The sequence below is a fragment of the Methylobacterium oryzisoli genome (assembly GCF_046557895.1).
Classification (GTDB): domain Bacteria; phylum Pseudomonadota; class Alphaproteobacteria; order Rhizobiales; family Beijerinckiaceae; genus Methylobacterium; species Methylobacterium oryzisoli.
The window spans coordinates 286,490-341,979 of sequence record NZ_JBKIBX010000001.1 but is presented as its reverse complement, the minus strand read 5'-3'; the positions used below and the strand labels follow the sequence as shown (position 1 = coordinate 341,979).

General features: G+C 71.8%; 52 protein-coding genes, 1 pseudogene and 1 riboswitch (1 of these 54 cut by a window edge). Of the genes and pseudogenes, 28 read left to right on the top strand and 25 right to left on the bottom strand.

The features are described from left to right. From purH to ACKUB9_RS01645, 9 genes are all read left to right on the top strand, one after another. Positions 1 to 237 carry the final stretch of a bifunctional phosphoribosylaminoimidazolecarboxamide formyltransferase/IMP cyclohydrolase gene (purH, locus tag ACKUB9_RS01685; RefSeq protein ID WP_407518868.1) on the top strand. The gene continues 1,365 nt to the left of window position 1, outside the view, so the window shows 237 of its 1,602 coding nt (coding positions 1,366–1,602); its start codon lies beyond the left edge, outside the window; its stop codon occupies positions 235 to 237. A 60-nt stretch (positions 238 to 297) separates the two neighbouring features. Further along, positions 298 to 681, top strand: coding sequence for a nuclear transport factor 2 family protein (locus tag ACKUB9_RS01680; RefSeq protein WP_407518866.1), 384 nt, complete (start codon positions 298 to 300; stop codon positions 679 to 681). 488 nt (positions 682 to 1,169) lie between these two features. Then, a complete protein-coding gene (locus tag ACKUB9_RS01675; RefSeq protein ID WP_407518865.1) occupies positions 1,170 to 2,429 on the top strand; it encodes an aromatic ring-hydroxylating oxygenase subunit alpha in 1,260 nt (419 codons plus the stop codon). Positions 2,430 to 2,432: 3 nt separating this feature from the next. Further along, positions 2,433 to 3,566 (top strand): FAD-binding oxidoreductase, encoded by a 1,134-nt coding sequence (locus ACKUB9_RS01670; protein WP_407518864.1) that lies wholly within the window; start codon positions 2,433 to 2,435, stop codon positions 3,564 to 3,566. Positions 3,567 to 3,637: 71 nt separating this feature from the next. Next, positions 3,638 to 5,680: an oxidoreductase gene (locus ACKUB9_RS01665; RefSeq protein ID WP_407518862.1), complete on the top strand. Its 2,043-nt coding sequence runs from the start codon at positions 3,638 to 3,640 to the stop codon at positions 5,678 to 5,680. Between the two features lie 244 nt (positions 5,681 to 5,924). Continuing rightward, complete coding sequence (locus ACKUB9_RS01660) at positions 5,925 to 7,823, top strand: DUF3483 domain-containing protein (RefSeq protein ID WP_407518860.1); 1,899 nt, start codon at positions 5,925 to 5,927, stop codon at positions 7,821 to 7,823. Further along, positions 7,820 to 9,076 (top strand): electron transfer flavoprotein subunit alpha/FixB family protein, encoded by a 1,257-nt coding sequence (locus tag ACKUB9_RS01655; protein ID WP_407518858.1) that lies wholly within the window; start codon positions 7,820 to 7,822, stop codon positions 9,074 to 9,076. Before ACKUB9_RS01660 ends, ACKUB9_RS01655 begins: the two co-directional genes overlap by 4 nt. After that, complete coding sequence (locus tag ACKUB9_RS01650) at positions 9,073 to 9,867, top strand: electron transfer flavoprotein subunit beta (protein ID WP_407518857.1); 795 nt, start codon at positions 9,073 to 9,075, stop codon at positions 9,865 to 9,867. The genes ACKUB9_RS01655 and ACKUB9_RS01650 overlap by 4 nt, the downstream gene beginning before the upstream one ends. A 43-nt stretch (positions 9,868 to 9,910) precedes the next feature. Next, positions 9,911 to 10,432 carry a prolyl-tRNA synthetase associated domain-containing protein gene (locus tag ACKUB9_RS01645; RefSeq protein ID WP_407518856.1) on the top strand — a complete coding sequence of 174 codons (522 nt, stop codon included), beginning with the start codon at positions 9,911 to 9,913 and terminating at the stop codon, positions 10,430 to 10,432. A 100-nt stretch (positions 10,433 to 10,532) separates the two neighbouring features. On the opposite strand, the gene ACKUB9_RS01640 is transcribed toward ACKUB9_RS01645, so the two are convergent. The 6 genes from ACKUB9_RS01640 to ACKUB9_RS01615 form a co-directional block, all read right to left on the bottom strand. Further along, complete coding sequence (locus ACKUB9_RS01640) at positions 10,533 to 10,757, bottom strand: DUF1127 domain-containing protein (RefSeq protein WP_407518854.1); 225 nt, start codon at positions 10,755 to 10,757, stop codon at positions 10,533 to 10,535. 591 nt (positions 10,758 to 11,348) lie between these two features. Beyond that, positions 11,349 to 12,713, bottom strand: a complete 1,365-nt coding sequence (locus ACKUB9_RS01635) for an L-serine ammonia-lyase (RefSeq protein WP_407518852.1) — start codon at positions 12,711 to 12,713, stop codon at positions 11,349 to 11,351. Next, positions 12,713 to 13,300, bottom strand: coding sequence for a sarcosine oxidase subunit gamma (locus ACKUB9_RS01630; protein ID WP_407518851.1), 588 nt, complete (start codon positions 13,298 to 13,300; stop codon positions 12,713 to 12,715). The genes ACKUB9_RS01635 and ACKUB9_RS01630 overlap by 1 nt, the downstream gene beginning before the upstream one ends. Next, a complete protein-coding gene (locus tag ACKUB9_RS01625; protein ID WP_407518850.1) occupies positions 13,293 to 16,280 on the bottom strand; it encodes a sarcosine oxidase subunit alpha family protein in 2,988 nt (995 codons plus the stop codon). The genes ACKUB9_RS01630 and ACKUB9_RS01625 overlap by 8 nt, the downstream gene beginning before the upstream one ends. Next, positions 16,280 to 16,576: a sarcosine oxidase subunit delta gene (locus ACKUB9_RS01620; protein ID WP_407518848.1), complete on the bottom strand. Its 297-nt coding sequence runs from the start codon at positions 16,574 to 16,576 to the stop codon at positions 16,280 to 16,282. Before ACKUB9_RS01620 ends, ACKUB9_RS01625 begins: the two co-directional genes overlap by 1 nt. 48 nt (positions 16,577 to 16,624) lie before the next feature. After that, positions 16,625 to 17,878 (bottom strand): sarcosine oxidase subunit beta family protein, encoded by a 1,254-nt coding sequence (locus ACKUB9_RS01615; protein ID WP_407518847.1) that lies wholly within the window; start codon positions 17,876 to 17,878, stop codon positions 16,625 to 16,627. Positions 17,879 to 18,112: 234 nt separating this feature from the next. Here ACKUB9_RS01615 and ACKUB9_RS01610 point away from each other — a divergent pair, with 234 nt between their 5' ends. Then, positions 18,113 to 19,183, top strand: a complete 1,071-nt coding sequence (locus ACKUB9_RS01610; RefSeq protein WP_407518845.1) for a GlxA family transcriptional regulator — start codon at positions 18,113 to 18,115, stop codon at positions 19,181 to 19,183. 147 nt (positions 19,184 to 19,330) lie between these two features. Here the strand turns inward: ACKUB9_RS01610 and ACKUB9_RS01605 are convergent, their stop codons facing one another. From ACKUB9_RS01605 to ACKUB9_RS01575, 7 genes and pseudogenes are all read right to left on the bottom strand, one after another. Then, positions 19,331 to 19,879: a formaldehyde-activating enzyme gene (locus ACKUB9_RS01605; RefSeq protein WP_407518843.1), complete on the bottom strand. Its 549-nt coding sequence runs from the start codon at positions 19,877 to 19,879 to the stop codon at positions 19,331 to 19,333. A 251-nt stretch (positions 19,880 to 20,130) separates the two neighbouring features. After that, positions 20,131 to 21,399 (bottom strand): hypothetical protein, encoded by a 1,269-nt coding sequence (locus ACKUB9_RS01600; RefSeq protein ID WP_407518841.1) that lies wholly within the window; start codon positions 21,397 to 21,399, stop codon positions 20,131 to 20,133. Between the two features lie 188 nt (positions 21,400 to 21,587). After that, positions 21,588 to 22,424, bottom strand: a complete 837-nt coding sequence (locus ACKUB9_RS01595) for a glycine betaine ABC transporter substrate-binding protein (protein ID WP_407518840.1) — start codon at positions 22,422 to 22,424, stop codon at positions 21,588 to 21,590. A 128-nt stretch (positions 22,425 to 22,552) separates the two neighbouring features. Then, positions 22,553 to 23,404: an ABC transporter permease gene (locus ACKUB9_RS01590; RefSeq protein WP_407518838.1), complete on the bottom strand. Its 852-nt coding sequence runs from the start codon at positions 23,402 to 23,404 to the stop codon at positions 22,553 to 22,555. A gap of 3 nt (positions 23,405 to 23,407) precedes the next feature. Continuing rightward, on the bottom strand, positions 23,408 to 24,571 hold the full coding sequence (locus tag ACKUB9_RS01585; RefSeq protein WP_407518836.1) for a quaternary amine ABC transporter ATP-binding protein: 1,164 nt from the start codon (positions 24,569 to 24,571) through the stop codon (positions 23,408 to 23,410). Positions 24,572 to 25,485: 914 nt separating this feature from the next. Further along, positions 25,486 to 25,711 (bottom strand): annotated as a pseudogene (locus tag ACKUB9_RS01580) (IS701 family transposase); the annotation flags it as partial. Positions 25,712 to 25,799: 88 nt separating this feature from the next. Continuing rightward, the gene (locus ACKUB9_RS01575; protein WP_407519097.1) at positions 25,800 to 26,150 is read right to left on the bottom strand and encodes a hypothetical protein; all 351 of its coding nucleotides are present in this window, start codon (positions 26,148 to 26,150) and stop codon (positions 25,800 to 25,802) included. 266 nt (positions 26,151 to 26,416) lie between these two features. On the opposite strand from ACKUB9_RS01575, the gene ACKUB9_RS01570 reads away from it, so the two are divergent. The 3 genes from ACKUB9_RS01570 (at position 26,417) to ACKUB9_RS01560 (ending at position 28,486) form a co-directional block, all read left to right on the top strand. Further along, on the top strand, positions 26,417 to 27,280 hold the full coding sequence (locus ACKUB9_RS01570; RefSeq protein WP_407518834.1) for a C40 family peptidase: 864 nt from the start codon (positions 26,417 to 26,419) through the stop codon (positions 27,278 to 27,280). A gap of 163 nt (positions 27,281 to 27,443) precedes the next feature. Further along, positions 27,444 to 28,157, top strand: a complete 714-nt coding sequence (locus ACKUB9_RS01565; RefSeq protein WP_407518832.1) for an AzlC family ABC transporter permease — start codon at positions 27,444 to 27,446, stop codon at positions 28,155 to 28,157. Positions 28,158 to 28,165: 8 nt separating this feature from the next. After that, positions 28,166 to 28,486 (top strand): AzlD family protein, encoded by a 321-nt coding sequence (locus ACKUB9_RS01560; RefSeq protein WP_407518831.1) that lies wholly within the window; start codon positions 28,166 to 28,168, stop codon positions 28,484 to 28,486. 27 nt (positions 28,487 to 28,513) lie between these two features. Here the strand turns inward: ACKUB9_RS01560 and ACKUB9_RS01555 are convergent, their stop codons facing one another. After that, complete coding sequence (locus ACKUB9_RS01555) at positions 28,514 to 29,197, bottom strand: SDR family NAD(P)-dependent oxidoreductase (RefSeq protein WP_407518829.1); 684 nt, start codon at positions 29,195 to 29,197, stop codon at positions 28,514 to 28,516. Between the two features lie 57 nt (positions 29,198 to 29,254). Continuing rightward, positions 29,255 to 29,833: a MarR family winged helix-turn-helix transcriptional regulator gene (locus ACKUB9_RS01550; RefSeq protein WP_407518828.1), complete on the bottom strand. Its 579-nt coding sequence runs from the start codon at positions 29,831 to 29,833 to the stop codon at positions 29,255 to 29,257. Positions 29,834 to 30,047: 214 nt separating this feature from the next. Between ACKUB9_RS01550 and ACKUB9_RS01545 the strand changes: the two genes are divergently transcribed. The 3 genes from ACKUB9_RS01545 (at position 30,048) to ACKUB9_RS01535 (ending at position 33,624) form a co-directional block, all read left to right on the top strand. Continuing rightward, positions 30,048 to 30,824 (top strand): creatininase family protein, encoded by a 777-nt coding sequence (locus ACKUB9_RS01545; protein ID WP_407518826.1) that lies wholly within the window; start codon positions 30,048 to 30,050, stop codon positions 30,822 to 30,824. A 183-nt stretch (positions 30,825 to 31,007) separates the two neighbouring features. Continuing rightward, positions 31,008 to 31,970, top strand: a complete 963-nt coding sequence (locus ACKUB9_RS01540) for a CobW family GTP-binding protein (RefSeq protein WP_407518825.1) — start codon at positions 31,008 to 31,010, stop codon at positions 31,968 to 31,970. A 136-nt stretch (positions 31,971 to 32,106) separates the two neighbouring features. Then, positions 32,107 to 32,211: riboswitch (glycine riboswitch) on the top strand. Positions 32,212 to 32,340: 129 nt separating this feature from the next. Next, a complete protein-coding gene (locus ACKUB9_RS01535; RefSeq protein WP_407518824.1) occupies positions 32,341 to 33,624 on the top strand; it encodes a D-amino acid dehydrogenase in 1,284 nt (427 codons plus the stop codon). A gap of 83 nt (positions 33,625 to 33,707) precedes the next feature. On the opposite strand, the gene ACKUB9_RS01530 is transcribed toward ACKUB9_RS01535, so the two are convergent. Beyond that, on the bottom strand, positions 33,708 to 34,238 hold the full coding sequence (locus ACKUB9_RS01530; protein WP_407518822.1) for a ComEA family DNA-binding protein: 531 nt from the start codon (positions 34,236 to 34,238) through the stop codon (positions 33,708 to 33,710). Between the two features lie 123 nt (positions 34,239 to 34,361). Next, complete coding sequence (locus ACKUB9_RS01525) at positions 34,362 to 35,114, bottom strand: Crp/Fnr family transcriptional regulator (protein WP_407518820.1); 753 nt, start codon at positions 35,112 to 35,114, stop codon at positions 34,362 to 34,364. A gap of 268 nt (positions 35,115 to 35,382) precedes the next feature. Here ACKUB9_RS01525 and ACKUB9_RS01520 point away from each other — a divergent pair, with 268 nt between their 5' ends. Next, entirely contained in the window at positions 35,383 to 35,634 is a 252-nt protein-coding gene (locus ACKUB9_RS01520) for a hypothetical protein (protein ID WP_407518818.1), read from the top strand. A 6-nt stretch (positions 35,635 to 35,640) separates the two neighbouring features. Then, on the top strand, positions 35,641 to 35,916 hold the full coding sequence (locus ACKUB9_RS01515) for a hypothetical protein (RefSeq protein WP_407518817.1): 276 nt from the start codon (positions 35,641 to 35,643) through the stop codon (positions 35,914 to 35,916). Positions 35,917 to 35,959: 43 nt separating this feature from the next. Here the strand turns inward: ACKUB9_RS01515 and ACKUB9_RS01510 are convergent, their stop codons facing one another. The 3 genes from ACKUB9_RS01510 to ACKUB9_RS01500 all read right to left on the bottom strand — a co-directional run bounded on the left by ACKUB9_RS01510 (position 35,960) and on the right by ACKUB9_RS01500 (position 37,302). Next, positions 35,960 to 36,220, bottom strand: coding sequence for a hypothetical protein (locus ACKUB9_RS01510; RefSeq protein ID WP_407518815.1), 261 nt, complete (start codon positions 36,218 to 36,220; stop codon positions 35,960 to 35,962). An 87-nt stretch (positions 36,221 to 36,307) separates the two neighbouring features. Further along, positions 36,308 to 36,931, bottom strand: a complete 624-nt coding sequence (locus ACKUB9_RS01505) for an NADH-quinone oxidoreductase subunit E (protein ID WP_407518814.1) — start codon at positions 36,929 to 36,931, stop codon at positions 36,308 to 36,310. A 32-nt stretch (positions 36,932 to 36,963) separates the two neighbouring features. Next, positions 36,964 to 37,302 carry a hypothetical protein gene (locus ACKUB9_RS01500; protein ID WP_407518812.1) on the bottom strand — a complete coding sequence of 113 codons (339 nt, stop codon included), beginning with the start codon at positions 37,300 to 37,302 and terminating at the stop codon, positions 36,964 to 36,966. 296 nt (positions 37,303 to 37,598) lie between these two features. Between ACKUB9_RS01500 and ACKUB9_RS01495 the strand changes: the two genes are divergently transcribed. The 6 genes from ACKUB9_RS01495 (at position 37,599) to ACKUB9_RS01470 (ending at position 45,932) form a co-directional block, all read left to right on the top strand. Continuing rightward, complete coding sequence (locus ACKUB9_RS01495; RefSeq protein ID WP_407518811.1) at positions 37,599 to 40,469, top strand: phosphoenolpyruvate carboxylase; 2,871 nt, start codon at positions 37,599 to 37,601, stop codon at positions 40,467 to 40,469. Between the two features lie 152 nt (positions 40,470 to 40,621). Further along, positions 40,622 to 40,828, top strand: coding sequence for a hemin uptake protein HemP (gene hemP / locus ACKUB9_RS01490; protein WP_410825741.1), 207 nt, complete (start codon positions 40,622 to 40,624; stop codon positions 40,826 to 40,828). Further along, a complete protein-coding gene (locus ACKUB9_RS01485) occupies positions 40,825 to 41,709 on the top strand; it encodes a heme/hemin ABC transporter substrate-binding protein (RefSeq protein WP_407518807.1) in 885 nt (294 codons plus the stop codon). Before hemP ends, ACKUB9_RS01485 begins: the two co-directional genes overlap by 4 nt. Beyond that, positions 41,702 to 42,781 carry a FecCD family ABC transporter permease gene (locus tag ACKUB9_RS01480; protein ID WP_407518805.1) on the top strand — a complete coding sequence of 360 codons (1,080 nt, stop codon included), beginning with the start codon at positions 41,702 to 41,704 and terminating at the stop codon, positions 42,779 to 42,781. Before ACKUB9_RS01485 ends, ACKUB9_RS01480 begins: the two co-directional genes overlap by 8 nt. Then, the gene (locus tag ACKUB9_RS01475) at positions 42,774 to 43,661 is read left to right on the top strand and encodes a heme ABC transporter ATP-binding protein (RefSeq protein ID WP_407518804.1); all 888 of its coding nucleotides are present in this window, start codon (positions 42,774 to 42,776) and stop codon (positions 43,659 to 43,661) included. The genes ACKUB9_RS01480 and ACKUB9_RS01475 overlap by 8 nt, the downstream gene beginning before the upstream one ends. Before the next feature lie 135 nt (positions 43,662 to 43,796). Continuing rightward, positions 43,797 to 45,932, top strand: coding sequence for a TonB-dependent hemoglobin/transferrin/lactoferrin family receptor (locus ACKUB9_RS01470; RefSeq protein ID WP_407518803.1), 2,136 nt, complete (start codon positions 43,797 to 43,799; stop codon positions 45,930 to 45,932). Between the two features lie 329 nt (positions 45,933 to 46,261). Here the strand turns inward: ACKUB9_RS01470 and ACKUB9_RS01465 are convergent, their stop codons facing one another. From ACKUB9_RS01465 to ACKUB9_RS01450, 4 genes are read right to left on the bottom strand one after another with little or no spacing between them, the layout of a single operon-like run. Beyond that, positions 46,262 to 47,053 carry an ATP-binding cassette domain-containing protein gene (locus ACKUB9_RS01465; RefSeq protein WP_407518802.1) on the bottom strand — a complete coding sequence of 264 codons (792 nt, stop codon included), beginning with the start codon at positions 47,051 to 47,053 and terminating at the stop codon, positions 46,262 to 46,264. Continuing rightward, positions 47,050 to 48,762 (bottom strand): dipeptide/oligopeptide/nickel ABC transporter permease/ATP-binding protein, encoded by a 1,713-nt coding sequence (locus ACKUB9_RS01460; RefSeq protein ID WP_407518801.1) that lies wholly within the window; start codon positions 48,760 to 48,762, stop codon positions 47,050 to 47,052. Before ACKUB9_RS01460 ends, ACKUB9_RS01465 begins: the two co-directional genes overlap by 4 nt. Further along, the gene (locus tag ACKUB9_RS01455; protein ID WP_407518799.1) at positions 48,759 to 49,706 is read right to left on the bottom strand and encodes an ABC transporter permease; all 948 of its coding nucleotides are present in this window, start codon (positions 49,704 to 49,706) and stop codon (positions 48,759 to 48,761) included. Before ACKUB9_RS01455 ends, ACKUB9_RS01460 begins: the two co-directional genes overlap by 4 nt. A 4-nt stretch (positions 49,707 to 49,710) precedes the next feature. Continuing rightward, positions 49,711 to 51,288, bottom strand: a complete 1,578-nt coding sequence (locus tag ACKUB9_RS01450; protein ID WP_407518797.1) for an ABC transporter substrate-binding protein — start codon at positions 51,286 to 51,288, stop codon at positions 49,711 to 49,713. Positions 51,289 to 51,563: 275 nt separating this feature from the next. Here ACKUB9_RS01450 and ACKUB9_RS01445 point away from each other — a divergent pair, with 275 nt between their 5' ends. The 3 genes from ACKUB9_RS01445 (at position 51,564) to ACKUB9_RS01435 (ending at position 54,270) form a co-directional block, all read left to right on the top strand. Further along, the gene (locus ACKUB9_RS01445; RefSeq protein ID WP_407518795.1) at positions 51,564 to 53,228 is read left to right on the top strand and encodes an ABC transporter substrate-binding protein; all 1,665 of its coding nucleotides are present in this window, start codon (positions 51,564 to 51,566) and stop codon (positions 53,226 to 53,228) included. A gap of 126 nt (positions 53,229 to 53,354) precedes the next feature. Next, the gene (locus ACKUB9_RS01440) at positions 53,355 to 54,014 is read left to right on the top strand and encodes a sigma-70 family RNA polymerase sigma factor (protein WP_407518793.1); all 660 of its coding nucleotides are present in this window, start codon (positions 53,355 to 53,357) and stop codon (positions 54,012 to 54,014) included. Between the two features lie 10 nt (positions 54,015 to 54,024). After that, complete coding sequence (locus ACKUB9_RS01435) at positions 54,025 to 54,270, top strand: anti-sigma factor family protein (RefSeq protein ID WP_407518792.1); 246 nt, start codon at positions 54,025 to 54,027, stop codon at positions 54,268 to 54,270. Between the two features lie 174 nt (positions 54,271 to 54,444). Here the strand turns inward: ACKUB9_RS01435 and ACKUB9_RS01430 are convergent, their stop codons facing one another. Then, entirely contained in the window at positions 54,445 to 54,672 is a 228-nt protein-coding gene (locus tag ACKUB9_RS01430; protein WP_407518791.1) for a hypothetical protein, read from the bottom strand. Positions 54,673 to 54,904: 232 nt separating this feature from the next. On the opposite strand from ACKUB9_RS01430, the gene ACKUB9_RS01425 reads away from it, so the two are divergent. Further along, on the top strand, positions 54,905 to 55,490 hold a 586-nt coding region (locus tag ACKUB9_RS01425; protein ID WP_410824664.1), incomplete at its 3' end, for a DUF3095 family protein.

Genomic DNA, 55,490 nt, shown 5'->3' with positions numbered 1-55,490 from the left:
TGGAAGGCCGCCGAGGCCGCCAAGGCCGCGGGCCTGCCCGAGAGTCTCGCCCGCGGCGCCGTGGTGGCGTCGGACGCCTTCTTCCCCTTCGCGGACGGCCTGCTCGCCGCCGCCGAGGCCGGGGCGACCGCGGTGATCCAGCCCGGCGGCTCGATGCGCGACGACGAGGTGATCCGCGCCGCCGACGAGGCCGGCCTCGCCATGGTGTTCACCGGGCACCGCCACTTCCGGCACTGAGGCCCGGCTCCGGCGGGCGGTCGGGTGGGACACACCGGCGCGCCGCCCAGGGAGAGCGTCATGACCGACCCCGCGCGGAACAAGGCGACCGTGATCGCCTTCTACGAGCTGATGTTCAACGCGTGCCGGCCGCGCGAGGCGATCGAGCGCTACGCGGGCGACACGTACATCCAGCACAACCCGCACGTGGCGACCGGCAAGGACGGCTTCATCGCCTATTTCGAGCGCATGGCGCGGGACTGGCCGGGCAAGCGGGTCGAGGTGAAGCGGGCGATCGCCGAGGGCGATCTCGTCGTGCTGCACTGCCTCCAGCACTGGCCCGGCGACCACGACTACGCGGCGATCGACATTTTTCGGCTCGATGCCCAGGGCCGGATCGTGGAGCACTGGGACGTGCTGCAGGTCATGCCGGAATCGTCCGCCAATCCGAACGGGATGTTCTAAGTAAAACCCCAAAAATCATGTGGCATGCGCTCCGATGATGGAGCGTACACCGCCTGCCTTGCGGTCGTTGCGGCTGAAGAAGACCCAGGCGGCCGGCGCCGCCGCGCAGCACGGCTTCGACCGAGTGCCGCATCAGGTCCCGATGCTGGCTTCGGGCAGACGATCCGGTGGTGACGATCGCGCACGACACCCAGGTCGCTCGGCACGTGCCGGACGACGCGCCGATCCTGCCGGCGGACCAGACAGATCGAAGACGCCGCGGAATCAGGACATCAGAGCATTGTCCGACGAAGGGGCCACCGGTTCGTCGCAGAACATGCGGCCATTCGAGAACTTGGAACAGGATCCGATCGCAGGGCGATCGGACGCAGCTCTGGGTAGAGTGATCGGGCGTCGCGGCTGACCAAGCGAGTGTCGCTGGTAAGGCAGCGCACCCCCGCTCCCGCGGCGATAGTCGCCGAAGCCTGTGATCCGGCTTCGGAGGCCCCATGCTCGACGTTACGCCGACCCCGCTGCAGCGCCTCCTGCGCGAGCGTCGCCCCGGCTACACCCTCGCGGCCCCGTTCTACCTCAGCCCCGAGGTGTTCGAGGCCGACATGGAGGTCATCTTCGGGCGGCACTGGATCTATGTCGGCGTCGAGCCCGACGTGCCGGAGGCCGGCGACGTGATGGTCGTCGATATCGGCAAGGCGTCGGTCGCCGTCGTGCGCGACGACGACGACGAGATCCGCGCCTTCCACAACGTTTGCCGCCACCGCGGCGCGCGCCTCGTCCACGAGGAGAAGTCCACGGTCGGCAACCTCGTCTGCCGCTATCATTCCTGGACCTACGACCTCACCGGCAACCTCATCCACGCCGAGCATATGGGGCCGGACTTCAACAAGGGCTGCCACGGCCTCAAGCCGGTCCACATCCGCTCGCTCGCCGGCCTGCTCTTCATCTGCCTCGCCGACGAGCCCCCGGCCGATTTCGACGACATGGCGGCGCGGCTCGGCCCCTATCTCGAGCCGCACAACGTGCGCGAGACCAAGGTCGCCTTCCAGAAGGACATCATCGAGCCCGGCAACTGGAAGCTCACGATGGAGAACAACCGCGAGTGCTATCATTGCGGTGCGAACCATCCCGAGTTGACCGTGCCGCTCTTCGCCTACGGCTTCGGCTTCGCCCCCGAGGAGATGGACGAGCACGACCGGGCGAACGCCGAGCGCTACGGCTGCCTGCTCAAGACCCGCCACGGCGAGTGGGAGGCGGACGGCTTGCCGTCGAGGGAGATCGACGAGCTCGACACGATGGTCAGCGCCTTCCGCGTCGAGCGGCTGCCGCTCGACGGCGACGGCGAGTCCCACACCATCGACACCAAGGCCGCCTGCAGGAAGCTGCTCGGCAATTTCACCAACGCCAAGCTCGGCGGCCTCTCGGTCTGGACGCAGCCGAATTCCTGGCACCACTTCCTCGGCGACCACATCGTCACCTTCTCGGTGCTGCCGCTCGATGCCGAGCGCTCGCTCCTGCGCACCAAGTGGCTCGTGCACAAGGACGCGGTCGAGGGCGTCGATTATGATCTCGCCAATCTCATCAGCGTCTGGGAAGCGACGAACGATCAGGACAGCGAGCTCGTCGGCATCTGCCAACAGGGCGTGTCGAGCCCGGCCTACGAGCCCGGCCCCTACTCGCCGCACACCGAGATGCTCGTGGAGAAGTTCTGCAACTGGTATGTCGGCCGCATGGCCGCGCATCTGGGGCGCTGAGCCATGACGTCGGTCCCCGCCTCGGCCGAGCCGGCCGCCGCGCGGCTCGCGGCCTCCGCGCCCTGGGATGCGGAGGCCGACGACGCCCTGGTCTGCCTCGCCGTGCGCGACGAGACGCACGACGTGAAGACCTTCGTGCTCGCCCCGAAGGAGCCTCGGCGCTTCGCCTACGCGCCGGGCCAGTTCCTGACGTTCTCGTTCGAGATCGGCACGGACACGATCCACCGCTGCTACACGATCTCCTCGGCGCCGACCCGGCCAAACGCGGTCTCGTTCACCGTCAAGCGCGTGCCCGGCGGCCCGGTCTCGAACTGGCTGCACGACAATCTGAAGCCCGGCGCGGTCGTGCGGGCATTGGGGCCGATGGGCGAGTTCTCCTGCTTCACCCATCCGGCGAAAAAATACCTGCTCCTGTCGGGCGGCAGCGGCGTCACGCCGATGATGTCGATGGCGCGCACCTTCCACGATCTCGGCGAGGCCCGCGACGTGGCCTTCGTCCACTCCGCCCGCTCGCCCGCCGACATCGTGTTCCGGTGCGAACTGGAGACGATGGCCCGGCTCGATCCCGGCTTCCGCTTCCGTGCGGTCTGCGAGACGGATTCGGCCGGTGAGGTCTGGGCGGGTCCGAAGGGCCGGCTGTCGCTGGAGATCCTGCGGGAGGCGGTGCCCGACTGGCCGGAGCGCGAAGTCTTCGTCTGCGGCCCCAAGCCCTACATGGACGCGGTGCGGGCCATGCTGAAGGATGCCGGCTTCGACATGGCCCGGCACCATCAGGAGAGCTTCGACTTCGGCGAATTGTCGGAGTCCGAGCAGGCGGCGGCGACGGAGGCCGAGAAGGAACTCGACGCCGAGGCCGCGCCATCGGGCGGCATGCGCACCTTCCGGGTGGAGTTCGCCAAGACCCGCCGGGTGCTCGAATGCCCGGAGAACGAGACGGTGCTCGACGCCGCCCGCAAGGCCGGCATCCGCCTGCCCTCCTCCTGCGCCAAGGGCCTGTGCGGCACCTGCAAGTCGAAGCTCACCTCCGGCACCGTCGCCATGACGCATGCCGGCGGCATCCGTCAGCGCGAGATCGACGCCGGCATGGCGCTGCTGTGCTGCTCCAAGCCGACGAGCGACCTCGTCATCGAGCGCTGAGATCCCGCCGCCCGCGGCGGCCGGTCCTCCCAGCGTCCCAAGCTCCCCCCATCGCCTTCGGGAGTCGTCCCGTGATCGCCAATGCCGACGCGCTTCTGAAGCCGCTGACCATCAAGGGCCTCACCATCCGCAACCGGGTGATGTCCACGAGCCACGCCCCCGGCTACGGCCGGGACGGCAAGCCGCAGGAGCGCTACCAGCTCTATCACGCCGAGAAGGCCAAGGGCGGCATCGGGCTCACCATGTTCGGCGGCTCGTCCTCGGTCGCCGTCGACAGCCCCGCCGCGCCCTGGAACCAGATCTCGGTCGCCGACGACTCGGTGATCCCGTACTTCCGGCAATTCGCCGACCGGGTGCACGCGCACGGCGGCAAGCTGATGATCCAGCTCACCCATATGGGCCGGCGCACCAAGTGGGACACCGAGCACTGGCTCCCCACGATCTCGCCCTCCCCCCGGCGCGAGCCCGCCTCCCGCACCATCCCGAAGGAGATGGAGGAGGAGGACATCGCCCGCGTCGTGAAGAGCTTCGCGCAAGCCGCGCGCCGCTGCCGCGAGGGCGGACTCGACGGCTGCGAGGTCTCCGCCGCCCACGGCCACCTGATCGACCAGTTCTGGTCGCCGTCGGTCAACCAGCGCACCGACAAGTACGGCGGCGGCCTGGAGAACCGGATGCGCTTCGGCATCGAGGTGCTGGAGGCGATGCGCGCCGAGGTCGGCGACGACTACGTCATCGGCATCCGCATGTCCGGCGACGAGATGATCGCCGACGGCCTCAGCCAGGACGACTGCGTCGCGATCGCGTCCGAATATGCCAAGCGCGGCCTCGTCGACTTCCTCAACGTGCTCGGCGGCCAGGCGCGCGACCACATCGCCCACGCGATCTCGCTGCCGAACATGTCCTTCCCGGTGGCGCCGTTCCTGTTCCTGCCGAGCGCGATCAAGCGCGAGGTCGACGTGCCGGTCTTCCATGCGCAACGCGTGACCGACCTCGCCACCGCCGCCCGCGCGGTGGCGGAAGGGCACGTCGATATGGTGGCGATGACCCGCGCCCACATCGCCGACCCGCATCTCGTCAAGAAGCTGTCAGAGGGCCGGGCCGACGACATCCGCCAATGCGTCGGCGCTGGGTACTGCATCGACCGGATCTATGTCGGCGGCGACGCGCTCTGCATCCAGAACGCCGCCACGGGCCGCGAGGCCACCATGCCGCACGAGATCCGCAAGGCGGATCTGCGCCGCCGCGTGGTGGTGATCGGTGCCGGGCCGGCCGGTCTCGAGGCGGCCCGCGTGTGCGCCGAGCGCGGCCACACCGTGGTCCTGTTCGAGAAAGGCGCGCAGGCCGGCGGCCAGATCTCCATCGCGGCACGAGCCGGCTGGCGCGAGGCGATGTCCGGTATCACCCGCTGGCTGGTCGGGCAGGTGACGAAGCTCGGCGTCGATCTCAGGCTGAACACCGAGGCCACGGAGGCGGCGGTGCTGGCGGAAAAGCCCGACATCGTCATCGTGGCGACCGGCGGCACGCCCTTCCGCGGCCACGCCAAGGGCGCCGAGCAGCACGCGGTCACCACCACCGAGGTGCTGACCGGCGCGGTCGAGCCCACCGGCTCGGTCCTGCTCTACGACGAGATGGGCCAGCACAACGCGTCGTCCGTCGCCGAGCAGCTGGCCAAGCGCGGCTGCCTCGTCGAGATCGCCACCCACGACCGCATGATCGCGGAAGAAGTCGGCACCACCAATCAGCCGATCCATCTGCGCGAGCTGTACAAGCTCGGCGTGGTGATGACGCCGAACATGGAGCTGATCGAGATCTATCCCGAGGGCAACCGCTTCGTGGCGGCCCTGCGCAACACCATGACGGATGCGGAGGAGGAGCGCGTCGTCGACCGTATCGTCGTCGATCACGGCACGCTGCCCGTCGATGCCCTCTACCGCAACCTCAAGGGGGCGTCGGTCAACCGCGGTCAGACCGACCAAGAGGCTCTGATCCGGGGCACGCCGCAGCCCTACGACCTCTGCGAGGGCTACGCCCTCTACCGCATCGGCGACGCGGTGGCCGGCCGCAACATCCACGCGGCGATCTACGACGCCCTGCGGCTGTGCAAGGACCTGTGAGGCGCTGAGCGGCGCCGCGCTTCCCCTCCCCCCTCTGCGGGGGAGGGTGGCCTGCGGAGCAGGCCGGGAGAGGGGAAACCCCGTCGCCGGATCGGTCGCAGTAGCGGACGAGGTGCGCCCCCTCCGGCACCGGCGCTCCCCTCTCCCGCCTGCTCCGCAGGCACCCTCCCCCGCAGAGGGGGGAGGGAGGTGCGGTCGCAGAGAATGAGTTTCCTAACGTCGCCGAGACCTCAGGCCCACCGCCATGACCAGCCTCGCCCCCCTGACCACGGTGTTTCCCGGCCTCGTCTGGCTGATGGCGGCGCTGGCCCTCGTCCAGGCCTCGCGCCGTGCGGCGCTCTGGCGGGTCGGGGCGCCGGCGCCGGTGGCGTGGCTCGACGGTCTCGCCAAGCTGCCGCGCCGCTATCTCGTGGATGTCCACCACGTCGTGGCGCGGGACGCATACGCCTCCCGGATGCACGCGGTCGTGGCCGGCGGCCTGCTCGCGGCCTCTCTGCTCACCGCGCTGGCCATCCTGCCGCCGCTCGGCGGCTTCCGGCCCTACTGGTTCCTCGTGGCCTTGGCCTTCGGCGTGACGGCGGCCGGCTCGCTGCTCGTCGGCGCCCGCCGCTACCCCGAGAAGCGGACGCGCCTCTCCGCCGGCCGCTTCCAGATCCTGCCGTTCTGGCTTCTCGCCTACGCCGTCGGCGGCACGCTCACCGCCCTGCTGCTGGCCCTCGGCATCGGCGGCCCGCTCGGCTCGGTCGCCCTGGCGCTCGCGGCGGCGGGCGGCCTCGGCCTCGCCTTCGAGGTCCGGCACGGCCCGATGCGCCACGCCGCGGCCGGCGCGCTCCACCTCGTCGCCCATCCCCGGCCCGGCCGGTTCGAGGGCCGGCCCGACACCGCGCTGCAGCCCCTCGACCTCGCGGCGCCCCGCCTCGGCTCGGAGATGCCGGCGGACTTCACCTGGAACCGGCTTCTCTCCTTCGATGCCTGCGTGAGTTGCGGACGCTGCGAGGTGGCCTGCCCGGCCTATGCCGCCGGCCAGCCCCTCAACCCGAAGAAGCTCGTGCAGGATCTCGTCGCGGGGCTCTCGCCCGCGGAACCGGCCTATGCCGGCAATCCCTATCCCGGCGGCCGGATGGCCGAAGGCGAACGCGGGCCGCTCGCCCGGCTGATCGGGCCGGACGCGCGCATCCACCCCGACACCCTCTGGTCCTGCACCACCTGTCGCGCCTGCGTCGAGGAATGCCCGATGATGATCGAGCATGTCGACGCAGTGGTGTCCCTGCGCCGTCACGAGACGCTGGAACGGGGGGCGCTGCCCGAAAAAGCGGTCGGCCCCGTGACCGAACTGCGCCAGGCCGGCGATCCGGGCGGGCGCCCGCTCGGGGCGCGCACCGACTTCGCGGCCGGGCTCGACCTGCCGGTGATGGCCGAGCGCCGGCAGGCCGACGTGCTGCTCTGGCTCGGCGAGGGCGCCTACGACCTGCGCTACGGCCGGACGCTGCGCGCCCTGGTGCGGCTGCTGCGCGAGGCGCAGGTCGATTTCGCGGTGCTGGGCGCGGAGGAGCGCGACACCGGCGACCTCGCCCGCCGACTCGGCGACGAAGCGACCTTCCAGGCGCTGGCGCGGGACAACATCGCGACGCTCGCAAAATATCGCTTCGCGCGGATCGTCACCGCCGACCCGCACGCGCTGCACGCCCTGCGCAACGAGTACCCGGCCTTCGGCGGGCACTACACGGTCGTGCACCACACCGCCGTCCTGCTGGAGCTGATCCGGGCCGGCAAGCTGAAGCCCGGCCGGTTGGCCGACCTCTCGGTGACCTACCACGACCCCTGCTACCTCGCCCGCTACAACGGAGAGACCGAGGCGCCGCGCGCCGTGCTCGACGCGATCGGCCTCTCACGGGTCGAGATGGCCCGGTCGGGCAAGCGGGCGATGTGCTGCGGCGGCGGCGGCGGCGCGCCGGTGAGCGACGTGCCGGGCGAGCGGCGCATCCCGGACATCCGCATGGGCCAGGCCGCCGAGACGGGTGCGGGCATCGTCGCCGTCGCCTGTCCGTCCTGCACGGCGATGCTGGAGGGCGTGACCGATCGCAAGGCCGAGATCCGCGACATCGCCGAATTGCTGCTTCAGGCCGTGGAGGCAGGCCGATGACGACGAGGCTCCGCCGCGATCCCCGCGCCGAGCGGGCGGCGATGCAGGTCGCCTCCGGCGACGGCAAGGCCGCCTCCGGCGACCGCACGACCGCCCGCCCGCGCTACGACCGGAGCGTGCGCCGCGCCCCCGGCGGACGGCCGCGCCGCGATCCCCGGGCCGAGCGCGCGAGCCGGCGCGTTCCGGGCGGCATCCGGCCCCGCTTCGATCTCAGCCAAGCCGTCCGCATGGAGGGACCGGTCCTGCCGGCGGCCGGGCACCGGCCGGCGCCGGAGGTGGCGGCCCCGACGATCGTGGTCGTCGAGGAGCCCGCCTTCCTCGTCGCCGTGGTGCCGGATGCGCCCGGCGGCCGCCTCTCCGGCCACGATCGTCAGGTGCTGGGTGCCGCCCGCGCCCTCTCGGGCCGCGAGGGCGGCGTGGCGCTCGTCGCGCTCGGCCCCTGCGAGGCCCCCGGCCCGGCGGGGGCCGACCGTCTGGTCCGCCTCGACGAGGCCGAGGGCTACGACCCGGCCGCGCGGGCCGCCCAGGTCGCGGCGGCGCTCGTGGACCTCGGCGCCCGCCATGTCCTGTTTCCGGAATCCCTCGACGGCGGCGATCTGGCCCGCCGGGTCGCGGTGCGGATGGGGCAGTCGCTCTTCACCAACGCCGAGGTGGTGGCCGCCAGCGGCCTGATCCGGCCGGCGCGCGGGCGCAGCGTCGAGCAGCGGGCGGCCCCGGGGCTTCTCGCCACCGTGGCGGCGGACGCGGTCGCCGAGTATGGCGGGCCGCCGCGGGAGGCGCGTGCGCTCGCGGTCGCGGCGGCGCGTGGGCCGCAGCGTGCTGCGATCCTGTCGGCGACGCGCGTCCCGGCCGATCCGGCCACGGTGCCCCTGGCGCTGGCCGAGTTCGTCGTCTCGGCCGGCAACGGCGTCAGCGATCTCGCCACCTTCAGGGAGGTGGTCGCGGCCCTGCATGCCACGCCGGGGGCGAGCCGCGTGCTGTGCGATGCCGGCCTGATGCCGCGCCAGTCGCAGGTCGGCGCCTCCGGCACCGTGCTCGCCGCGACCTGCTACTTCGCGCTCGGCATCTCCGGCGCACCGCAGCATCTGCAAGGCGTGGCGGGCTGCGAGCACGTCGTCGCGGTCAACACCGACCTGCACGCCGCGATGATCGAGCGGGCGGGTCTGGCCATCGTGCAGGATGCGCAGGTCGTGATGCCGGCCCTGCTGCGCCTGCTCGCGCAGGACACACGCGGACGGGAGACGGGCTCGTGAGGATCGCGGTTCTTCTCTCGGCCGGCCGCCACCCCGTCTCCGGCGCGGCGGTGCTGCCCCGGCTCGAAGCGCAGGCGATCCGGCTCGCCGCCGGGCTCGGGCCTGCCGTCGGCCTGCATGCCGGCCCGGCCGCCGCGGCGCTGGCCGAGGCCCTGGGGCAGGGACTCGCGCAGATCGAGCACATCGACCTGCCGGAAGCGTTCGATCCGGTGCCGGCGCTCGCGGCCCGGCTCGCCGCGCGCGCCCCCGACCTCGTGCTCGCCGGTCGGCGCGGCCAGGGCGGGCCGGAGAGCGGATTGGTGCCCTATTCGCTGGCGGAAGCCCTCGGCCTCCCCCTGATCCCCGACGTCGTGGCGGTCGCGCCCGGCGAGGAGCCGGGAACGCTGCAGCTCGACCAGAGCCTCGGCCGCGGCGCGCTGCGGCGCGTCGTGGCGCTCACCCCGATCGTCGCGACGGTCCATCCGGACGCGCCCCCGCCCTTCCCCTACGCCTATGGGCAGGCCCGGCGCGGTCGCATCGACGGGCTCGCCCCCGCTATCGTGGCCCCGCCTGCCGAGTCCGAGATGGAGGAGCGCCCCTATCGCCGGCGTCCCAGGATCGTGAAGGGTGCCCCCACGGGCGGATCGGCGGCGGAGCGCCTCAAGGCGGCGACCGGCGAGTCCGGCCGTGCCGCGAAGGGACGGCTCCTCGTGGAGCCCGATCCCGAGCACGCGGCGCGCGAGATCCTGGCCCATCTGCGCCAGATCGGCGTGCTCGCGCCCCCTCGGGCTCCGGATCCGGACCGCCGCTGAGCCGCGTCCGAGCCTTCTATCGATCCATCCTGCGAGGCGATCCATGCCCCTGAGCCCCGACGACCTCCTGACGCGCCTGCGCGAGCGCGGCATCGCCTACAAGCTCTACGAGCATCCGCCGGTCCTGACGGTCGAGGCGATGATGGCCGTCTGCGGCGACATCGCGGGCGCCCACACCAAGAACCTGTTCCTGCGCGACGGCAAGAAGACCTCCTTCCTCGTCATGCTCCACCACGATGCGCAGGTCGATCTCAAGGCGTTCCGGTCCGTGCTCGGCGCGCGCGGCGGCCTCTCCTTCGCGAGCGCCGAGGCCCTGCGCGAGCAACTCGCCGTCGAGAGCGGCGCCGTCTCGCCCCTCGCGGCGCTCAACGCCGAGCCGGGCAGCGTGAGGATCTTCGTGCAGGACAGCCTGCTGGACGAGGCGCGGATCAACGTCCATCCGCTCGTGAGCACGCGGACGCTCACCCTCGTTCCGGCGGATCTCATGAACGCGCTGCGCCTCGAAGGGCACCAGCCGGAGGCCTTCGCGCTCCCGGACCCGTCGATGGCGGCACCGGCCGCCTGACGCACGACCAAGCGCATGCAGAGGCCCGCGGGCCTCTGTGCATCTGGCGATTGAGCATCCCGATCCGACCGCACCGCGCGCCGGCAGGGCGCGCGGCGATTCAGGCAACTCGGGCGGAGTCCGGAAGGGCGAGGTTCAGGGAGAGCCAATCGAAGGTCAGATCCTGCTTCGGACGGACCGGAGCGGGCCGCGAATACAGGCTCGCGATGCCCGGACGCGTGAGACCGATGTCGTCCAGCGTCGCATCGCTCAGCGCCTTGAGCGCGCTCTCGAATTCGCGCGCCTGAATAGAGACTTTCACACCTTCGATCAGCTTGGTTAACATTGTCTTAGCCCTTGGCACATCGTCGCTGGACTTGCGAACGACCGCGCGACAAGGCCGAATATGGCCATTGTTACGCTACGAGAGGAGTGCTGCTTTGCGAGATCAGCTCTGCTTGAAGTGCATGGATGAGACACCGCTCGGCGCGTTTCCGTCCAGCTCGCATTCAGATTGGGCAATCCGGTGGTGTCGCGGCGCCGCCCGCCGCCGTCGCGCCTCCGGTCCCGGTCGGGCCGCAACAAAAGAACCTCTCTCCCGACGATCGCAGGCCTATCTGGGAAAAAATCCCCCGACAAGGATGGCGCGGGGACCCCCTCTCCCGTGCGGGAGAGGGGCAGGGGTGAGGGTCCCGGGAGGGTGCCGCAGCGAAGCTGAAACGATGGTGAGGGGAGCGGAACAGTTCAGGGCTAATCGCTGACAGTCGTGCTGGTAGCGGCAGCGTTCCGCCTTCTTGCTGCTCCCTCCCGGGACCCTCACCCCTACCCCTCTCCCGCACGGGAGAGGGGATCCCGCGCCATCCTTGTCGAAGATTGTCCCCGGACAGCCATGCGACGAGCGAAAGAGGGGTCGCGCCGAAGAGAGGGAGCGGGCCGGTCAGCAGGCTGCGACGTTGACCGCGAGGCCGCCGAGCGAGGTCTCCTTGTACTTCTCCTGCATGTCGTGGCCGGTCTGGCGCATCGTCTCGATGACCTGATCCAGACTTACGAAATGCACGCCGTCCCCGTGGAGGGCCAGCGAGGCGGCCGCGACCGCCTTGTTCGCCCCGAAGGCGTTGCGCTCGATGCAGGGAATCTGCACGAGCCCGCCGACCGGGTCGCAGGTCATGCCGAGATGGTGCTCCATCGCGATCTCGGCGGCGTTGGCGACCTGGCGCGGGCAGCCGCCGAGCACGCTGGCGAGCCCCGCCGCCGCCATGGCGGCCGCCGAGCCGACCTCGCCCTGGCAACCGACCTCGGCGCCCGAGATCGAGGCGCGACGCTTGATCAGGCCGCCGATCGCCGCGGCCGCGAGCAGGTAGTCGCGCCCGCGCGCCGCCGACCAGCCGGGGCAGAAATCGACGATGTAGCGCAGGACGGCCGGGACGATGCCGGCCGCTCCGTTGGTGGGGGCGGTGACGATGCGGCCGCCCGCGGCGTTCTCCTCGTTGACGGCGAGCGCGAACAGGCTGATCCAGTCCATGATCTCGTGGGCCGGCCGGCTGTTCCGGAGGCGGGCCGCCTCCAGCGTCTCGTTCAGGCGCTTGGCGCGGCGGCGCACCTTGAGGCCGCCGGGCAATTCACCCTCCATGCGCAGGCCGCGGGCGATGCAGGCGAGCATCGCGTCGCGGATGGCGTCGAGCCCCGCCTCGATCTCCGCCTCGGAGCGCAGGGCGCGCTCGTTGGCCAGCTGAATCTGCGCGATGGACAACCCGGTCTCGGCGCAGGCCGCCAGGAGGTCGGCCGCGCTCTCGAACGGATGGGGCAGCGCGGCCCCCTCGATGCCGACGCCCGCGGATTCCCCTTCGATCTCCACGAAGCCGCCGCCGACCGAGTAGCAGATCACCTCGTCGAGGATCGCATCGTCGGCGCCATGGGCACAGAAGCGCATCCCGTTGGTGTGGCGGGGCAGCACGTCGGTGAAGTTGAAGGCGAGATCGCGCGCGGGATCGAAGGCGATCCCGGGCAGGCCGATCGCGCGGCTCGCCGAGAGGTCCTCCACGTAGCCGGCCACGCGGTCCGGATCGATCGTCGCCGGATCGTGTCCGAGCAGCCCGAGGACGATCGCGACGTCGGTGCCGTGGCCCTTCCCGGTCCAGGCGAGCGAGCCGAAGATCTCGGCGCCGAGCCGCGTCACCGCCGCCCCGGGCGCGGTGCGCGCGGCGACGCGCTCGCGAAAGCGCTTGGCCGCCACCATCGGGCCGATCGTGTGCGAACTCGACGGTCCGATGCCGATCTTGAACAGATCGAACGCGCTGATCATCAGAGAACGGCCTTGTCCGTCGAGCCCACCCCGAGAGCGGCCTCCTGCAGGAAGCCGTAGACATAGGTGGAGAAGGAGCGCCAGCACTCAACCCGGTAGCGCGGAAGCGGCCCGGGGCGGCGGATCAGAACGATCTCCGCCTTGCCGAGCAGGGTCCGCGTCGCCGCGCCGGCGGGGAAAGCGGCGTCCCCGAGATCGAGCGGGCAGCCGGCATTGAGGGCGACCGCGGCGAGCGGGCCGCCGACGTCGATGCCGACATTGCGGTGGGAGACATCGACCAGGGCGTGCACCTTCGGGCCGAGCGCGGTCGCGACGGCGCCGGCCAAGACGTCGGCCTCGGCCTCCGTCGTGCCGATCAGCCATTCGTCGGGTCCGAGCCGCGCGATCCAGCGCCGGTCGTCGCCGCTCACCGTGTTGATGGGCCGGTCGAGAGGGAGCCCGGCGGCCGTCGCGCCGGGATCGCGGACGCGCAGGGAGAAGCGGGCTTCCGCCTCGGCGGGCTGGATCAGGACGCCGGACGGGGCGCCGGTGGCCGCGGTGCGGCCGAGCGGGAGGGCTCGGGCGGTGCGGTAACGGGCCTCAAGCATTGATGCGCTCCCCTTTGGGATCGAGGAAGACCGGCTCGACGACCGTCGCGCGCGCGAAGCCGCCCGGCGTCGTGACGTGCAGGATCCGGCCCTGCAGCGCCCGCCCGTCGGCCACGAGGGCCATGGCGATGGAGCGCTCGCACGCCGGGCTCCAGTAGCTCGACGTGACGTGGCCGAGCATCCTCATCGGGATCGGCTGGTTCGGATCCGCGACGATCTGGGCGCCCTCGTCGAGGACGGTCTTCGGATCCTCGGTGACGAGGCCGACGAGCTGCTTGCGGCCCGTGGCGACGACGTCGGGCCGGCTGAGCGAGCGCTTGCCGACGAAGTCCTTCTTCGTCTTGGCGATCATCCCGGCGAGGCCGACATCGTCCGGGGTGACGGTCCCGTCCGTCTCCTGGCCGACGATGATGTAGCCCTTCTCGGCGCGCAGCACGTGCATCGTCTCGGTGCCGTAGGGCGTGATGCCGTGGGGCTGACCCGCCGCGTAGATCGCCTCCCAGACGGCGAGCGCCTGATCGGACGGCACGTTGATCTCGAAGCCGAGCTCTCCCGTGAACGAGACCCGGAACAGCCGGGTCGGCACGCCGCAGATCCGTCCGGTGCGCATCGCCATGTGCGGGAAGGCGTCGGGGCTGAGGTCGATGTCCTCGACGAGGGGCTCGATCACCGCGCGCGCCTTCGGGCCCTGGAGCGCGATGACGGCCCATTGCTCGGTGGTCGACGTCAGGAAGACCTGGAGATCCGGCCACTCGGTCTGGAGGTAGTCCTCCATGTGAGCCAGCACGCGCGCGGCGCCGCCCGTCGTCGTGGTGACGTGGAAGCAGTCCGGCGAGACGCGGGCCACGACGCCGTCGTCGAGGATGTAGCCATCCTCCTTGAGCATCAGCCCGTAGCGGCATCGGCCCGGTTCGAGCTTCGTCCAGGGGTTGATGTACATCCGGTTCATGAACTCGGCCGCGTCCGGGCCGACGATCTCGATCTTGCCCAGCGTCGAGGCGTCGAAGAGGCCGACCGTGTCGCGCACCGCCGCGCATTCGCGGGCGACCGCGGCGTGCATGTCTTCGCCCGGCTTCGGGAAGTACCAGGCGCGGCGCCACAGGGCGACGTTCTCGAACAGGGCGCCGTGCGCCTCGGCCCAGCCGTGGATCGGCGTGGTGCGGATCGGGTCGAACAGGGCGTGACGCGCCGGGCCGACCAGCGCTCCGAAGGTCACGGGCGTGTAGGGCGGCCGGAAGGTCGTGGTGCCCACGCCCGGCAACGCCTTGTCGAGCTGCCCGGCGACGATGCCGAGGGCGTTCATGTTCGAGGTCTTGCCCTGGTCGGTCGCCATGCCGGTCGTGGTGTACCGCTTGACGTGCTCGATCGAGTGGAAGCCCTCGCGGACCGCGAGCTTGATGTCCTTGGCGGTGACATCGTTCTGGAAGTCGACGAAGGCGCGGACCTTCGCCGGGTCGGCGTCGGTGGGCATCACGCGCACCGGCCGGAAGCCGGTGAGGGTCGGGGTGGCCGTGAAGACGCGCCGCTCCCCGCTGCCTGCCGCGGCCGCCCCCGCCGCGTCGCCCTCGGCGAGGCAGGCGGCGAGGTCGTAGGTGCCCTTCGCCGCGCCCGCCGACCGCTCGGCCTGAGCCGACGTGCCGGGCACGAAGGCATCGAGGGCGGCGTCGTAGACGAGCTTGCCGCGGGACTGCGAGAACAGGTGCACGGCCGGGGTCCAGCCGCCCGACATGCCGACGCAGTCGCAGGGAAGAAGGCGACGGGTGCCGCACCGGCCGTCGCTCCCGACGGGCGCCACGACAAGCCCCGCGACGCGCTTGCGGCCCTTCGATCCGATCACCGTGTGGCCGGTCAGAACCTCGACGCCCGCCGCCCGCAGCCGCTGCAGCTCCGGACCGCACTCCGCCTCCGGGCGCAGGTCGACGAGCGCGACGGCGAGGCCCGCGGCGCTGGCGTCGAGGGCGGCGGTGTAGGCCGAGGCGCCGCTCGTCGCGAAGACGATCCGGCGGCCCGGCGCCACGCCGTAGCGGTTGATGAAGACGCGCACGCTCTCGGCGAGGAGGATGCCGGGCCGGTCGTTGTCGGCGAAGACGAGCGGGCGCTCGTGCGCGCCGCCGGCCAGCACGACCTCGGCCGCGCGCACCTGCCAGAGCCGCTCGCGCGGCGCCGTGCCGGCCGCGCCCGGCAGATGGTCGGTGACGCGCTCGGCGAGCGCCACGTGGTTGTGGTTGTAGTAGCCGAACACGGTCGTGCGCGGCAGCAGGATCACGTTCTCGCGGGCGTCGAGATCGGCGAGCGCCGCGCTCAGCCACTCGGCCGCCGGGCGTCCGTCGATCTCGGCCCTCGTCTCGTGCAGGAGCGAGCCGCCGGGCTCGGCCCCCTCGTCGGCGAGGATCACGCGCTTGCCGGTGCGGGCGGCGGCGAGGGCCGCGGCAAGGCCGGCGGGGCCCGCGCCGACGATGAGCACGTCGCAATGGGCGTGGCGGTTGGCGTAGCGGTCGGGATCCGGCTCCGTCGGCGCCTTGCCGAGGCCGGCGGCCGCGCGGATGAAGGGCTCGTAGACCTTGTCCCAGAAACTCCGGGGCCACATGAAGGTCTTGTAGTAGAAGCCCGCGACGAAGACCGGCGAGAGCAGGTCGTTGACCGCGCCGATATCGACCTCGAGCGAGGGCCAGTGGTTCTGCGAGCGGGTCTTCAGCCCGTCGCGGGCCTCGACCACCGAGGCGCGGTTGTTCGGGTCGACCCGGCCCGGCCCGCGGTCGACGGAAAGGAGCGCGCTCGGTTCGTCGGAGCCGTGGCTCAGGATGCCGCGCGTGCGATGGTACTTGAAGGAGCGCCCGACGAGGTGCCGGCCCTCGGCGAGCAGTGCGGAGGCGACGGTGTCGCCCTGAAAGCCCCGGATCGTGCGGCCGTTGAAGGTGAAGCTGATCGGGCGCGTGCGGTCGATGCGTCCGCCCCGGGACAATCTGAACGGCTGTGCCATCACGCCCTCGTCTGAAGCTCAGGGGAACGGGAGGGCTGTGCGCCCGCCGGATAGGTCTCGATGAACCGGTCGGTGACGGTGTCGCGCAGGGCGTTGAACCAGCGGCCGCAGCCGTGGACGTGGCACCAGCGCTCGGCATGGACGCCGCGCGGGTTGGAGCGCACGAAGAGGTGCTCGCTCCAGGCCTCGTCGCCGAGCGCGGCCGGATCGGCCGGGCGCGCGATGTGGGCTTGGCCGCCGCACCGGAACTCGGTCTCGGGTCGGTTGCCGCAATGGGGGCAGGCGATCAGCAGCATCGGGCGCCTCGTCGCGTCGGGTCGGGGAGGGGTCGGGGAGGAGTCGGATCAGTGCGCGACGGCCGCCGCCGCGGCCTCGTCGATCAGGCGCCCGGTGCGGAAGCGGTCGAGCGTGAAGGGCGCGTTGATCGGGTGCGGCTCGGCCGTGGCGAGCGTGTGGGCGAAGACGTGGCCGGAGCCCGGCGTCGCCTTGAAGCCGCCGGTGCCCCAGCCGCAATTGACGAAAAGATTCGGGACCGGGGTCTTGCCGATGATCGGCGAGCGGTCCGGCGTCACGTCGACGATGCCGCCCCAGGAGCGCAGCATGCGCATCCGGGTGAATTGCGGAAAGACCTCGCAGATCGCGTCGAGGGTGTGGGTGGTGATGTGCAGGCCGCCCTGCTGGCTGTAGGACGTGTACTGGTCGGTGCCCGCGCCGATCACCAACTCGCCCTTGTCGGACTGCGAGATGTAGGCGTGGACCGCGTTCGACATCACCACGCAGGGGAAGACCGGCTTGACCGGCTCGGAGACGAGAGCCTGGAGCGGGTAGCTCTCCAGCGGCATGCGCACGTCGGCCATCGCCATCACGGTCGAGGTATGGCCGGCGGCGACCACGCCGATCCGGCCGGCCCCGATGAAGCCGCGCGTGGTCTCGACGCCGACCGCCGCGCCGGAGGCGTCGCGGCGGATGCCCTTCACCTCGCAGTTCTGGATGATGTCGACGCCGCGCGCGTCGGCACCGCGGGCATAGCCCCAGGCGACCGCGTCGTGGCGCGCGGTGCCGGCCCGGCGCTGGAGGGCGCCGCCGAGGACGGGATAGCGGAGCTTGTCCGAGATATCGATCGGCGGACAGAACGCCTTGCACTCCTCCTTCGAGAGCCACTCGTTGTCGATGCCGTTGAGGCGGTTCGCGTAGACGTGACGCTTGAAGCTCTGCACATCGTGGATGTTGTGCGCGAGCATCAGGACGCCGCGCTGGGAGAACATGACGTTGTAGTTCAGCTCCTGGCTGAGGCCTTCCCAGAGCTTGAGGGCGTGCTCGTAGAGCGCCGCGCTCTCGTCATAGAGGTAGTTCGAGCGGATGATCGTGGTGTTGCGGCCGGTATTGCCGCCGCCGATCCAGCCCTTTTCCAGAACCGCCACGTTCGTGATGCCGTGCACGGTGGCCAGATAGTAGGCGGTGGCGAGGCCGTGGCCGCCGCCGCCGACGATGACGACGTCGTAGGCCGGCTTCGGCTGCGGATCGCGCCACTGACGGCCCCAGCCCTGGTGTCCCTTGAGGGATTCCGAGAGGAGCGATGAGAGGGAGAAGCGGCGCATGGATCGGCCTCGCTGTGATGCCGGATCATGGGTCGGACGACGCGGGGCAGCTTGCGCGACGGCGACCGCGAGTTGGACATTCGCGACCTCGGCGGGATCGGCGGCGGCCGAGCCGGACCTCCGGAATGCCCCTCGCACCGCGCCGTCGGGGTGCGCCCGTCACACGGCATTCCGGCTGGCCAGGCGGTCAGGTTTGAGCAATTCTCAGCTGTGGCATCGAGAGGGAGGCTCTGGATGAAGCGGTCGACGGCGGGGGGACCCGCATGCGCGCCTCCCGGCCTGGGCGGCGTCGCGCCCGACGACGCGAAGGCCGTCGGCTTCATGCTCGTGGAGCATTTTTCGATGATCGCCTTTTCCTCGGCGATCGAGGCCCTGCGCCTGGCCAATCGCGCAGCCCAGCGCGACCTCTACCGCTACTCGTTGTGGTCGGAGAACGGCCGTAGCTGCCGGGCGTCGAACGGCGTCGAGATCCAGGTGTCGGGCAGCTTCGGCGAGGCACAGGACCTCGACATGCTGATCGTCTGCGGCGGGATCGACATCCAGGGGGCCGACCATCGCGCGCTGCAGGCGACGTTGCGCCGGAGCTGCACGCGCGGCGCGGCCATCGGCGCCGTCTGCACGGGGACCTACGTGCTGGCCAAGGCGGGCCTCCTCGACGGCTACCGCGCGACGATCCACTGGGAGAATCTCGCGAGCCTCGCCTCGGAGCACGACACCGTGGAGGTCGGCTCCGACCTGTTCGAGATCGACCGGAACCGCTTCACCTGCGCGGGCGGCACGGCGGCGGCCGACATGATGCTGTCGCTGATCGCGCGCGATCACGGTCCCGATCTCGCGGCCGCGGTCGCCGAGCAGCTGATCCACCACCGCATCCGCGAGGCGGGCGAACGCCAGCGGATGGATCTGCGCATCCGCCTCGGAGTCGCCCATCCGAAGCTGCTGCACGTGGTGGGTCTGATGGAAAAGACCTTCGCGGAGCCGCTCGGCAGCCAGGAACTCGCCGATTCGGTCCAGCTCTCGAAACGCCAGCTCGAACGGCTCTTTCTGAAGTATCTCGGCTGTTCGCCGGCCAAGCACTACCTGCGCATCCGGCTCGAACACGCCCGGCACCTGATCCGGCAGACCGCCATGCCGCTCCTCACCATCGCGATCGAGAGTGGTTTCGCGTCCGCCTCGCATTTCTCGAAGGCCTATCTCGACCATTTCGGCCGGCCACCGAGCGCCGAGCGGAAGCTGTCGCCCGAGAAGCGTCCGGCATCCGGACCCGCGCCTGCTCGCGCCCTCGCCGATACGGCGGAACGGTGAGGCCGGGCCGGCGGACCCAGGTCCGCCAGAGCGTTTTTCGACGAAGTGGATTCCGGTTCGTCACAGAGAATGCAACGATAGAAAAGGCCTGGAGCAGGATCCGATCGCAACGCGATCGGATCCTGCTCCAGGCGCATCGGGCGCCCGTCAGATCTTCCCGTCGAGGCCCATCTGGTAATACTTGTGCGTGATCTTGTCTTGGTTCTCGAGGAGCCAGTCGATCGAGGGCTCGTTGGTCATGGCCTTGCGGATCGCCTCGGTCATGCCCTTGCGCTGGATCTCGAACAGGGCCTTGTGGTCGACCTTCTCGGCCTGAACGACGCCCGGGCTCAGCCAGACCGAGCAGATGATGCCGAGGTCGTTGGCCTTGTGCTTGGGGATGTAGCCCGCTCGTACGGCGTCGAGCACGCCGTTGGCGATCGCGAACTGCACCGTGCCCATCAGGATCGAGGTGTACTTGTTCTCGGTGACGCTGACCTTGGAGACGCACAGCGTCACCGGGCGCACCATGATGTCGGTGTTGAGGAGCGCGAAGACGCGGCTGTGGCCGACGACCTGATCGCCCGTCAGGGTTGCGAGCGCAGTGCCGACCGGCCCGTCGAGCTCGCCGATGACGACCTCCGGCTCGGAGGCGGTGTTCGGCGGCCCCCCCGCAACCAGGGCCTCGCCGGCGCGGAGGATGATACGGTCGCTCATTCTGGTCCTCGCTGTGTGAAGGAAGAGCCGGCCGCGGCCGGTCGTTGCCGAGCGGCGCAGCTCCCACTCGTGTCGGCCGGAGCGGCCGTGAGCACGCGCTTGCCGGACGGGCTGGCTTCGATGTGCAGGGCCTGCGATCCGAATCGACGCACGGACAGACACTGAAGCACACGACGCGCTCCGGGCGCAGGCCAGCTCGTGGTGCGATGCGCCAAAGCGATGGCCGCTCCGGCGCAACCGGTCTCCCGAGCTTAGAAATAGTAGCCGATATTCATGATGAAGCGGGTCTTCCACTTGTTGTCGCCGCCCTGGGCGAGGCCGTTCACGAACTGGCCGGCGCCGACATAGGGGTCGTTCCGACCGAACACGCCCTCGGTATAGATCACCAGGTTCGGATCGGCGGTCAGCGTCCAGGCGGCGCCGAGAATGAAGCGCTCGCTGTTCCTGAATCTGGCCTTGTCCTTGTAATAGGCGCTGTAGCCCGCGTAGGGCGCCACGGTGAACGGGCCGAGCGGATCGGCGATCTTGTAGGTCACTTCGGCCGAAACGAAGTTGCCGTGGGTGGCCATGTTGTTCGAGAAATCGAAACCGCCGATCGTGATCAGGTCGTTCCGGATCGGGTTCTTCGGGTCGATGTCCTGGCGGACGTAGATGCCCTTGAAGCCCCACGGTCCATAGGTGCCGAGCATGTGCACGCCTTCGAGCTGCTTGGTGCCGGTCTGGCGCGTGTCGAAGTTGTAGATGTTCGAGTGCCAGATCGAGGCACCGACGGCGAGCGAGGCGAAGTCGTTCTTGACGACGAAATATTCGGCTCGGCCGATGAACATGTTCTCTTCGGCGTTGCGTGAGCCGAACGGAACGTAGCTGTCCGCCTTGACGATGTTGGTCGAGTAGCGCGCGCTGTCGACGCTGAGGCCGATGGCGTTCGGGTTGGCACCCGGATAGAAGCCGAGCTGGTAGTTGAGATCAGGCTCGACGTGCGAGTACTTCACGCCGAGATTGTAGACTTCCTCGATGCCCATGGCGAAGCCGAGAGTCTCGATGAAGCTCGTTCCGAAATACGGCGTCAGGCCGAAGGGCACCTGATTGAGGCCGAAGGTGATGCTGTCTTCCTTGGTGATCTTGTAGCCGAGATAGGCCCACATCGGGAAGCTGACTTCGCCCGGAAAGCCCTGGTAGCCGCTGCGGGGGCCGTAGATCGAGCTGCCGCCGTAGAAGCGGTACTGTGCGGCCCCGAAGAGGGTGTCGGAATCGTAGGCCGCCTTGAGCGAGAGGGTATCGAAGCCGAAATGCTCCGACGCCTTGGGCTGGCCGCCGAGACTGACGTCGTTGAAGCGCCAGTCGTAGCGCGCACGGATCGCGCCGCCGAAGGTGAACTTGTCCGGCGCGCCCGGTGCCGCCGACGGCTGGGGCGTGGGATCGGGGACGACGATCGGCTGCTCACGGTTGACGCGGCTCGGCTCGGCGTCGAGTTCCTGCGTCGTCTGTGTCTGTGCCTGGGTCGCCGAGGCGTACAGCATCGCACCGGCCGCACCCCCCACAAGGGTGGCGGAGAAGCCTTTCGTCATTGTGTCGCCCCCAAGAATTCGATTATTCGGTCAGATAGACCCTGATCTGCAAGATTTTTCTGGCATTTGAACCAATCATCTCGTGGGCGGCCTGACTACTTGCGGCCGAAAACGCCCACGAATACCCAAATGTAAGCTTGTCAACGAATCCAGCCGTCCACGGTCGCGCGATGTGCGGCGATCCATTTCGCGGCGGTCTCGGAAGGCTTGGCGTCCTTCTCCTCGTTCTGCGCCATCATGGCTTCCTCATCCTTGACGGTCAGCTTGAACTTCTGAAGGATCGCGTAGACTTCCGGCATGTCGGCCTTGAGTCCCTTGCGGGCGAGCGTGTTCACGCTCTCGTCGGCACCGAAGACTTTCTTCGGATCGGCCAGGTATTTCAGGTCGTAGCGCGCGAACATCCAATGCGGTGTCCAGGCGGCGACGACGATGTCCTTCTTCTGACGCACGGCATCCTTGAGCGCGCTCGTCATCGTGGCATCGCTGCCGTCGACGAGCTTCACGGGGAGCCCGTACTCCTTGATCGCCGCCTCGGACTTGCGCATCACGCCGGCGCCGGGATCGATGCCGATCACCTTGCCGTCGACATCGGCGGACTTGGTCTTCAGGTCCTCGATCGATGCGAGAGGCGAGTAGGCGGGCACGGCCCAGCCGATCTTGGCGCCCGTGACGTTCGGTCCGATCAGTTCAAGACGATTCTTCAGCTTGTCGTAGTAGGCCCCCTGCGTGACGGGGAGCCACGCGGCGACGCTGGCATCGGCGTCGCCCGTCGCCACGGCCTGCCACATGGCGGCCGCGGCGAGCGGGATCGCCTTCACTTGGTAACCCTTCTCCTCCAGCACCTGCTTGAGGATGGTGGTGGCGACCACGGCGTCCGCCCATTCGACATAGGCGAGGCGCACCAGTTTCTCGGCGGCCTGGGCCGGCGTCTGGGTGAGGGCGAGACAGAGAACGACACCGAGAGCTCGTGCGCGCATCGGGGGACCTTTCTGGGGATGCCGGGAACGGAATCGGGACAAGCCGGTGCCGGGGCGCCCGCGACCGGCCGGCGCAGCACAGGATTCTCGGAGGTCAGGCCCGCCCGCGGCGGAGGGGCCGGATCGGTTCAGGCCGTGCCGTGCGGGCGGGCGCGGGCGGCGAGTGCCTGGGTCGACCGGTCGAGGATGACCGCCAGGATCACGATGCCGAGGCCCGCCTCGAATCCCGCGCCGGCCTCGAGGCGCTGGATCGACTGCCAGACCGCCCGGCCGAGGCCGCCGGCGCCGATCATCGCCGCGATGACCACCATCGACAGGGCGAGCATCATGGTCTGGTTCACGCCCGCCATGATGGTCGGCAGCGCCAGCGGCAGCTGAACCTTGAAGAGTTTCTGGGTGGCGGAGCCGCCGAAGGCATCGGAGGCCTCGACGAGCTCCGAGGGCACGTTGCGGATGCCCAGCGCGGTCAGCCGGATCACCGGCGGCACCGAGAACACGATGGTCGCGAAGCAGGCCGAGACCGCGCCGAGGCCGAAGAACGGCAGCGCCGGGATCAGATACACGAAGCTCGGCAGCGTCTGCATCATGTCGAGGACGGGCGAGAACGTCCGCCAGGCCCGGCGGTTCAGCGCGAACCAGATCCCGACCGGGATGCCGATCATCAGCGCCACGAGCGTCGCCAGGATGACGAGCACGAGCGTCTCGACGGTCGCCTGCCAGAGCCGCAGGTTCCACAGGAACAGCAGGCCCGCCAGCGTGAGCAGCCCGACCTTCCGGCCGCCGATCCTGTAGGTGATCAGGGACGCGACCGCGATGGCCGCCCAAGGCGGCACGGCGACGAGCGCCGTGGTCAGCGTGTCGATCCAGTCGGAGACGTGCCGGCTGACGGCGCGGGTCAGCCAGCTGCCATGATCGGTGAGCCAGTCGAGGCCTTGGTCGCTGAGCGTGTCGAGGGGGAATTTGGGGACGTTCCAGTCCATCACTCAGCTCCTGACGGCTCGGAGGGCGGGCGAGGGGTCGGCCTGGACGTGACCGCCCGCACCCAGACGGGCGGCGAGCGCCTGCACGACGTCGCGGCTGGTGAGGCTGCCGATCAGGCGTCCGTCGGGATCGACCACGGCGACCGCGGCCTCGGACGCGACCCGGCCGAGCAGCCCATCGAGGCGGGCGCTGCCCTCGATGACGCACGGATCGCGGTCGAGCAGGCCGGCGACGGTCTCGTGAGGCGAGGCTGCGGCCAAGCTCGCGGCGCGGACACGGCCGATGCACTTCCCCTCCCGATCGGTGACGGGCCAGGCGTCACCGCCGCGGCTCGCCGTGGCGGCGCGCGCCTCGGCGACGGTCTGCATCGGCGCCAGCACCACGGCGGACCGGTCCGCGACCTGCTCGGCCCGGAGGACGGCGACGAGGTCGATATGCTCGACGAAGCGCTCGACATAGTCGGTCGCGGGGCGCGCCACGATCTCCTCGGGCAAGCCGACCTGCACGACCTCGCCGTCCTTCATCAGGACGATGCGGCCGCCGAGCGCGATGGCCTCATCGAGGTCGTGAGAGACGAAGACGATGGTCTTCCGGAGCTTCTTCTGCAGCTCGCGCAGCTCCGCCTGCATGTCGCGCCGGATGAGCGGATCCAGGGCGCTGAAGGCCTCGTCCATCAGCAGGATCTCGGCATCGGCGGCCAGCGCCCGCGCGAGGCCGGCGCGCTGCTGCATGCCGCCGGAGAGCTCGTGCGGATACTTGCTCTCCCAGCCCTTGAGGCCGACGAGCTCGATCGCCTGCATGGCCGCCTCGGTCCGTTCGGCGACCGGGACGTTCTTGATCTCGAGGCCGAAGCCGACATTCGCCAGGATGGTACGGTTCGGCAGCAGCGCGAAATGCTGAAACACCATTCCGAACATCTTCTGACGGAACGCGAGCAATTCCTTGCGCCCGAGCTTGGTCACGTCCACGCCGTCGACGACGATGCGCCCGCAGGTCGGCTCGACGAGCCTGTTCATGCAGCGCAGAAGCGTCGATTTGCCAGAGCCCGACAGGCCCATCAGGACCAGGATTTCGCCCTCTCGGACCTGAAACGAGATGTCACGCAGCCCGACCACGGCCCCGCACGCCTCGGCGATCTCCGCCTTGCGCTTCCCCTTGGATATCATGTCCACGGCCTGGACATGATTTGAGCCGAAAATCTTGCTGATGCCCTCCAAGGTAATGCGGCCCATGTGCTTACGACCTCCTCGGAGCGGCGCGTTTCGCCAACCTTCGAACGGCGGGCTCGACTGCGAAAGCCTTCAATCTATGATGATGAAAAGCTACCGAGCATAGGACCCGCGGCTTGTCGCGCTGCGACGCTTTTTGCCGGGAAGGCGACACAGGTGGAAATTTACCGCCTGATTTCGCCGCTGCATCGCAGCATTGCACCCAACTCGCTGAGGATTGGAGACATATTGTGCACACGGTGCCTCTTTCGTGAGCCGTGAAACAGAGGCCATTCGATGAGGCTTGGCTCAATCCTCCTGCCGAGCGATGATTGGTATGCGGGCTGGAATATTTTGCACGACGTGCAATGTCTGCATTCGCGAAACGGGGAAAACTGCTGTGTTCTGACCCACAAAAGCGTCAGATTGTCGCTATGCTTCAATATTGGAATGTATGTTTTGCAGAAACTCCTTCGTCGGAGCGGACATTCTGCTTACGTAAGGGCAATCGCGTTGAAAAATGGCGTTCTGGCGTCCCGCCACGCCGAGAGGGAATTTTCACAACCCCTCAGCAGATCGTTCCATCAACGGATCTGCACCCGGCTCAGAACCGAGAGAACCGAATTCCCATACGCGATAGTCCTGTCGCTCACGGCCAGACACGGTCACAGGACCTGCGGCGCTGCCGTTGCCATGGAACGCCGATGCCGGCACTGCGTCGTGCAGCTCACGCGCGACATGCACAACCTGGGCGTATCGTCGTTCGTCAAACCGCTGGCAGCAACGGTTTTCCCTGGTTGCCAGTGGTTCTTGCTCACGTTGCGTGGATGACGATGCATTGACTCGGGCCGATGACGGGCTGACCCGCCCTCTGCATCGTCGCCGGCCAGATGGTCGACGACGGAGTCCCGCACGATGTCGCGCAAGGCATCGGCATCCCAGCAACCGCGCCCCGTCCCGAAACGGGCCCGGCTGTGGTGGCAAGGCGATCCTGCGTGAACAAGGACCGCACTCGCCCTTCGCATCCCGCAGCGACGACGCCCAGAATTCCAGCGCGTCCTCGATCGTGGCCGCCCGTGCCAGGATCTCCCATGGCATGACTCGCGATCGCTTCAGACCTCGATCCAGAACGCAATGGTGATGCTAGGCTGCGGGCCGTCTCAGGAAAGCCGCCGAGAAATCCGGCTCAGCGCCGCCAGTCCACCGGCGGGCGGGTGCGGCGCTCGACCAGGGGCCGGCCGACCTTGCGCTCGACGATCACCGTGCGGGGGCCGCGCATCCCGTGGCCGGAGCTGATGATGCGCTCGGGCGCGCGCTCCGCGCGGGGCCTGGCGGCCTGGAGCACGTGCGGGCGCACCTCGTCCGGCGGCAGGCCGATCAGCCCGGCGGCGATCTCGACCTGCTGCTCCAGATCGTCGGCGAGGTCCTGGGCCGCCGCCACGGCCTCGGCCACCGTCGGCGGCTCGCGGCGCACCCGGATCGGCGGCAGGGGGCGGGTCTTGTCGATCGGCTTCTTCACGGGACGGCTCATCATCATCACCGGAGAATAGCGCAAACACCGCTCTTGTTGCAGTGCAGCACGACGATTTCCCAGCCCAGATCCGCGTGGCCGGCCACCGCGCCCGGGCAGCCCGTTTCGTCTACGCGCCGCTGCCGCCTCGGGAATTCGCCCTGGCTGGCGCTCTCACCGGTCGCCCGGTACTGACCACGGGCATGTTGTCGCAGGTTTCCGCGGCTCGCGCATCCTCGTTCGAAACGAGGCTGCCCTTGTCCGGCCGGGATCGCCGGGCAAGAGTCGCGGCCGTGACGCTGCCCTCCTCTCTCCCCCGGGACCCGCGCCTGACGCCGGCCCGCCCCGATCTCGCCGACGAGCGCCTGCGCGGCCTCGTCGCGGCCGCCCGCTACGTCCCCGGCACGGCCCGGCGCGTGACCGCGATGCTCGCGCCCCTGCGCCGCGCCCCGCGCGAGGACGCCGCCCTCGACACCGAGGCCCTGTGCGGCGACCCGGTCACCGTCTACGAGGTCGCGGACGGCTGGGCCTTCGTGCAGCTCGATCTCGACGGCTACGTCGGCTACCTGCCGGCGGCCGCGCTCGGCGCCCCCGACCCCGCCCCCACCCACCGGGTGACGGCGTTGCGCAGCTTCGTCTTCCCGGCACCGGACCTGAAGCGCCCGCCGCTGGGCCATCTCAGCCTCGGCGCGCGGGTGAGCGTCGTCGGGTTCGAGGCCGGCTACGCGCTGCTCGCGGGCGGCGGCGCCGTGTGGGCGGCGCATCTGTCGGCCCTCGACGCGCGCGTGCCGGACTTCGCCGGCACGGCGGAGCGGCTCGTCGGCACGCCCTACCTGTGGGGCGGCCGGTCGAGCCTCGGTCTCGATTGCTCCGGCCTCGTCCAGCTCGTCCTCGCGGAGGCGGGCCTCGCGGCCCCGCGCGACGCCGACATGCAGGAGCGCGGCCTCGGCGCGGTGCTGCCCCTCGATCCCGGCGGCCTGCGGCGCGGCGACCTCGTCTTCTGGCGCGGCCATGTCGGGCTGATGCTGGACGCCGAACGCCTGATCCACGCCAACGGCCACCACATGGCGGTGGCGGTCGAGCCCCTGGCCGCCGCGACCGCCCGGATCGAGGCCGCCGGATCGGGGCCGGTGACCGCGCTGAAGCGCCTCGCCTGAGCGGGCGGCGCCCGCCGGCCCGGCGGGCAAAAATCGTCGCGACGGCCCGCACCTGCGCCGCAACCGGGGGCGCCCTGCCGCCGGTGCAAGGCTCGGCGCTTGATTCCGGCGTGTTTCGGCCGCACCCCTGCGGGATCGTCCCGCCCTGCCGCTCTTCGCGCCGATGAGATCCACAGCCGCGCCCTTCACCCGTGCGGGCGTCCTCCAGGGCGTGCGCCTCAGCCTGCCGATCTGGCCGAGCATCGCGGTGTTCGGCGCCGCCTTCGGGGCGGCGGCGGCGCAGCGCGGGCTCTCCCTGGCGGAGGCGACCGCGATGAGCGCCTTCGTGTATGCGGGCGCCTCGCAGATGGTGACGCTGGAGGTCTGGGGCCGGCCCTGGACGCTGAGCACCCTGCTGGCGGCCATGACCGTCACGGCGCTCATCAACGCCCGCATGATCCTGATGGGCGCGACGATCCAGCCCTGGATGCGCGGCACGCCGCTCTGGCGCACGGCGCTCAGCCTGTTCTTTCTGGTCGATGCGAGCTGGCTCATCGGCATGCGCCACAAGGCCGAGGGCGGCAACGATCTCGGCGTGCTGGTCGGCGCCGGCGCCGGCCTGTGGCCGCTCTGGGTGCTGTCGACCGCGGGCGGGCATTTCGCCGGCGCCCTCGTGGCGCAGCCGCGCGTCTACGCCCTCGACATGATCATGCCGGTGTTCTTCGCCGCCATGCTGGCGCCCCTCTGGCGCGGGATCCGCCCGGCCCTGCCGTGGCTGGCCTCGGGGGCCGTCGCCCTCATCGTGCAGCAGCTGGTGCCGGGCTACGGCTTCATCGCGGCGGGCGCGGTGGCGGGGCTGATCACCGGCGTCCTCGTCGACGACGGGGCGGCGCGGTGAGCGCGGCGGTGACCTCGGACTGGCTCGCCGGCCCGGCCGGCTCCGCCGTGGTGATCCTGGCGCTCGCCCTCGTCACCTACCTGTGCCGCGCCTCCGGCGTCGTGCTGATGAGCCGCGTGCGGCTCACGCCCCGCGTCGAGCGGGGGCTGCGGGCGCTGCCGGGCTCGATCGTCGTCGCCACCGCGCTGCCGACCGGGCTGGCGGCGGGCCTGCCCGGCCTCGCGGGCCTGGCGGCGGCGGCCGCCGTGATGGCGCTGACCCGCTTCGAACTGGCCGCCGTCGCGGCGGGGCTGGCCACGGTGGCGCTCGGCCGGGCACTCGGTCTGTAGGCCCCGCGGCGCAGGCCCTGACGCGTCTCACCAGGGCAGCGTCTCGCCCCGGTGGTCGAGGTAGACGCAGCCCTTGTGCCCGAGCCGGGCCTCCAGCACCTCCGCGATGCCGGCGGCGCTCGTCCCCACGTCGATCTCCGCCTCCGGCCCGCCCATGTCGGTGCGCACCCAGCCCGGATGCATCAGCACGACGCCGAACGGGGCGTCGCGGTGGCGGGCTTCGAAGCTGCGGGCGAGCGTGTTGAGGGCGGCCTTGCTCGCCCGGTAGCTCTCCATGCCGCCGCTCTCGTTGGCCCCGACGCTGCCGAGGATCGAACTCATCAGCACCACGAGGCCGCCCGGCGCCACGCATGGCACCAGCACCTCCGCGGCACGGATCGGGCTGATCGCGTTCGTCTCGTAGACCTTGAGGGCGCTGGCGCGACCGACCTGCGGCACCGGCACCTGCGCATCCGTGGCGACGCCCGCCACGATGAACACCACGTCGAAGCGCTCGCCTGACAGGGTCCGGCCGAGCCGGGCCACCCCCGCGTCGTCGTCGATGTCGACCCGCTCGATCCGCGGCGCCGGTTCGAGGCCGTCGAGCCCCGGGGCGGGGCCCCGCGCCGTCGCGGTGACGTCCCAGCCGCGGGCCATCAGGGCCTGCACCAGGCCGAGCCCGAGCCCCCGCGAGGCGCCGACGATCAGCGCCGACCTCTTTCCGTGTGCCATGACGGCATTCCTCCTGCCTTGCCGGCAGGGGAGATAGGGCGGACGGGGCGGTCCTGGCTAATCCACGTCCCGCTCGCCCTCGCCCGCCTCCAGGCCGGGTCCGTCGAGGTCGTCGTCGGCCTCCTGCGCGTCGAGGCCCGCGGCGCCCGCGAGGTTGCGGGCGGCGCGCCGCAGGAGCTTGCGCAGGCGGCGGCGCTCCTTGCCCTCGAACCCGTCGAGCATCTCGGCCTCGACCTCGTCCCAGATCCGGTCGATGGCCGCCGCCTTGGCGAGGCCGGCCTCGGTGAGGCGCACCCGCACGATGCGCCCGTCGCCGGCCTCGGCCTGACGCTCGACGAAGCCGAGGGCGGCGAGCCGCGTCACGGTCTTGGAGGCGGTGGGCGGACGCACCCGCAGCGTCGCCGCGAGGTCGCCCATCGTCATGGTGCCGGCGGCGGCGAGCGCCTGCACCACCTGCTCCTGGCCGGCGAAGAGATCGAGGGCGGCGAGCCGGTCGCCGATCCGGCCGCGATGCATCCGCGCGGCCTGCACCAGCGCCCAGCCGACGCTCTTGGCGCCGGGCGGGCGCAGGCGCTTGGCCGCCTTGCGGGGCCGTTCCCCGGCCTCCGGGGGCAGTGCCGTCTCGACCGCTGCCATCGCGAAACGTTCCTCTCTGCCGGCCGCGGATCCCGACGGCCCCACCGCCCGGCCCCTGCGGCCAGGACGCCATCCTACAGGCCCTCTGCCGCCGTGCCGTGACGGAGACATGACAGCCTGCGCCCCATGCACAGGGCAACCGCGCCGCGGGTCGTAGGCGCACGCCGCCGGTTCGGCGTACATCTCCGGTCTCGCCCACCGGAGCCCGACCCCGATGCCGGCCCGCCCCTGGCAGGATCTCACCAGCGCCGAGATGCGCGCCCGCCCGATGGAGCGGGCCGTCGCGGTGCTGCCGGTGGCGGCCGTGGAGCAGCACGGGCCGCACCTGCCGCTCGGCACCGACGCGATCATCGCCGAGGGCTACCTCGCCCGCGCGGCGGCGCTCGTGCCCGACGACCTCGACGTGCTGCTCCTGCCCGTGCAGGCGGTGGGCAAGTCCGACGAGCACCTGAGCTTTCCCGGCACCCTGACGCTCACCGGGGAGACGGCGCTGCGGGCCTGGATCGAGATCGGCACCGCCGTGCACCGGGCCGGCTGCCGCAAGCTCGTCATCGTCACCTCCCACGGCGGCAACAGCGCGCTGATCGACCTCGTGGCGCTCGACCTGCGCCGCGCCTGCGGCCTCGTGGCGGTCACCACCGCCTGGAGCCGGTTCGGCTACCCGCCCGGGCTCTTCCCGGAGGACGAGGTGCGCCACGGCATCCACGGCGGCGGGATCGAGACCGCCCTGATGCTGGCGCTCCGCCCCGACCTCGTGCGGACCGAGGCGGTGCGGGACTTCGTGCCCCGCACCCGGACCATGGCGCGGGACTTCACGCATCTGAGCGCGGGCCGCCCGGCCGCCTTCGCGTGGCTCGCCGAGGACCTGAACCTAGAGGGCGCCATCGGCAACGCCGCGCTCGCCACCGCGGAGGCCGGACGGACCGCCCTCGACCACGGCGCGCGCGCCTTCGTGGCGCTGCTCCGAGACGTCGACCGCTTCAGCCTGTGAGCATCATGCGCCGAAGTGGTCGCCGGTTCGGCGGCGGACATGATGCGCAAGCACGAGCCTCGGCGGAATCGCCCCCCGCGATTCCGCCGAGCGGGCCGCTCTCGCGGGAGGCGGCGTGACACACTATATCGTTGCCTCCCGCGCCGCCCGATCCGGCCATCCAGCCCCACGAAGAGTCGCCGCATGTCGGACAAGATCCCCGTCACCGTGCTCACCGGCTACCTCGGCGCCGGCAAGACCACCCTCCTCAACCGCATCCTCACCGAGCCGCACGGCAAGCGCTACGCCGTGATCGTCAACGAGTTCGGCGAGATCGGCATCGACAACGACCTCGTGGTCGGGGCCGACGAGGAAGTGTTCGAGATGAACAACGGCTGCATCTGCTGCACCGTGCGCGGCGACTTGATCCGCATCATGGACGGCCTGATGAAGCGAAGGGCCAAGTTCGACGCGATCATCGTCGAGACGACCGGCCTCGCCGACCCGGCCCCGGTGGCCCAGACCTTCTTCGTCGACCAGGACGTGGGCGAGGCCGCGCGCCTCGATGCGGTGGTGACGGTGGCGGATGCCAAGTGGCTCGCCGAGCGCCTGAAGGACGCCCCCGAGGCCAAGAACCAGATCGCCTTCGCGGACGTGATCCTGCTCAACAAGGCCGACCTCGTGGACGAGGCGGGCCTCGCCGAGGTCGAGCGCCGGATCCGGGCGATCAACCCCTCGGCCGTCATCCACCGCACCGTGCGTTGCGCCGTGCCCCTCGACGCGGTGCTCGACCGCAAGGCGTTCGACCTCGACCGGATCATCACGGTGGAGCCCGAGTTCCTGGAGGAGGGCCACCACCATCACCACGCCGACGACATCCAGTCGATCTCGGCGCGGCTGCCGGGGGCGGTCGACCCGAACAAGTTCATGCCCTGGATCTCGGACCTCACCCAGGTGCAGGGCCCCGACATCCTGCGCTGCAAGGGCATCGTCAGCTTCCCCGACGAGCCGCGCCGCTTCGTCTTCCAGGGCGTGCACATGATCCTCGACGGCGACCTGCAGGACGAGTGGAAGCCGGGGGACCCGCGCGAATCGCGCGTCGTCTTCATCGGCCGCAACCTCGATGCGGACCAGATCCGCCGCGGCTTCGAGGCGACGCGGGCCTGACCGCGCGAGGGGAGAGCCCGCCCGCCGGCACCGTCGGGGGCGTGAGATCCGCGCCGCGCTGCCCGCGATTCCGGCACGGCGCCCGCCCTTTGCGCTTCAGGTCCCGTCCGCCGCGTGCTATGGCCACGACCGTCCGTTGATGCTCGCGGGAGAGACCGGTCCCTTGGCCGGCACCGAAGGGGAAACGCCCGGAGCCGTGCTCCGCGCCGAAGCTCTCAGGTAGAAGGACCGCGAGCGAGAGGGCACTCTGGAGAGGGCGCGAGCCCGCCGATGGAGCAAGCCGACCGACCCGCCGGCGAATCTCTCAGGCCGACCGAACAGAGTTCCACCCCTCACCACCCGCCCGGAACCGGCGGGAAGGATGGAACGCATGTCGGCCCCGAACTCCTCGACCTCCTACGACCTCATCGTGCTCGGCGCGGGCGTCGTCGGCACCGCCACCGCCTACTGGGCGGCGCGCGCCGGTCTCTCGGTCTGCGTGATCGACCGCCAGGGCGCGGCCGGGCGCGAGACCAGCTTCGCCAATGGCGGCCAGATCTCGGTGAGCCACGCCGAGCCGTGGGCGAACCCGTCCGCGCCGCTCAAGGTGATGAAGTGGCTGTTCGACCGGCAGGCGCCACTCGTCTTCACGCCGCGCCTCGACCGGCACCAGTGGGCCTGGATCGCCGGCTTCCTGCGCAATTGCACGCCCGAGCGGGCGCGCCGCAACACCCTGGAGATCGTGCGGCTGGGCGCCTACAGCCGCGCCAAGCTGCAGGAGATCCGCACCGCCGAGCGGATCGACTACGCCCAGCGCACGCTCGGCATCCTGCACTTCTACCGCGACGCCCGGGAGTTCGAGGCGGCCAAGCCGGTGGCCGAGCTGATGCGCGAGCACGGCTGCGAGCGCCGGGTGATCGGCCGCGACGAGGTGCTGGCGATCGAGCCCGCCTTCGCGCACGCGATCGGCTCGATCGTCGGCGCCACCTACACGGCCGAGGACGAGAGCGGGGACGCGCGCGCCTTCACCCAGGCGCTCGCCGCGCGCTGCCAGGCCATGGGCGCGACCTTCCTGTACGGCGCCGAGGCGACGCGGCTGCTGCTCTCGGCGGACGGCGCCCGCGTCGCCGGCGTCGAGGCGACCGTGGAGGGCGGCCACACCCGCCTGCACGCACCCAACGTCGTGGTGTCGATGGGCGCGTGGTCGGCGCCGTTCCTGCGCCCCTACGGCGTCAACCTCGCGATCTACCCGGCCAAGGGCTACTCGGTCTCGATTCCGATCGAGGGGGCGAACGGCGCGCCGCAGGTCAGCCTCACGGACGACGAGCACAAGCTCGTCTACTCCAACCTCGGCACGCACCTGCGCGTGGCGGGCACCGCCGAGCTGTCGGGCTACTCCCGCCACCTCGACGCCGAGCGCGTCGCGGTGATCCTGGACAATGCCCGCCGCACCTTCCCGGCCGCGGGCAACTTCGCGCAGGCCACCGCCTGGACGGGCCTGCGCCCCACCACCCCCTCGAACGTGCCCTATCTCGGCCGCACCCGCATCGGCGGGCTCGTCCTCAACACCGGCCACGGCACCCTCGGCTGGACCATGGCGGCCGGCTCCGGCCGCATCGCCGCCGACCTCGTGACCGAGCGCCGGACCGAGATCCCGATGCCGCTCGCCGCCTGAACCGGGCGGGAGCCGAACCGGCGGACCGCACCGCGGTCCGCCGCCATGCCGAGCCTTGAGCGCCGTCAGCGCACCGTGGGCTGTCAGCGCACCGTGACCTGATCCTTGATCCGCTCGAACACCGCCCGGCTCAGGATGCGCTTCGAGAGCAGGTCCTGCGGGGCGGCGTAGGGGCGCCCCGCGATGATCGCCTTGCCGATCAATCCGCCGCCGCGCAGGCCGTTCAGCTCGGCCAGCGACGCGGTGTTGAGGTCCACCGCCCCGATGGTCGTCCTTGGCGCCTCGGCGGCCGGCTCGGGCGGTGCGGCGGCCGGCGGCGAGAAGGACGGCGGCGCGGGAGGCGCCTCGGCGATCGGAGGCGCGGGCGTGAGGGGGGCCGGCGGACGAGGGGAAGCGGGCTCCGCCACCGGACCGACCGGCCGCTCCGCGACGGGCGGCGGGGGCTCGGGCGGGCGTGGGGCGGGCGCCGCCGGTGGAGCCGTCGCCGGGGATGTCGCCGCGGGGGGAGCCTCCGGCTCCCGGGATGCCGGCATCAGCGCATGCCACAGGCCGGCGAGGCCCGCGGCCAGGACCACGATGATGAGCGCGCGCGCGATGGCTGATCCGGTCAGCATACGGATGGGTTCCGGGGCGTGATGGGCGGCGAGCCTCAGGACGACCGTGTCATTTTAGTGACGGGCGGCGAAGGACGTCCGGGCCGGCCGGAAGGGGTTTCCGGCCGCTGTCAGGACCTTGTCTCAGGAACTTGCGGGAACCGGCGCATCGAGGTGGCGGCCCTCGTGGCCGAGATGCAGGTAGTTGGCGTTGAACAGCACCGCCCGCTGCAGCGCTTCGAGCCGATGGATCGTCAGCTCACGCCCGCCGAGCGAGATCAGCCCGGCGCTGCGCAGGTCCTGCAGGGTGCGGTTCACGTGCACCACCGAGAGGCCGATCGTGTCGGCGATCTCCGCCTGGGTGAGCGGCAGGTCGCAGACGCCGCCCCGGGTGAGGCCGAGGAGCCGCTGACGCACGAACAATTCGCACAGGAGATGCCCGAGCCGCTCGAAGGCGGTGCGCTGCCCGACATTGACGGTCCATTCCCGCTGGATCGACGCGGTCGCGAGGGCATCCCAGCACAAGGCCTGCATCAGGCGCGGGGAGGCCGCGAAAAGATGCCCCACCGCCTCCACGGTGATCTCCGCCAGGGTGACGCTCGTGATGGCCGCGATCGAGTGGTCCATCTCCCGCAGGATCGGCGCGCTGAGGTCGCAGACGTCGCCCGGCAGCAGGTACGCGATGATCTGGCGCCGGCCATCCTCCAGGGTCTTGTAGCGGCAGGCCCAGCCCTCCAGCACCACGTTGATCAGGGTCGGCGCGTCGCCCTCGTGGATGATGTCGTCGCGCGGGCGCACCCGCCGCGTCCGCAGCTGCGTGAGCGTCTCGAGCGATTCCTTCTCTCCGGCGGACAGGCGGGCGTAATGCTCGAGTTTCCTGATCAGGAACTGGGACAAGGCGGTGTCGATCTCACAACCGGACGGTAGTGTGGACGCAAGCCTCCCCTTTTTGATTTAACCCATGTTAATGCCTGGCCGGCGGCGTGTCCACGCCTCCGCCCTTTTCACACGCTGAGCGTCCGCCGAGGGCCGCCTCCTGCCGGTGTTGCCCCACCACCACAACGCATCCGGAACCGGAAGCTCGGCCGCAGACGGGGGATTGTGATCCGCGCATGGATCGGCAGGGTTGCGCCGGGAGAGACGACGTGTAGCCCCGGAGGGAGCGATGACGTCCCAGACCCGACCGAGCCGGTGGCTGCGCGCCGTTCCGGTCCAGCCCGCGCTTCGGAGCCCCGAAGCCTCCCCGTGCGGCGGCGAGCACCTCGCCCTCGCCCTCGCCCCCGGCCTGCAGGCGGTCTTCGACCCCTGCCTGTCGGAGGTCATGCCTTCCGACCTCGCGGTCAGCCTCGCGGATCTCCTGGCGCGGCTCGACCGGGAGGCTGCCACCCCGACCGCTGTCTCAACCCGCGTGCGCTAGAGTTCCATGACCGAACCCGCCTCCGAACAGACCCGCGTGCTCACCTTCCCCCAGGTCGTCACGGCCGCACCCGCGGACGAGGGCACCGTCTCGATGATCGAGGTGCTGCAGGAGCAGCTCCGCCTTGCCCGCGAGGGCAAGCTGCGCTCGGTCGCGGTCGTGTCGGTCTCCGCCGACGGCGGCTCGATCGGGACCCAATGGTCCTGCACGCACGGGGACATATCGAGCCTGATCGGCAAGCTCACCGTGCTCGCCCACGACATGATGGCGGCCCGCAAGTAGGCTGCCTCTCCGGGGTCGCGGCCGAGGCTGCGACCCGGTGTGCTCATCCCTTGCGCAGCCGCTTCGCGTTGGCGCGCACCTTGCGCCGGTAGCCCTTCACCACCTGCAGGGGCGTGCCGCCCGAGGCCGTGAGATGCGCGGCGCGCCCCGCGGCCTCGACCTTCTCCGAGACCATGCGGCGGGCCTCCTTCCGGGCGGCCGGGCCGCCGCGGGAGAGCTTGGCCACCCGCAGGCCGATCACCATGTTGGCCTCGGCGGCGAGGCGGGCCGCCTCCATGGAGAGGCGCAGCCAGGATCCGATCATCCCCATCTCCCGATCAGAGCCGGCGCAGGTCCGCGCCGATCCGGGGGTCAAAGGCCGGGCGCCGCGTTCGTTCCCGCCTCCCCTTCCTCACGGAATCGCGCCCTGGGGCAGCACGAAGCCGCCCGGCGTGTGGGTCGGCTCGGGCTTGGGCTGCGGCTTGCCCTGGGGTTTGGCCTGGGGCCTCGGCTTGGCGGGTTTCTCCGCCCCGGGCTCGCCCTCCGTGCCGGCGGTCTTGGCCGCGGGCCGCTTCGGCTCGGCCACCTTCGGGGCGTCCCCGCAGGCCCGGAAGCGCAGCTCGGCCAGCACCGCCGTGCTGTCGTCGGCCCGGATGCGCAGGGTCGCGGGCAGACCGTCCGCGGTCTCTCCCCAGCGAATCGGTGCGCCGCCGCTCTGCGATTCGAGGCTCGCGGGCGCCGGGCCGCGGCGCAGGTTGTCGGGGTCGGGGCCGTAGGCGGTCGCGGCCTTGCCGCGGATGACCACCTGCAGCACCTCCAGCACCTCGGGCGAGAGGGGGCGCAGGGGATTGTCGCGGGTCAAAACACCCCGGCGCGTCACCCAGAGGCTGAAATTGCCCCCGCCCGCGAACTGCGCCGCCTGCCGGCCGCAGCCGACCGCGGACGACTCCTGGGCGCCGGCGGCCCCGGCCGCGAGGGCCAGGGTGAGAAGGGCCAGGGTGAAATAGCCATGGGCGAACCCGGCCCCGGCCCTCATGCCTCTCCACACGTGATTCCCTTTCAGACCCGTCATCGCGCCCCCTCGTCGCGATGCTCGCCGGGGTCGTGCTCGATGATCAGAGGCGGGGTGCGGCGGGGCGCGGGCAGGGCCGGCACCTCCTCCGGCCCGGGCCGGTCCGTGCCGCTCTCCAGCACGGTGGCGGTCCGGTCGACGGGGCTCGCGGGCCGCGGCCCCTCGACGTCGTAGAGCTCCTCCCCGCGCTCCTCCAGCGCGTATTCGCGCGGCAGGCGCAGCGGCGGGCGCTGGTTCCCGGCGCGGACGATCAGCAGGCCGATGCCCACGAGGAGAATCGCTGCCGCGGCAACCAGGATCCCGACCATCTCCACCCAGCCCGGCCGTCGTCCCATCGGCACCGGCCGAGGGAGCGTCGGCGCCTCGTTCGTGACGCGCGCGGCGAATCCCCCGATTGACCGCCTGCGGCCGCAAAAGGCAAGCGCCGGGCGGGAGGACAGGCCCGCGCGGGACCCGCCCGGACCGTCTTCCACCGGGCAGAGAGCCGGACGAGTCGTCATGACGTCGCGGTATGCTAACCATCCCGGCGAGCCCTCCGGCGACACCGCCCGGCTCCGGCGCGCCGCGCCGGAACGGTCCTTGCCTGGGCTCGCGAGCCCCCGCATCCGCGGATCGCAAGGCGTGTGACGAGATGCCGATGAACAGGCCCGACGAGACCCCCGACCCGCGCCGCGGCCCGGAGACCCTGCCGGAGACCCTGGAGGACGACCTCGCGGGCCTCGTGGAGCAGGCCCGCCAGCAGGCGAGCGAGGATCCGTTCCGCAACCCCGTCCTGACGGTCGCGCTGGCGATCAGCCGCCGCATGGACCGGGGCGAGGTGACCGAGGCCGACCTCGACGGGCTGTTCGCGAGCCTGCGGCTGCAGGCGCTGGAGGAGCGGGCGGCCCGTCTGCGCGCCTATCTGGGCCTGGACGAGGGCGCGGGCGACGACCTCGAGGCCGCGGTGCCGCTCGTGATCGGCGAGGTTTTTCCGGACGGGACGCCATCGGGGGAGGCGGCGTTCGAGGCCGCCCGGGCGCGGCTGGAGCGCCCGCGCTTCGCGGCGGTCTTCACCGCGCACCCGACCTTCGGCATGCCCAAGGCCGTGGCGCACGCGCTCGCGGAAGCCGCCTCGCTGCCGCGGGCCGAGGCGCGACGCGGGCGGCTCGCCGAGGTCGCCGGCCTGTCCGCCCGGCCCGACCCGGTCATCACCCTCAACGACGAGTTCGCGCAGGCCCGCCACGCCGTCCAGCACGGCCGGGCGGCCCTCGACGCGCTCAACGCGGCGCTGCTGCGCGCCGCCCGCGCGCGCTGGCCCGAGCGCTGGAGCGACCTCGTGCCCCAGCCCGTGGTGCTCGCCTCCTGGGTCGGCTGCGACACCGACGGGCGCACCGATATCGGCTGGTGGGACACCCTGCGCTACCGGCTCGAATCGAAGGGCGCCCAGCTCGACCGGGTGCTGGCGCAGCTGCCCGACGACCCCGCCGCCGCCCCGGCCCGGCGCCTCGCCCAGAGCGCGCGCGACGCGGTGGCGCGCCAGCTCGCGGTGGCCCCCAAGCTCGGCGACCAGCCGGGCCTCGACGTGGTCCACCGCTTCGCCCTGGCGCTGATCATCGAGCGCGAGCGCGCCCAGACCGAGGCCGGGCCGCTCATCGCCGCCCTCGACGCCGCGATCGCCGGCGCCGCCGACGACGAGGCGCGCCTGCAGCTCTGCGTGCTGCGGGCGGGCTGCGCCGCGCACGGGCTCCAGAACGGCCTGCCGCATTTCCGGCTCAACGCCACGCAGGTCCACAACGCGGTGCGCCGGACGCTCGACCGCGACGGCGATCCGATCGATCCGGCGCAGCGCCGCTCGCATCTGACCGCCATCAACGCGCTCCTCGACGACGTCGCGGCGGTGCCGGTGGATTTCGGGGCGCTCGCCGCCGAGCGGGCCTCGGCGGCGCGCCTGATGATGACGGTCGCCCAGATCCTCAAGCACGTGGACGGCACCCACCCGGTCCGCTTCCTCATCGCCGAGACCGAGACCGGCTACACCCTGCTGGCCGCGCTCTGGCTCGCGGAGCATTTCGGCATCGGCGACAAGGTCGAGATCACCCCGCTGTTCGAGACCGCCTCGGCCCTGGAGCAGGGCGTGCACGTGATCGAGGACGCCCTGCGCTCACCCCATTGGCGGCGCTACCTCAAGCGCCTCGGCCGGCTGGTGGTGCAGTTCGGCTACTCGGATTCCGGCCGCTACGTCGGGCAGATCGCCGCCACCTTCTGGATCGAGCGCCTGCGCTTCCGCATCGCCGAGCTGATGGTCCAGAACGACCTCACGGACGTCGAGCTCATCATCTTCGACACCCACGGCGAATCGATCGGCCGGGGCGCCCACCCGGCCAGCCTGAAGGACCGCCTCGCCTACCTCGCTCCCGGCCACGCGCGGCAGCGCAACCGCGAGGCCCATCTCAAGGTCCGGCTCGAATCGAGCTTCCAGGGCAGCGACGGCTACCTGATGTTCGGCACCGCCCCGCTCGCCCGGGCGACCGTGCTGCGCATCGTCGAGCACGTCTTCGCGGCCGGCGAGCCGGCGCCCGATCCGATCTACGACGAGCCGGACTTCGCCACCGAGTTCTTCACCGGCGTGCGCCAGTCGATGGGCACCCTCGTGGACGATCCGGGCTACGCGGCGCTGCTCGGCACCTTCGGCCCGAGCCTCATCGACCGCACCGGCTCGCGCCCGGTCGCCCGGCAGTCGGACGCGGGCGGCCCCGCGGCCATCACCCATCCGCGCCAGATGCGCGCCATCCCCAACAACGCCATCCTGCAGCAGCTCGGCTACCTGGCGAATTCCCTGCACGGCATCGGGCTCGCCGCGGCCCGGGCGCCCGACCTGTTTCGCGACATGCGCGCCCAGTCGGAGCGGTTCGGCCGCGCCTTCAGCCTCGCGCAGCACGCCGCCGGCCACAGCGACCTCGACGTGCTGCGCGCCTACATCGACACGCTCGATCCCGGCATGTGGCTGGAGCGGGCGCGGCGGGCGACGCGGGACGGCCGGCGCGAAGAAATCGTCGCCATAGCGGCGGCCCTCGACCGGCTCGACCTCGCGCCCCGCCTGCGCCGGCTGTTCGGGCGCCTCACGCACGACCACCTGATGCTGCAATCCGTGGCGCCCGACCTCGGCAGCATGCCGGTGCGGCTGGCCCTGCTGCACGGCCTGCGCCTCGCGCTCGTCCACCGGATCTGGTTCCTGGCGGTGCACATCCCGGACTTCCGGCCCCAGGGCGGCGTCACCCGGGAATCGCTGCTGGAGCGGCTGCTGCGCCTCGACGTCGATGCCTGCCTGACGATGCTGGAAGAGATCTTCCCGGTCACGCCGGACCCGACCCTCGGCCTCAATTTCGGCGAGCCGCCCGGCCCGCGCGGCGTCGGCACCTACGAGACCGAGCACCGCACCCTGTTCGCACCGATCGGCCGCCTGTTCGCGCAGGTGCGCGAGGTCAGCGGCATGATCCAGCACGAGGTGGGGGCCTTCGGCTGACCCGCGCCGCCGGGCCGTGCCCCGGCGCCCGCCACGCAGGCTCGGCTTGCCTGCCCCTTGCCTTGCCTGCCCCAAGGATCCCCCGTAAGACATCCGGGCTTCAGTATTCACACTCTGGAATCGATACATTCCAGAGTACAGGTTCCTCCACAATGCATGTCATACCGAAGCCTGACGGTGAAACGAGCGATGCGGCGAGCGGCAGGCAGGATGCCGGCGAGGGTCGCTGCTTCGCCCCCGACGGCGTGATCCGGACGGCCTCGCTGATGAGCGGACGCCGCGAGGTGATCATCCTGCACGCGGGCGAACGCTACAGGCTGCGCATCACCGCCAACGACAAGCTGATCCTCACGAAATGACGCGCGCCTCCGCCCCTCCGCACTGGTCCCGCCGCGCCGTGCTGGTCGGTGCGGCCAGCCTCGCCGCCTGTCCCCGCGCCGTGCGGGCCGCACCGGCGGCCCGCATCGTCTCGCTCGGGGGCGCGGTGACCGAGATCCTGTACCGGATCGGCGCCGCCGAGCGGGTCGTCGCGGTCGACACGACGAGCCTCTATCCGGCGGAGGCCCTGCGCGACAAACCGAACGTCGGCTACCTGCGGGCCCTGTCGGCCGAGGGGCTGCTCTCGGCGCGGCCCGACCTCGTCATCGCCACCGAGGGCGCCGGACCGCCGGACGTGCTCGCGCTCGTGCGCGAGGCCGGCATCCCGGTGGCCTCGGTGGCGGAGGCCCCGACGGAGGCGGGCGTCCTCGACCGGATCGTCGCGGTCGGCCGCCACGCCGGCCTTGACGACGAGGCGGGCCGGCTCGCCGCCGAGGTGCGCGCCGACTTCGCCGCCCTCGCGGTCGAGCGCGGCCGGATCACGCGCCCCACCCGCGCCCTGGTCGTCCTGTCGCTTCAGAACGGGCGCCTGCTCGCGGGCGGGCGCAACAGCACCGCCGACGGCATCCTGAGACTGGCCGGCGCGACGAATGCCGCCGAGGGCATCGAGGGCTTCAAGCCGATGGGGGACGAGGCCGTCATCGCGGCGGCCCCCGAGGCGGTGGTGATGATGCGGACCGGGCACGGCACGGCGACGCCCGAGGCCGTCTTCGCGCAGCCGGGCCTCAGCCAGACGCCCGCGGCCAGGCGGCACGCGCTCGTGACCCTCGACGGGCTCCTCCTCCTCGGCTTCGGCCCGCGCACGCCGCAGGCGGCCCGGGACCTGATGCGGGCGCTCCATCCCGACCTGTCGCGTGGCTGAGGCCGCGCCCCTCGCGCAGGCCGCCCTCCCGCGGCGGCGCACCGGCCTCCTCCTCTTCCCCGCGCTCGTCCTCCTCGTGGCGGCGGCGGCACTCGTCTCGCTCGCGGCGGGCGCCATCGCCATCCCGCCGGCCCGCGTTGCCGAGGTGTTGTGGCGCGGCGCCGCTGATCCGGCGCTGGCGCGGGACGCCTTCGTGGTGCTCAACATCCGCCTGCCGCGCACCCTTCTGGGCCTGCTGGTCGGGGCGGCGCTGGCGGTCTCCGGCGCCCTGATGCAGGGCCTCTTCCGCAATCCGCTGGCCGATCCCGGGCTGGTTGGCGTCTCGGCCGGGGCGGGGCTCGCGGCGGCCTGCGTGGTGGTGGCCGGCGACCGGCTGCTGGCGATCCTCGGCCTGCCGGGCCCCGTCCCGTTCCTCGCGTTGCCCGTCGGCGCCTTCCTGGGGGGCTTGGCGACGACGGCGCTCCTCTACGCCCTCGCCACAAGCGGAGGACGGACATCGGTCGCGACCCTGCTGCTGGCCGGCCTGGCGCTGGGCGCGCTCGCGGGCGCCCTCACGGGCATCCTCATCTACCTCTCGGACGACCGACAGCTGCGCGACCTGACCTTCTGGTCGCTGGGCAGCCTCGCGGGCGCCACCTGGGCCAAGGTCTGGGCGAGCGCGCCGGCCATCCTCCCGGTGCTGATCGGCGTGCCGTTCCTCGGGCGCGGCCTGAACGCCCTGGTGCTCGGCGAGGCGGAGGCCTTCCACCTCGGCGTGCCGGTGCAGGTCCTGAAGCGCGCCGCGATCGTCCTCGTCGCGGCGGCGGTGGGCGCGAGCGTCGCGGCGGCCGGCGTGATCGGCTTCGTCGGGCTCGTGGTGCCGCACGGCCTGCGCCTCCTCGTCGGCCCCGAGCATCGCCGGCTGCTGCCGGCCTCGGCGCTCCTGGGCGCGGCGCTCCTCGTGCTCGCCGACGTGGCGGCGCGCCTCGTCGCGAGCCCGGCGGAACTGCCGATCGGCATCGTCACGGCGCTCATCGGCGCGCCGTTCTTCCTCTGGCTCCTGATGGGGCGCGCCCGTGTCCTCGATGCGTGAGCCCGCGCCGCTGGTGGAGGCGCACGGCGTGGACTTCGCGGCGGGGCGCCGCCTCCTCGTCCGAAACGTCTCGCTGGCGCTGGCGCCGGGCACCGTGCAGGTGATCATCGGCCCGAACGGGGCCGGCAAGTCGACCCTGCTGCGCCTGCTCGCGGGGGAGATCGCGCCCTCGCGGGGGAGCGTATCCTACGCGGGCGAGGCGGTGGGCCGGATCCCGGCATGGCGCCTCGCGACCCTGCGCGCCGTGCTGCCCCAGGCCGCGCGGCTCGCCTTCCCGTTCACGGTCGCCGAGGTGGCGCGGATCGGGCTCGACGGCATCGGGCGCGGACTGACGCTGCGGGACCGCGACCTCATCCTCGCCGCTTCCCTGGCGCAGGCGGATGTGGCGCATCTCGCCGCGCGCTCCTATCCCAGCCTCTCGGGGGGCGAGCAGGCCCGGGTGCAGTTCGCGCGGGTGCTCTGCCAGCTCGCCGCCGGGCGCAGCGTGGCGCCGCAGCAGGTGCTCTTCCTCGACGAGCCGACCGCGAGCCTCGACCTCCACCACCAGGCGCAACTGCTCGACGCGGCCCGATCCCTCGCACAGGCCGGCACGGCCGTGCTCGCCATCCTGCACGACCTCAACCTCGCGGCGGCCTACGCGGACACGCTGCTCGTGATGCATGACGGCCGCCTCGTCGAGCGCGGCCCGCCCGGCGCGATCCTGCGCGACGACCTCGTGGCGGCGGTGTTCAACGTCGGCTGGCCGGTCGGGCAGGCGCCGCCGGGACAGCCCTTCATCCTGCCGCGCCGCTCTGTGGCCGGCGCGCCACAATCCCCCGCTTCGGCCCTTCGAACTGGTCCAGGGAGAAATCCCGCCAGGAGCAGTCTGGAACCGGGCTAAACACCAGCAGCGATTGCGCTTCTTGATCTCCGGTCCGGCTTGCCCGCACGGTTGCCCCCGACGCGAGCCAGCCAGCCCTCCGCCAGCCAGCCAGCCGACCCGATCGCCTGTGTCCTGCTTGCGGATTCCCGTTCCATGCCGATGCCTCGCGCCGCCGCCCTCGCCTTCGGCGCCTCCCTCCTCGCCCTGACGACCGCGCGGGCCCAGACCGCGCCGCCCGCGACGCCGGCCCCGTCCGGCACCATCGACCTCGACGCCATCACGGTGACCGCGACCAAGACGCCGGAACTGGCGGTCGACGCGCTCTCGGGGACGAGCGTCGTCACCCGCGAGGAGATCCGCCGCCTCCAGCCCAGCCGGCTCTCGGAGGTGCTGCGCGACGTGCCCGGCGTGACCACGCAGGAGAGCCCGAACGATCCGGCCCAGGCCATCAACATCCGCGGGCTCCAGGATTTCGGCCGCGTGAACGTGCTCATCGACGGCGCGCGCCAGAACTTCCAGACCTCGGGCCACGCGGCGAACGGCGTGTTCTACCTCGACCCGGAACTCGTGGGCGGGATCGACATCACCCGCGGGCCGACCTCGACCATCTACGGCTCGGGCGCCATCGGCGGCGTCGTCTCCTTCCGCACGCGCTCCATCGACGACATCCTGCTCCCCGACGAGCGCGCGGGCGCGGTCCAGAAGTGGTCGTTCGGCACCAACGGCCAGCGCTTCCTCAATTCCACCGCGCTCGGCGCCCGCATCGGCAGCGCGGCGGACGTCTTCGGGCAGTTCGTCTACCGCAACAACGCGCCCTACCGCGACGGCCTCGGCACGCTGGTGCCGGACACCGGCAGCGAGCTGGAGGCGGGCCTCGCGAAGATCAACGTCAGACCGGCCGACGGGCACGAGATCAGCGGCACGGCCCTGCTCCAGCGCTTCGACTTCGCCAGCCGCGGCTCCAGCATCACGGGCGCGCGCTTCGCCAACGCGGTCGCGGCCGACACCTACACGCTGGGCTACCGGTTCGCCCGGCCCGACGTGCCGCTGATCGATTTCTCGGCCAAGGGCTACTACACCACGACGCACAACCAGCTGACCTTCCTGCAGGACGCCGCGAGCGGCGTCTACGGTCAGCTCGGCACGCGCGTCGGCAACCGGATCGACTATGACATCGAGAGCCCCGGCTTCGACATCCACAACACCGCGCGCTTCGACACCTGGGACGTCCGCCACGCGCTCACCATCGGCGGCGACGCCGTCTTCGATCGGGTGCGGACCAGCGACGAGGCCGGCGGCTTCGGCGGCGCCTTCACGCCGTCCGGCACGCGCACGCTCGCGGGCGCCTTCATCCAGGACGAACTGCGCTACGGCGCCTGGCTGCGCGTCATCGGGGCGCTGCGCTACGACCAGTACGAGCTCGCGGGCGGGGCCTACCGGTCGAGCGGAGAGCGGGTCTCGCCGAAGCTGACGGTGGGCGTCTCGCCCCTGCCGGGCCTGGAATTCTACGCCACCTACGCGGAGGGCTACCGCGCGCCCTCGGTGACCGAGACGCTGGTCCAGGGCATCCATCCGTTCCCGGCCTTCAGCATCCTGCCGAACCCGACGCTGCGCCCCGAGGTCGCGCACACCATGGAGGGCGGCATCAACCTGAAGTACGACGAGGTGCTGCAGCCCGGCGACGCCTTCCGGGCCAAGCTCAACGTCTTCGCCAACACGGTGGACGACTTCATCGCCATCCAGGCGGTGGGGCCGACCTACTTCGTGCCGGCCCTCGCCGGCATCCCGGCCTCGATCTGCGCCCGCATTCCCGGCCGCTTTCCCTGCGTGATCCCGGTCCGGTCCTTCCAGTACCTCAACATCGCCCAGGCCGACCTCACCGGCGTCGAACTCGAAGGGGCCTACGACTGGGGCGGCGGCTTCGTCTCGCTGGCGGCGAGCCACGTGAGCGGGCGCGACCGCGCCACCGGGCAGACGCTCCTCACCGTGCCGCCGGACCGCATCAGCACGACGCTCGGGCTGCGCTTCCTCAACGGCAACCTGACCGTCGGCACCCGCCTCACCCTGGTGGATGCCCGCCTGAACGTCCCGCCGGGCACCACCGTGCTGGCCACCAAGGGCTACGGCCTCGTGGACCTGTTCGCCTCCTACCAGGCCAACGACCGCGTGCGCGCCGACGTCATCGTCCAGAACCTCTTCGACAAGCGCTACACGCAGTACCTCAACCTGCTCGCCAGCCCCGGCCTCACCGCCAAGGTCGCGGTGAGTATCAAGTTCGCGACGCGCTGAGGCCGCGCGGGGCCGCCTCGCGGTTCGGCGGCTCGCTGCGGGGGATCTCGGCGGCCGCGGTCAAGACGAAACCGCAAACTCAATCGAGCAGGCTCGCGCGCACCCTTTTCCCGGGCGACTGAAACGAAGTGGAAGGAGATCCGGGATCCAGCACAAGATGTCGCGAAGCGTCTCTTTTTCTATAACGTTGCAGATGCAGAGCCGCTTCGCGGCACATTCTCTGCTGGTTCCCGGATCTCCTTCCGCTGACGCTCCAGTCGTCCGGGAAAGGGGGAGCTTGATCACCGGCCAAGCGAATGAGCGCCTTCGGCCGGTGATGGAAGGCGCCATCACCCGGTCATCCGCGGCACCGCGGCGACGAGCTTTCGCGTGTAGGGGTGCGTCGGCGCCGCGAAGACCTGCGCGGGCGCGCCCTCCTCCACGATCGCGCCTCCTGACATCACCGCCACCCGGTCGGCCACGGCCTCCACCACCGCGAGGTCGTGGCTGATGAACAGGTAGGTGAGGCCGTGCCTCGCCTTCAGGTCAGCGAGCAGGTCCAGCACCTGCGCCTGCACGGTGAGGTCGAGGGCCGAGACCGGCTCGTCGAGGACGATGACCCGCGCCCCCGCGGCGAGCGCCCGCGCGATGGCGATGCGCTGGGCCTGCCCGCCCGAGAACTCGTGCGGGTAGCGGTCGAGATGCTCCGCCTCCATCCCGACCGACCGCATCAGGTCGACGCTGCGCGCCTCGCGATCGGCGGGCGCGACGCCCGCGAGGAAGCGCAGGGGGGCGGCGAGCGCCTGCCGGATCGTCTTGCGCGGGTTGAGGGAAGAAACCGGGTCCTGGAAGACGTACTGCACCGCGCGCCCGAGCACCCGCGGTCCGGCCGCCGTCAGATCCGCGAGCGGGCGGTCCTCGATCCGGATCGTGCCCGCGGTCGGCCGGACCAGCCCGACGAGGCAGCGCGCCAGGGTGGACTTGCCGCAGCCGGATTCGCCGACGATGCCGAGCGTCGAGCCGGCCGCAACGGAGAACGACACCCCCTTGAGCGCCGCGACGGGCGGGCGGGCGCGGGCGAAGAACGCCCGCCGCGCCGGATAGGTCTTCACGAGGTCCCGCACCACCACCGCGGCCGTCACGGGCGGGCCTCCGGCACGGCGCGCGCCCGGCCGAGTACCGGCATGGCGGCGATCAGCCCGCGGGTGACGGGGTGGCGGGGCGCCGTCAGCACGGCCCGCGTCTCGCCCTCCTCCACGATCCGCCCGCCCTTCATCACCGCGACCCGGTCGCAGATGCGCCGGATCACCCCGACATCGTGGCTGATGAACAGGATCGCGAGGTGCCGCTCGCGGCGCAGCCGGTCGAGGAGGTCGAGGATCTCGGCCTGCACGGTGACGTCGAGGGCGGTGGTGGGCTCGTCGGCGACGATCAGATCGGGGTCGTTGGCGAGCGCCATCGCGATCGCGACCCGCTGGCGCTGCCCGCCCGAGAGCTCGTGCGGGTAGGCGAGCTCGATCGTCTCCGGCTCCGGCAGCATCACGGCGGCGAAGAGGGCGCGGGTGCGCGCCCGCGCCTCGTGCGCCGGCACCGCCCGGTGCACGCGGATCGCCTCCGCCACCTGATCGCCCACCCGGGTGAGCGGGTGGAGCGTGGTGAGCGGGTCCTGAAACACGTAGGCGATGCGCCAGCCCCGCAGGCGCCGCAGGCCCTCGGGCGGCAGCGCCAGGAGGTCGTCGTCCCGGAACGCGACGGTGCCGCCCCGGATCAGGCCCGGGGGCGAGGCGACGAGCCGGGTGACCGCATGCGCCGTCACCGACTTGCCCGAGCCCGATTCGCCGACGAGGCCCAGGCACTCGCCCGGCGCCACCGCGAGGCTCACGCCGTGCACGGCGTCCGCCGCCCCCTCCGGCCGCGCGAAGGCGATGGTGAGGTCGCGCAATGCGAGCCCCTCGGCCGGGGCGGCCGGCGGGAGCCCGGGCGCCACCGTGGTCGCCGCGCCCGGTCGCCCGGGCGTGCCGCCGCGCAGGCGCGGGTCGAGGGCGTCGCGCAGCCCGTCCCCGATCAGGTTGAGGCTCATCACGATGAGGAAGACCACGAGGCCCGGCACCGCCGCGACGGCGGGCGCGGTGATCAGCACCTTGCGCCCCTCGCCCAGCATCGCCCCCAGATCCGCCTGGGGCGGCTGCGAGCCGAGGCCGAGGAAGGAGAGGCCCGCGGTCTCCAGGATCATCCAGCCGACCGTGGTCGAGGCCGTGATGACGATCACCGGCATGACGTTCGGCAGCACCTCGGTGAGGAGGATGCGGGTCTCGCCCATGCCGGAGAGCCGCGCGGCCTCCACGAATTCGCGCCCGCGCAGCGAGGCCGCGGCGCCGCGCACCGTGCGGGCGAAGAACGGGATGTTGGCGACGACCACCGCGTAGAGCGCGTTGAGGAGCCCCGGCCCCAGTGCCGCCACCACCGCGAGCGCCAGCAGCAGGTAGGGAAAGGCCATCAGCACGTCGATGAACCGCATCAGGATCGTCTCGGTGCGCCCGCCCAGATACCCCGCCGTCAGCCCGATGGCCGAACCGATGGTCGCGGCCAGCAGCGCCGCCGCGAGGCCGACCGCGAGGCTCACCCGCGTGCCCCAGACGAGCCGCGCCAGGAGATCGCGCCCGAGCGCGTCGGTGCCGAGCCACGCCCCCGGGGTGAGGGGCGGCAGCAGGCGGGCGGCGGGCGCGGTGGCGTTCGGGTCGGCGAGCGGCAAGAGGGGGGCCGCGAGCGCGACGGCACTCACGGCGACGATCACCGCGAGCCCGCCCGCCGCGAGGCGGTTCTCCAGCAGGCGGGCGAGCAGCGCCCTCACGCGCCGATCCTCGGGTCGAGCAGGCGCTGGAAGAGGTCGGCCGCGAGGTTGAACAGCACGTAGGCGGTCGCCACCACCAGCACCCCGCCCTGGACCAGCAGCACGTCGCGGGTGGCGATGGCGTTCACCAGCATCCGGCCGATGCCGGGCCACTGGAAGACGGTCTCGACGTAGACCGCGCCGCCGAGCACGAAGCCGGCCTGGATGCCGATGACCGGGATGACGGTCACGAGGGCCGCCTTCAGCGCGTGCGCGACGATGATCCGGCGCTCGGGCACGCCCTTGGCCCGGGCGGTGCGGACGAAGTCCTGCCGCAGCACCTCCAGCATGGCCGAGCGGGTGAGCCGCGCGATCACGCCTGCGGCCACGACGGCGAGCGTCACGGCGGGGAGGATCAGGTGGCGCAGGAGGTCGGGCAGGGTCTCGCCGCCGTAGATCGCGTACATCCCGCTCACCGGCAGCAGGCGCCATTCGACCGAGACCAGCAGGATCAAGAGCAGGCCGAGCCAGAACGAGGGCATCGAGATGCCGATGAGCACCGCGAGGGTCGCGAGCCGGTCGGCGAGCCCGCCCTGGCGCACCGCCGCGACGATGCCGACGAGAAGCCCGATCAGCGCGGCGAGCACCAGGGCCGCCCCGGCGAGCACGAGGGTGGCGGCGAAGCGCTCGCCGACCTCGTCGAGCACCGGGCGGTTGAGGCTGTGCGAGCGCCCGAGATCGCCCGTCAGCACGTGGCCGAGCCACGCGGCGTACTGCACCGGCAGGCTGCGGTCGAGGCCGAGATCCGCCCGCACCCGGGCGACCGAATCCGGCGTCGCGTAGGGGCCGAGGATCGCCAGGGCCGGATCACCCGGGATCAGCGCCATGATCAGGAAGACGATCAGGCTGAGTCCGATCAGCACCGGCACGAGGCCGGCGAGCCGGCCGAAGAGATAGGCGCCCACGGCTCTAGCGCTTCGTCACGCCCGACAGGCGCAGGAAGAAGGAGGGTTCGAGGGTGAGCCCCTGCACGGCGGCCGTCGTCACCGCGCTCTGCTTCCAGTGCGCCACGAAGGCGAGGGCTGCATCCGCGACCACGATCGCCTCGGCCTGCCGGTAGAGGTCGGCGCGGCGCGTCTGGTCGTTGGTGCGGCGCGCCTCGGCGAGGAGCCGGTCGAGATCGGGATTGGCGTAGCCGCCCGCGTTGAAGCCGCCCTGGCCGGGCCGCGCGTCGCTGCGCAGGGCCAGCGAGGGCAGCATGTCGGGATCGTTGGTCATCCAGGCCATCTCGGCCATGTCCGCATCCTCGCCCAGGCCCCGGTTCACCCGGGCCAGATAGGCGTTCCACTCGTAGGTGGCGATGCGGGCGGTGAGGCCCACCGCCGCGAGGTCGGCCTGGATGGCGGTGCCCATCGCCACCGGATCGAGCATCCCCGAGCCGCCCTCCGCCACGAGGAAGCGCAGCGTCGCGCCCTCGGCCCCCGCCTCGCGCAGGAGCTGGCGCGCACGCTCCGGATCGTGCGGGTAGCCGCGCTGCGAAGGGTCGTACGCCCAGGCGAAGGCCGGCGCGATCAGGCCGTGGGCCGGCACGGCGGTGCCCTGGAGCACGTGCGCGGCGAGCGCCTGCTTGTCGATGGCGTAGTTCACCGCCTGGCGCACGCGCGGGTCGCGCAGGGGGCCGGCCTGCGTGTTGAGGATCAGGAACCAGAGATGGGGACCGACCTGCTCACGCACCGCGAAGCCGGGGCGCTCGCGAAAGAGCGCGAGGGCGTCGGGGGGGATCTCGGCCATCACGTCGACCCCGCCCGCCAGCATCTCGGTCGCGCGGGTGTTGGGATCGGTGAGGGGCCGGAAGATCACGAGCCGGGGCTTGGCGGCCTCGCCCCAGTAATCGGGGTTGCGCTCCAGCGTCACCTTGCGGCTGCTCTGCCAGCCGGCGAAGCGAAAGGGCCCGGTGCCGACGGGCGCGCGGGCGAAGGCCCCTCCCCTCTCGGTTACGGCCTTGGGCGAGACGATGAGCCCGGTCGGGTAGGCGAGGTTCGCCAGGAACGGCGCGTACGGCTCGCGCAGGACGAAGCGGACCGTACGCGGGTCGGGCGCCTCGACGCGCTCCACGACGCGAAACAGGAAGGCGAGGGGAAAGGGCCCGGTCCGGGCCGCCGGATGGTCGCGGTCGAGGAGCCGCCCGAAGTTGAACCGCACCGCCTCGGCGTCGAAGGGCGTGCCGTCGTGGAAGCGCACGCCCTCCCGCAGGCGAAACACGTAGCTGCGCCCGTCCTCCGACACGGTCCAGCTCTCGGCCAGCGCCGGCTCCGGCTCCAGCGTGCCGGAGCGGTAGCGCACCAGCCCCTCGTAGAGGTTCACCAAGATGCGCGCGTCGTTGGTGGCGGTGCTGACGGCGGGATCGAGGGAGGCGGGCTCGGCGGTCTGGCCGACGACCAGCACGTCGTCGGGGACCGGCGCGGTGGAGGCGCCGGGGAGCCATGCGGCGGAAAGAAGCCCCGCGAGCACGGACAGGCCCGCGAGCGCGGTGCGGGGTGGGATCACGGTCGGTCCTCGCGGCCGAATTGCCGCCTGCGGCCGGAGCGGCGCGCGGGGCCGGCACCAGCGCTGCAGCTAACGCGGCGGAAGCCGATTTCGTTGCCTCCGGAACCGGTTGGGCTGCCCGTCCGCGCGCCACGCGGAACTGGCGCGCGGGCCGCGGATGAGCTTCAATCACCTCACCGTCCCCAGCCCGGGCCGGAAGCTTGGGCATAATGGCACGCACGTTGCCAAGGCGTGGGCGGCGCCGGCGCGGGCCGGCCGACAGGGAGGAGCGAGCGATGCAACGGGGCTGGGGACAGGATGGCCGGATGCGCGTGGCCGGGGCGCTGGCGGCGCTGATCGTCGGCGCGAGCGCCGGCGGGGCGCTGGCGCAGGAGAAGGTGCTGCGCATCGGCATGACGGCGGTGGACATCCCCCGCACGCTGGGCCAGCCCGACCAGGGGTTCGAGGGCAACCGCTTCACCGGCATCCCGATCTACGACGCGCTCACGCACTGGGACCTGTCGAAGGAGAACGAGCCCTCCGTCATCATCCCGGGGCTGGCCACCGAATGGGCCGTCACCGACGACAAGACCAAGTGGGTGTTCACGTTGCGCGACGGGGTGCGCTTCCACGACGGCTCGCCGCTCGACGCCGAGGCGGTGGTCTGGAACGTCCAGAAGGTGCTCGACAAGGCGGCGCCGCACTACGATGCGAGCCAGGTCGGCGTCACCGCCTCGCGCATGCCGACGCTGCGCTCGGCGCGGGTCCTCGACAAGCTCAAGGTCGAGCTGACGACCTCGGAGCCGGACGCCTTCCTGCCCTACAACCTCACCAACCTGTTCATGGCCTCGCCCGCGCACTGGGCGGCGAAGCTGAAGGCGGTGCCGGCGGGCGTCACCGACCCGGCCGAGCGGGCCAAGCAGGCCTGGACCGCCTTCGCGGCCGACCCCTCCGGCAGCGGCCCGTTCCGGGTGACCCGCCTCGTCCCGCGCGAGCGGCTCGAACTCGCCGCCAACACGGCCTACTGGGACGAGACGCGCCGGCCCAAGATCCCCAAGGTGGTGCTGGTGCCCCTGCCCGAGGCGAACGCCCGCACCGCCGCCCTGCTCTCGGGCCAGGTCGACTGGATCGAGGCCCCCGCCCCCGACGCCGTGCAGCAGATCAAGGGCCGCGGCTTCAAGATCTACCAGAACCCCCAGCCGCACGTCTGGCCCTGGCAGCTCTCGTTCGTGGAGGGCTCGCCCTGGCGCGACAAGCGGGTGCGCCACGCCGCCAACCTCTGCATCAACCGGGCGGAGCTGAAGGAATTCCTGGGCGGCCTGATGGCCGAGCCGAAGGGCACGGTGCCGCCGGGCCATCCCTGGTGGGGCAACCCGAGCTTCGACATTCGCTACGACCCGGCCGCGGCCCAGAAGCTGATGAAGGAGGCGGGTTTCTCGGCCCAGAAGCCCCTGCCCGTGAAGGTGCAGATCTCGGCCTCGGGCTCGGGCCAGATGCAGCCCCTGCCGATGAACGAGTTCGTGCAGCAGAGCCTCAAGGAGTGCTTCTTCGACGTCTCCTTCGACGTCATCGAGTGGAACACCCTGTTCACCAACTGGCGCCAGGGCGCCAAGGACTCGACGGCGCGCGGGGCGCAGGCGGTGAACGTGTCGTTCGCCACCATGGACCCGTTCTTCGCGATGGTGCGGTTCACCTCCACCAAGACCTTCCCGCCGGTCTCGAACAACTGGGGCTTCTTCGGCAACGACGAGTTCGACGGGCTGATCGCCGCCGCGCGCAACACCTTCGAGGCCGGCGCGCGCGACCAGGCGCTCGCCAAGCTCCACGCCCGCATCGTCGAGGAGGCGCCCTTCATCTGGATCGCCCACGACGTCGGCCCGCGCGCGATGTCGCCGAAGGTCAAGGGCGTGGTCCAGCCCCGCAGCTGGTTCATCGACATCGCCACGATGTCGATGGACTGACACCACCGGCGGCGGGCGGGCGCCCGCCGCCGTAACCGGTCCGCGGGCCGGCGCGAAGGATGCGGCATGGCGCGGGACGACGCCCTCCGGCCCGTCCGCGGCGCATCCACCCGAGGGGAGGCGCGAGTGAGCGAACCGCCCGACCCGAGCGACGAGGATCTGCTGCCCCGGCTGCGCGCGCGGGAGGAGGCGGCCTTCCGCCTCCTCGTGCGGCGCCACCACGTGCGGCTCGTCGCGGTGGCCCGCGGCCTCAACCTGCCGCAGGAGGCCGCCGAGGAGGTGGTGCAGGAGGCCTGGATCGCCGCGATGCGCAACCTCGACGGGTTCGAGGGGCGCTCGTCCCTGCGCACGTGGCTCACCGGCATCGTCGTGATGATGGCCCGCAAGGCGGCCGCCGCGCGCGGGCGCACCCGCACCTTCTCGGATCTCGCCGGGCCGGACGCGGAGAGCGGTGGCTTCGGTACGGATGCCGATCTGGCCGACGCCTTCCTGGCCGACGGCCACTGGCGCGAGGCACCTTGGCACTGGTCCGAGGTGGATCTGGAACGGGCGCTCGCGGGCCGTCAGGTCTGGGCGGCGGTGCAGGAGGCGATCACCGCCCTGCCGCCGCTCCAGGCCGCGGTGATCCGCCTGCGCGACGTCGAGGGACTGGGCGTGCGGGAGACCGAGGCGATGCTGGGCCTGAGCGAGGCGCGCCAGCGGGCGCTCCTCGACCGCGCCCGCTTCCGGGTCCGCGCGACCTTCGAGCGCCTGACCCGCGAGGCGCCGCTGCGCGCGATCTCATGAGGAGGCGACGATGAAGTGCCGGGAGGCGGCCGAGCACGCGAGCGCGCTCCTCGACCGCGACCTCGACCTGACGCTGCGGGCGCGGCTGCGCCTGCACCTCGCGGCCTGCGCCCCCTGCCGGCGCTTCGCCGAGCAGGTGCGCGCGACCCGCGACCTCCTGCGCGACACACCCGCGCCCGCCCTCGCCCCGGACCGCGAGGAGGCCCTGGTCGCCGCACTCCTGCGCGGGGAGGCGGAGCCCGGCGCCGGGCCGTGAGCGGGAGGCGCTCAGCGCGCGGGCGATCCCGGGGAGCGGCCTTCCGGAAGAGCGTCCTCGCGCTCGGGCGGATGCGCCGGAACCGCGGGCAGGATCTTCGCCGCGGTCTCGACGGCGCCGACCGTCTGGGCCGCGGCCCAAGCAGTCCCGGATCATCGTGACGCGGCGAACCGTTCAGCACCCCCGGCAGATCGCCGTCGCGATCAGCCGGTCGAGGGCGCGGCTGCGGCGGTCGAGGTCGGGGCGGGTGCCGCCGCGGGCATCGAGCGGTGCGCCGTCGGGCTTCGTGGTGCCGAGCGCCGTCACGTGACGGGACGGGTGGGGCATCGCGGGGGCGGACATCTCGGCCGCGGCGGGCGCCGCGAGGGCGGCGAGGAGAAAGAGAGCGGGCAGGATGCGCATGGCAGGCTCCAAGTCGCGCAGGTCAGGCGAAGGCCACGGCCATCAGGCCGAAATAGGCCGCGAGGGTGCCGAGCACGGGGGTCAGGGCGGCGAAGGGACAGGGGCGGTCCATCGATCGTCTCCGGTTCGGGCGGCTTCGGTCGCCGCCCCTTGCGGCCTGAGTGCCGCGGCGCGGCCCGATCCGCGTGCGCTGGCGCACGGCCGTGATAGGCTGGGTTCAGGAGGAGCCGCGATGACGACGGGATCCGCGCCGGCGGGGGGGCGCAGCGGGACGGCGGCGTTCGTCTATGGCGACCTCGTCCCGGTCACCGACTTCGCCCGCGTCCTCGACGACGACGCCTATCGGGCGGTGCCGGACGCGTGGTGGCTCGCCGTCACCGACATCGTCGAGTCCACCGCCGCCATCGCGGCCGGGCGCTACAAGGCCGTGAACTACGCGGGGGCCGCCGCCATCGCGGCCGTGCGCAACGCGCTCGGCGGGCAGGACCGGGCCTTCGTGTTCGGGGGCGACGGCGCGTCCATCCTCGTCGCGCCGGAGGAGGCCGAGGCCGCCCGGGCGGCGCTGGCCGCCACCGTCGCGTGGGTCGGCGCCGAGATGGGGCTGACGCTGCGCGCCGCGCTCGTGCCCGTCGCGGCGATGCGGCAGGCGGGGCACGACCTGCGGGTCGCCCGCTACGCCCCCTCGCCCCACGTCGCCTACGCGATGGTCACCGGCGGGGGCCTCGCCTTCGCGGAGCGCGCGCTCAAGCAGGGCCTCTACGCGGTGGCGTCTGCGCCCGGGGGGCGGCCCGACCTCACCGGCCTCACCTGCCGCTTCG

Bases quoted from the DNA above. Each gene is read 5' to 3' on its own strand.
- ACKUB9_RS01680 (WP_407518866.1), top strand. From the start codon at position 298: ATGACCGACCCCGCGCGGAACAAGGCGACCGTGATCGCCTTCTACGAG.
- ACKUB9_RS01675 (WP_407518865.1), top strand. From the start codon at position 1,170: ATGCTCGACGTTACGCCGACCCCGCTGCAGCGCCTCCTGCGCGAGCGT.
- ACKUB9_RS01670 (WP_407518864.1), top strand. From the start codon at position 2,433: ATGACGTCGGTCCCCGCCTCGGCCGAGCCGGCCGCCGCGCGGCTCGCG.
- ACKUB9_RS01660 (WP_407518860.1), top strand. From the start codon at position 5,925: ATGACCAGCCTCGCCCCCCTGACCACGGTGTTTCCCGGCCTCGTCTGG.
- ACKUB9_RS01655 (WP_407518858.1), top strand. From the start codon at position 7,820: ATGACGACGAGGCTCCGCCGCGATCCCCGCGCCGAGCGGGCGGCGATG.
- ACKUB9_RS01645 (WP_407518856.1), top strand. From the start codon at position 9,911: ATGCCCCTGAGCCCCGACGACCTCCTGACGCGCCTGCGCGAGCGCGGC.
- ACKUB9_RS01640 (WP_407518854.1), bottom strand. From the start codon at position 10,757: ATGTTAACCAAGCTGATCGAAGGTGTGAAAGTCTCTATTCAGGCGCGC.
- ACKUB9_RS01635 (WP_407518852.1), bottom strand. From the start codon at position 12,713: ATGATCAGCGCGTTCGATCTGTTCAAGATCGGCATCGGACCGTCGAGT.
- ACKUB9_RS01630 (WP_407518851.1), bottom strand. From the start codon at position 13,300: ATGCTTGAGGCCCGTTACCGCACCGCCCGAGCCCTCCCGCTCGGCCGC.
- ACKUB9_RS01625 (WP_407518850.1), bottom strand. From the start codon at position 16,280: ATGGCACAGCCGTTCAGATTGTCCCGGGGCGGACGCATCGACCGCACG.
- ACKUB9_RS01620 (WP_407518848.1), bottom strand. From the start codon at position 16,576: ATGCTGCTGATCGCCTGCCCCCATTGCGGCAACCGACCCGAGACCGAG.
- ACKUB9_RS01615 (WP_407518847.1), bottom strand. From the start codon at position 17,878: ATGCGCCGCTTCTCCCTCTCATCGCTCCTCTCGGAATCCCTCAAGGGA.
- ACKUB9_RS01610 (WP_407518845.1), top strand. From the start codon at position 18,113: ATGAAGCGGTCGACGGCGGGGGGACCCGCATGCGCGCCTCCCGGCCTG.
- ACKUB9_RS01605 (WP_407518843.1), bottom strand. From the start codon at position 19,879: ATGAGCGACCGTATCATCCTCCGCGCCGGCGAGGCCCTGGTTGCGGGG.
- ACKUB9_RS01600 (WP_407518841.1), bottom strand. From the start codon at position 21,399: ATGCTGTACGCCTCGGCGACCCAGGCACAGACACAGACGACGCAGGAA.
- ACKUB9_RS01595 (WP_407518840.1), bottom strand. From the start codon at position 22,424: ATGCGCGCACGAGCTCTCGGTGTCGTTCTCTGTCTCGCCCTCACCCAG.
- ACKUB9_RS01590 (WP_407518838.1), bottom strand. From the start codon at position 23,404: ATGGACTGGAACGTCCCCAAATTCCCCCTCGACACGCTCAGCGACCAA.
- ACKUB9_RS01585 (WP_407518836.1), bottom strand. From the start codon at position 24,571: ATGATATCCAAGGGGAAGCGCAAGGCGGAGATCGCCGAGGCGTGCGGG.
- ACKUB9_RS01575 (WP_407519097.1), bottom strand. From the start codon at position 26,150: ATGATGATGAGCCGTCCCGTGAAGAAGCCGATCGACAAGACCCGCCCC.
- ACKUB9_RS01565 (WP_407518832.1), top strand. From the start codon at position 27,444: ATGAGATCCACAGCCGCGCCCTTCACCCGTGCGGGCGTCCTCCAGGGC.
- ACKUB9_RS01555 (WP_407518829.1), bottom strand. From the start codon at position 29,197: ATGGCACACGGAAAGAGGTCGGCGCTGATCGTCGGCGCCTCGCGGGGG.
- ACKUB9_RS01550 (WP_407518828.1), bottom strand. From the start codon at position 29,833: ATGGCAGCGGTCGAGACGGCACTGCCCCCGGAGGCCGGGGAACGGCCC.
- ACKUB9_RS01545 (WP_407518826.1), top strand. From the start codon at position 30,048: ATGCCGGCCCGCCCCTGGCAGGATCTCACCAGCGCCGAGATGCGCGCC.
- ACKUB9_RS01540 (WP_407518825.1), top strand. From the start codon at position 31,008: ATGTCGGACAAGATCCCCGTCACCGTGCTCACCGGCTACCTCGGCGCC.
- ACKUB9_RS01535 (WP_407518824.1), top strand. From the start codon at position 32,341: ATGTCGGCCCCGAACTCCTCGACCTCCTACGACCTCATCGTGCTCGGC.
- ACKUB9_RS01530 (WP_407518822.1), bottom strand. From the start codon at position 34,238: ATGCTGACCGGATCAGCCATCGCGCGCGCGCTCATCATCGTGGTCCTG.
- ACKUB9_RS01520 (WP_407518818.1), top strand. From the start codon at position 35,383: ATGACGTCCCAGACCCGACCGAGCCGGTGGCTGCGCGCCGTTCCGGTC.
- ACKUB9_RS01515 (WP_407518817.1), top strand. From the start codon at position 35,641: ATGACCGAACCCGCCTCCGAACAGACCCGCGTGCTCACCTTCCCCCAG.
- ACKUB9_RS01510 (WP_407518815.1), bottom strand. From the start codon at position 36,220: ATGATCGGATCCTGGCTGCGCCTCTCCATGGAGGCGGCCCGCCTCGCC.
- ACKUB9_RS01505 (WP_407518814.1), bottom strand. From the start codon at position 36,931: ATGAGGGCCGGGGCCGGGTTCGCCCATGGCTATTTCACCCTGGCCCTT.
- ACKUB9_RS01500 (WP_407518812.1), bottom strand. From the start codon at position 37,302: ATGGGACGACGGCCGGGCTGGGTGGAGATGGTCGGGATCCTGGTTGCC.
- ACKUB9_RS01495 (WP_407518811.1), top strand. From the start codon at position 37,599: ATGCCGATGAACAGGCCCGACGAGACCCCCGACCCGCGCCGCGGCCCG.
- hemP (WP_410825741.1), top strand. From the start codon at position 40,622: ATGCATGTCATACCGAAGCCTGACGGTGAAACGAGCGATGCGGCGAGC.
- ACKUB9_RS01485 (WP_407518807.1), top strand. From the start codon at position 40,825: ATGACGCGCGCCTCCGCCCCTCCGCACTGGTCCCGCCGCGCCGTGCTG.
- ACKUB9_RS01475 (WP_407518804.1), top strand. From the start codon at position 42,774: ATGCGTGAGCCCGCGCCGCTGGTGGAGGCGCACGGCGTGGACTTCGCG.
- ACKUB9_RS01470 (WP_407518803.1), top strand. From the start codon at position 43,797: ATGCCGATGCCTCGCGCCGCCGCCCTCGCCTTCGGCGCCTCCCTCCTC.
- ACKUB9_RS01445 (WP_407518795.1), top strand. From the start codon at position 51,564: ATGCAACGGGGCTGGGGACAGGATGGCCGGATGCGCGTGGCCGGGGCG.
- ACKUB9_RS01435 (WP_407518792.1), top strand. From the start codon at position 54,025: ATGAAGTGCCGGGAGGCGGCCGAGCACGCGAGCGCGCTCCTCGACCGC.
- ACKUB9_RS01430 (WP_407518791.1), bottom strand. From the start codon at position 54,672: ATGCGCATCCTGCCCGCTCTCTTTCTCCTCGCCGCCCTCGCGGCGCCC.